51 protein-coding genes and 5 tRNA genes (2 of these 56 cut by a window edge) are annotated in these 57671 nt (G+C 71.2%); 35 read left to right on the plus strand and 21 right to left on the minus strand.

What is annotated here, in order from left to right:
• Positions 1-266, plus strand: the 3' end of a protein-coding gene (locus tag ACWF79_RS15905; RefSeq protein WP_453728756.1) for a TetR/AcrR family transcriptional regulator. 277 nt of this gene lie to the left of the window's left edge; the window shows 266 of its 543 coding nt (coding positions 278-543); the start codon falls outside the window, past its left edge; it ends in the stop codon at positions 264-266.
• 13 nt (positions 267-279) lie between these two features.
• Here the strand turns inward: ACWF79_RS15905 and ACWF79_RS15910 are convergent, their stop codons facing one another.
• Positions 280-984 carry a hypothetical protein gene (locus tag ACWF79_RS15910; RefSeq protein ID WP_453728700.1) on the minus strand — a complete coding sequence of 235 codons (705 nt, stop codon included), beginning with the start codon at positions 982-984 and terminating at the stop codon, positions 280-282.
• A gap of 487 nt (positions 985-1471) precedes the next feature.
• Here ACWF79_RS15910 and cimA point away from each other — a divergent pair, with 487 nt between their 5' ends.
• The gene (gene cimA / locus ACWF79_RS15915; protein ID WP_453728701.1) at positions 1472-3088 is read left to right on the plus strand and encodes a citramalate synthase; all 1617 of its coding nucleotides are present in this window, start codon (positions 1472-1474) and stop codon (positions 3086-3088) included.
• Between the two features lie 71 nt (positions 3089-3159).
• Positions 3160-4503, plus strand: coding sequence for a hypothetical protein (locus ACWF79_RS15920; RefSeq protein ID WP_453728702.1), 1344 nt, complete (start codon positions 3160-3162; stop codon positions 4501-4503).
• Between the two features lie 32 nt (positions 4504-4535).
• Here the strand turns inward: ACWF79_RS15920 and dnaN are convergent, their stop codons facing one another.
• Positions 4536-5675: a DNA polymerase III subunit beta gene (gene dnaN, locus ACWF79_RS15925; protein ID WP_453728703.1), complete on the minus strand. Its 1140-nt coding sequence runs from the start codon at positions 5673-5675 to the stop codon at positions 4536-4538.
• A 145-nt stretch (positions 5676-5820) separates the two neighbouring features.
• A complete protein-coding gene (locus tag ACWF79_RS15930; RefSeq protein ID WP_453728704.1) occupies positions 5821-6438 on the minus strand; it encodes a YceI family protein in 618 nt (205 codons plus the stop codon).
• Positions 6439-6697: 259 nt separating this feature from the next.
• On the opposite strand from ACWF79_RS15930, the gene ACWF79_RS15935 reads away from it, so the two are divergent.
• The 5 genes from ACWF79_RS15935 (at position 6698) to ACWF79_RS15955 (ending at position 15553) form a co-directional block, all read left to right on the plus strand.
• Positions 6698-7207, plus strand: coding sequence for a hypothetical protein (locus ACWF79_RS15935; protein ID WP_453728705.1), 510 nt, complete (start codon positions 6698-6700; stop codon positions 7205-7207).
• 129 nt (positions 7208-7336) lie between these two features.
• Positions 7337-11170 (plus strand): endo-alpha-N-acetylgalactosaminidase family protein, encoded by a 3834-nt coding sequence (locus tag ACWF79_RS15940; protein ID WP_453728706.1) that lies wholly within the window; start codon positions 7337-7339, stop codon positions 11168-11170.
• Positions 11171-11273: 103 nt separating this feature from the next.
• A complete protein-coding gene (locus tag ACWF79_RS15945; RefSeq protein WP_453728707.1) occupies positions 11274-13604 on the plus strand; it encodes a polysaccharide lyase 8 family protein in 2331 nt (776 codons plus the stop codon).
• 143 nt (positions 13605-13747) lie between these two features.
• Positions 13748-15331: an acyl-CoA carboxylase subunit beta gene (locus tag ACWF79_RS15950; RefSeq protein WP_453728708.1), complete on the plus strand. Its 1584-nt coding sequence runs from the start codon at positions 13748-13750 to the stop codon at positions 15329-15331.
• Between the two features lie 15 nt (positions 15332-15346).
• A complete protein-coding gene (locus ACWF79_RS15955) occupies positions 15347-15553 on the plus strand; it encodes an acyl-CoA carboxylase subunit epsilon (RefSeq protein ID WP_453728709.1) in 207 nt (68 codons plus the stop codon).
• 172 nt (positions 15554-15725) lie between these two features.
• Here the strand turns inward: ACWF79_RS15955 and ACWF79_RS15960 are convergent, their stop codons facing one another.
• The 8 genes from ACWF79_RS15960 to ACWF79_RS15995 all read right to left on the minus strand — a co-directional run bounded on the left by ACWF79_RS15960 (position 15726) and on the right by ACWF79_RS15995 (position 26150).
• Entirely contained in the window at positions 15726-16304 is a 579-nt protein-coding gene (locus ACWF79_RS15960; protein ID WP_453618603.1) for a GTP-binding protein, read from the minus strand.
• Positions 16285-16842, minus strand: a complete 558-nt coding sequence (locus ACWF79_RS15965; protein WP_453728710.1) for a DUF742 domain-containing protein — start codon at positions 16840-16842, stop codon at positions 16285-16287. The genes ACWF79_RS15960 and ACWF79_RS15965 overlap by 20 nt, the downstream gene beginning before the upstream one ends.
• A gap of 93 nt (positions 16843-16935) precedes the next feature.
• The gene (locus tag ACWF79_RS15970; RefSeq protein WP_005311461.1) at positions 16936-17349 is read right to left on the minus strand and encodes a roadblock/LC7 domain-containing protein; all 414 of its coding nucleotides are present in this window, start codon (positions 17347-17349) and stop codon (positions 16936-16938) included.
• 7 nt (positions 17350-17356) lie between these two features.
• Positions 17357-20614 (minus strand): nitrate- and nitrite sensing domain-containing protein, encoded by a 3258-nt coding sequence (locus ACWF79_RS15975; protein ID WP_453728711.1) that lies wholly within the window; start codon positions 20612-20614, stop codon positions 17357-17359.
• Between the two features lie 339 nt (positions 20615-20953).
• Positions 20954-21535, minus strand: a complete 582-nt coding sequence (locus tag ACWF79_RS15980; RefSeq protein ID WP_453728712.1) for a GTP-binding protein — start codon at positions 21533-21535, stop codon at positions 20954-20956.
• Positions 21516-21923, minus strand: a complete 408-nt coding sequence (locus ACWF79_RS15985; protein WP_147979834.1) for a DUF742 domain-containing protein — start codon at positions 21921-21923, stop codon at positions 21516-21518. The genes ACWF79_RS15980 and ACWF79_RS15985 overlap by 20 nt, the downstream gene beginning before the upstream one ends.
• A gap of 141 nt (positions 21924-22064) precedes the next feature.
• A complete protein-coding gene (locus ACWF79_RS15990) occupies positions 22065-22478 on the minus strand; it encodes a roadblock/LC7 domain-containing protein (RefSeq protein WP_030325548.1) in 414 nt (137 codons plus the stop codon).
• A gap of 9 nt (positions 22479-22487) precedes the next feature.
• Positions 22488-26150 (minus strand): sensor histidine kinase, encoded by a 3663-nt coding sequence (locus ACWF79_RS15995; RefSeq protein WP_453728713.1) that lies wholly within the window; start codon positions 26148-26150, stop codon positions 22488-22490.
• Between the two features lie 540 nt (positions 26151-26690).
• Between ACWF79_RS15995 and ACWF79_RS16000 the strand changes: the two genes are divergently transcribed.
• The 9 genes from ACWF79_RS16000 to ACWF79_RS16040 all read left to right on the plus strand — a co-directional run bounded on the left by ACWF79_RS16000 (position 26691) and on the right by ACWF79_RS16040 (position 30785).
• On the plus strand, positions 26691-26879 hold the full coding sequence (locus ACWF79_RS16000) for a hypothetical protein (protein WP_453728714.1): 189 nt from the start codon (positions 26691-26693) through the stop codon (positions 26877-26879).
• Between the two features lie 79 nt (positions 26880-26958).
• Positions 26959-27744 carry a fumarylacetoacetate hydrolase family protein gene (locus tag ACWF79_RS16005; protein ID WP_453728715.1) on the plus strand — a complete coding sequence of 262 codons (786 nt, stop codon included), beginning with the start codon at positions 26959-26961 and terminating at the stop codon, positions 27742-27744.
• The gene (gene gltX / locus ACWF79_RS16010; RefSeq protein ID WP_453728716.1) at positions 27737-29209 is read left to right on the plus strand and encodes a glutamate--tRNA ligase; all 1473 of its coding nucleotides are present in this window, start codon (positions 27737-27739) and stop codon (positions 29207-29209) included. The genes ACWF79_RS16005 and gltX overlap by 8 nt, the downstream gene beginning before the upstream one ends.
• Before the next feature lie 234 nt (positions 29210-29443).
• Positions 29444-30166, plus strand: a complete 723-nt coding sequence (locus ACWF79_RS16015) for an HAD family hydrolase (RefSeq protein ID WP_453728717.1) — start codon at positions 29444-29446, stop codon at positions 30164-30166.
• A 92-nt stretch (positions 30167-30258) separates the two neighbouring features.
• A tRNA-Gln gene (locus ACWF79_RS16020) sits at positions 30259-30330 on the plus strand.
• A gap of 43 nt (positions 30331-30373) precedes the next feature.
• Positions 30374-30446: transfer RNA gene (locus tag ACWF79_RS16025), tRNA-Glu, on the plus strand.
• An 84-nt stretch (positions 30447-30530) separates the two neighbouring features.
• A tRNA-Glu gene (locus ACWF79_RS16030) sits at positions 30531-30603 on the plus strand.
• A gap of 16 nt (positions 30604-30619) precedes the next feature.
• Positions 30620-30691: transfer RNA gene (locus tag ACWF79_RS16035), tRNA-Gln, on the plus strand.
• Between the two features lie 21 nt (positions 30692-30712).
• Positions 30713-30785 (plus strand) — tRNA-Glu (locus tag ACWF79_RS16040).
• Between the two features lie 130 nt (positions 30786-30915).
• Here the strand turns inward: ACWF79_RS16040 and ndgR are convergent.
• Positions 30916-31632, minus strand: coding sequence for an IclR family transcriptional regulator NdgR (ndgR, locus tag ACWF79_RS16045; protein ID WP_005311436.1), 717 nt, complete (start codon positions 31630-31632; stop codon positions 30916-30918).
• A 140-nt stretch (positions 31633-31772) separates the two neighbouring features.
• Between ndgR and leuC the strand changes: the two genes are divergently transcribed.
• The 4 genes from leuC (at position 31773) to ACWF79_RS16065 (ending at position 34941) form a co-directional block, all read left to right on the plus strand.
• Complete coding sequence (gene leuC, locus ACWF79_RS16050; RefSeq protein WP_453728718.1) at positions 31773-33197, plus strand: 3-isopropylmalate dehydratase large subunit; 1425 nt, start codon at positions 31773-31775, stop codon at positions 33195-33197.
• A 6-nt stretch (positions 33198-33203) separates the two neighbouring features.
• Positions 33204-33797 carry a 3-isopropylmalate dehydratase small subunit gene (gene leuD, locus ACWF79_RS16055; protein WP_453728719.1) on the plus strand — a complete coding sequence of 198 codons (594 nt, stop codon included), beginning with the start codon at positions 33204-33206 and terminating at the stop codon, positions 33795-33797.
• 104 nt (positions 33798-33901) lie between these two features.
• Complete coding sequence (locus ACWF79_RS16060; RefSeq protein WP_031013922.1) at positions 33902-34129, plus strand: SCO5555 family protein; 228 nt, start codon at positions 33902-33904, stop codon at positions 34127-34129.
• A 143-nt stretch (positions 34130-34272) separates the two neighbouring features.
• Positions 34273-34941 carry an HU family DNA-binding protein gene (locus ACWF79_RS16065; RefSeq protein ID WP_453728720.1) on the plus strand — a complete coding sequence of 223 codons (669 nt, stop codon included), beginning with the start codon at positions 34273-34275 and terminating at the stop codon, positions 34939-34941.
• A 120-nt stretch (positions 34942-35061) separates the two neighbouring features.
• Here the strand turns inward: ACWF79_RS16065 and ACWF79_RS16070 are convergent, their stop codons facing one another.
• Together ACWF79_RS16070 and cofC are read right to left on the minus strand one after the other, a co-directional pair.
• Positions 35062-35271: a hypothetical protein gene (locus tag ACWF79_RS16070; protein WP_315895639.1), complete on the minus strand. Its 210-nt coding sequence runs from the start codon at positions 35269-35271 to the stop codon at positions 35062-35064.
• A 10-nt stretch (positions 35272-35281) separates the two neighbouring features.
• On the minus strand, positions 35282-35944 hold the full coding sequence (gene cofC, locus ACWF79_RS16075) for a 2-phospho-L-lactate guanylyltransferase (protein ID WP_453728721.1): 663 nt from the start codon (positions 35942-35944) through the stop codon (positions 35282-35284).
• 162 nt (positions 35945-36106) lie between these two features.
• Between cofC and ACWF79_RS16080 the strand changes: the two genes are divergently transcribed.
• From ACWF79_RS16080 to ACWF79_RS16090, 3 genes are all read left to right on the plus strand, one after another.
• On the plus strand, positions 36107-36859 hold the full coding sequence (locus ACWF79_RS16080) for a lysophospholipid acyltransferase family protein (protein WP_453728722.1): 753 nt from the start codon (positions 36107-36109) through the stop codon (positions 36857-36859).
• Complete coding sequence (locus ACWF79_RS16085; protein ID WP_453728723.1) at positions 36856-37857, plus strand: NAD(P)H-dependent glycerol-3-phosphate dehydrogenase; 1002 nt, start codon at positions 36856-36858, stop codon at positions 37855-37857. Before ACWF79_RS16080 ends, ACWF79_RS16085 begins: the two co-directional genes overlap by 4 nt.
• Positions 37858-37958: 101 nt before the next feature.
• Complete coding sequence (locus ACWF79_RS16090; protein WP_453728724.1) at positions 37959-39098, plus strand: D-alanine--D-alanine ligase family protein; 1140 nt, start codon at positions 37959-37961, stop codon at positions 39096-39098.
• A gap of 32 nt (positions 39099-39130) precedes the next feature.
• Here the strand turns inward: ACWF79_RS16090 and ACWF79_RS16095 are convergent, their stop codons facing one another.
• Positions 39131-39628, minus strand: a complete 498-nt coding sequence (locus ACWF79_RS16095; protein WP_453728725.1) for a DUF3515 domain-containing protein — start codon at positions 39626-39628, stop codon at positions 39131-39133.
• 20 nt (positions 39629-39648) lie between these two features.
• Positions 39649-39882 carry an Lrp/AsnC family transcriptional regulator gene (locus tag ACWF79_RS16100; RefSeq protein WP_028802415.1) on the minus strand — a complete coding sequence of 78 codons (234 nt, stop codon included), beginning with the start codon at positions 39880-39882 and terminating at the stop codon, positions 39649-39651.
• Between the two features lie 185 nt (positions 39883-40067).
• Between ACWF79_RS16100 and ACWF79_RS16105 the strand changes: the two genes are divergently transcribed.
• On the plus strand, positions 40068-41030 hold the full coding sequence (locus tag ACWF79_RS16105) for a thiamine-phosphate kinase (RefSeq protein WP_137993136.1): 963 nt from the start codon (positions 40068-40070) through the stop codon (positions 41028-41030).
• Positions 41027-41824, plus strand: coding sequence for a bifunctional hydroxymethylpyrimidine kinase/phosphomethylpyrimidine kinase (gene thiD, locus ACWF79_RS16110; protein WP_453728726.1), 798 nt, complete (start codon positions 41027-41029; stop codon positions 41822-41824). The genes ACWF79_RS16105 and thiD overlap by 4 nt, the downstream gene beginning before the upstream one ends.
• A gap of 162 nt (positions 41825-41986) precedes the next feature.
• Here thiD and rpmB read toward each other — a convergent pair whose 3' ends face one another.
• Entirely contained in the window at positions 41987-42172 is a 186-nt protein-coding gene (rpmB, locus tag ACWF79_RS16115) for a 50S ribosomal protein L28 (protein WP_003957616.1), read from the minus strand.
• Between the two features lie 239 nt (positions 42173-42411).
• Here rpmB and ACWF79_RS16120 point away from each other — a divergent pair, with 239 nt between their 5' ends.
• The gene (locus tag ACWF79_RS16120) at positions 42412-43992 is read left to right on the plus strand and encodes a DAK2 domain-containing protein (protein WP_453728727.1); all 1581 of its coding nucleotides are present in this window, start codon (positions 42412-42414) and stop codon (positions 43990-43992) included.
• A gap of 237 nt (positions 43993-44229) precedes the next feature.
• On the opposite strand, the gene ACWF79_RS16125 is transcribed toward ACWF79_RS16120, so the two are convergent.
• Both ACWF79_RS16125 and ACWF79_RS16130 read right to left on the minus strand, forming a co-directional pair.
• Positions 44230-47052, minus strand: a complete 2823-nt coding sequence (locus ACWF79_RS16125; RefSeq protein ID WP_453728728.1) for a tetratricopeptide repeat protein — start codon at positions 47050-47052, stop codon at positions 44230-44232.
• On the minus strand, positions 47049-48860 hold the full coding sequence (locus tag ACWF79_RS16130; protein ID WP_453728729.1) for an HSP90 family protein: 1812 nt from the start codon (positions 48858-48860) through the stop codon (positions 47049-47051). The genes ACWF79_RS16125 and ACWF79_RS16130 overlap by 4 nt, the downstream gene beginning before the upstream one ends.
• 165 nt (positions 48861-49025) lie before the next feature.
• Here ACWF79_RS16130 and recG point away from each other — a divergent pair, with 165 nt between their 5' ends.
• The 8 genes from recG to mutM all read left to right on the plus strand — a co-directional run bounded on the left by recG (position 49026) and on the right by mutM (position 56538).
• Positions 49026-51245: an ATP-dependent DNA helicase RecG gene (recG, locus tag ACWF79_RS16135; RefSeq protein ID WP_453728730.1), complete on the plus strand. Its 2220-nt coding sequence runs from the start codon at positions 49026-49028 to the stop codon at positions 51243-51245.
• 22 nt (positions 51246-51267) lie between these two features.
• Entirely contained in the window at positions 51268-51903 is a 636-nt protein-coding gene (rsmD, locus tag ACWF79_RS16140; protein WP_453728757.1) for a 16S rRNA (guanine(966)-N(2))-methyltransferase RsmD, read from the plus strand.
• Positions 51904-51929: 26 nt separating this feature from the next.
• A complete protein-coding gene (gene coaD / locus ACWF79_RS16145) occupies positions 51930-52421 on the plus strand; it encodes a pantetheine-phosphate adenylyltransferase (protein WP_453728758.1) in 492 nt (163 codons plus the stop codon).
• Between the two features lie 110 nt (positions 52422-52531).
• Positions 52532-53563 (plus strand): ATP synthase F0 subunit B, encoded by a 1032-nt coding sequence (locus ACWF79_RS16150; protein ID WP_453728731.1) that lies wholly within the window; start codon positions 52532-52534, stop codon positions 53561-53563.
• Between the two features lie 181 nt (positions 53564-53744).
• Positions 53745-54350, plus strand: coding sequence for a YceD family protein (locus ACWF79_RS16155; protein WP_453728732.1), 606 nt, complete (start codon positions 53745-53747; stop codon positions 54348-54350).
• 2 nt (positions 54351-54352) lie between these two features.
• Entirely contained in the window at positions 54353-54526 is a 174-nt protein-coding gene (gene rpmF / locus ACWF79_RS16160) for a 50S ribosomal protein L32 (RefSeq protein WP_030496967.1), read from the plus strand.
• A gap of 19 nt (positions 54527-54545) precedes the next feature.
• A complete protein-coding gene (gene rnc / locus ACWF79_RS16165; RefSeq protein ID WP_453728733.1) occupies positions 54546-55382 on the plus strand; it encodes a ribonuclease III in 837 nt (278 codons plus the stop codon).
• Between the two features lie 295 nt (positions 55383-55677).
• Entirely contained in the window at positions 55678-56538 is an 861-nt protein-coding gene (gene mutM / locus ACWF79_RS16170) for a bifunctional DNA-formamidopyrimidine glycosylase/DNA-(apurinic or apyrimidinic site) lyase (RefSeq protein WP_453728734.1), read from the plus strand.
• A 63-nt stretch (positions 56539-56601) separates the two neighbouring features.
• On the opposite strand, the gene ACWF79_RS16175 is transcribed toward mutM, so the two are convergent.
• Both ACWF79_RS16175 and ACWF79_RS16180 read right to left on the minus strand, forming a co-directional pair.
• Entirely contained in the window at positions 56602-57000 is a 399-nt protein-coding gene (locus ACWF79_RS16175) for a winged helix-turn-helix transcriptional regulator (RefSeq protein WP_453728735.1), read from the minus strand.
• 70 nt (positions 57001-57070) lie between these two features.
• Positions 57071-57671, minus strand: the 3' portion of a protein-coding gene (locus ACWF79_RS16180) for a CAP domain-containing protein (protein ID WP_453728736.1). 242 nt of this gene lie beyond the right edge of the window; 601 of the gene's 843 nt are visible here — the last part of the coding sequence; the start codon falls outside the window, past its right edge; its stop codon occupies positions 57071-57073.

The following is a 57671-nucleotide window of genomic DNA, read 5'->3' on the forward strand; positions in this document are numbered from 1 at the left end:
ACCGGTCCCAGAACGCCGACGACGACGCGCGCGCCCGGCAGGCCGCGATCGAGGGCGCCTGGCACCGGGACCTGGTCGCGCTGATCGCCGAGGGGGTCTCGCGCGGCGAGTTCCGCCCCGTAGACCCCGACCGGTACGCGACCCGGATGCGCGCCCTGCTCGACGGCTTCAGCGTCCATGTGGCGGTCGGCATCCCGGGTACCAGCCGGGAGCACGTCATCGACCACGTGCGGGAGTTCGTGGCGGACACGTTGCTGCGACCGTGAGGCCGGGCCAGGATCACCGCGAGGCGTTCGCCAGTCGCTGCTGAAGCTTCTGGAGGGCGCTCGTGGCGCGCTCGGCCAGCTGCGCCTGATCGCCGTCGGCGTCGTCGTACGCGAGGACGGAGAGCGCGGTCGAGCCCGAGCGGCCGGTGTAGAGCACGTACGGGTAGTCCGTCGTCCGCCCTTCCGCGTCGGTGGCCTGCCGGCCGTCCTCGGCGACCACCTTGTCGAGGCCCGTCACCGCAGGCGCCGTGGCCTGCCGGACGCCTGTGTACCGGACCATTCCGCTGACCTGTTCCGGACAGCGACGGGTGCCTGTCTCGACGTCGTTCACGTACGACTGCGCCGTCGCCACGTCGGCGAACACCCGCACCTCGGTGTAGCTGCCCGGAGTGGTGTCCGGAGGCCTGACCCATCGCCTGAGCGCGGCCAAGGTGCCGGCCCGGCCGCTCTGGTCGTGCAGCTCACAGTTGCTCCGCACCTCGAACTCGGGGGCGGGGTCCATCTCGTACGGCGACGAGCGCTGGTATCCGGGCCCCCAGTCGGGGGCGTCCAGGGCCACGGTGGAGGCGAGGGTGCGGGCCCTGGCGCGGGCGGCCTCGTCGTTCACCGACGTCGTGACGGTCGGCGACGGCCCGCCGTCGTCACCCCCGTCGCGCAACATCGCGACCAGGGCCACCGCCAGGCCGAGGGCGACGACCACGCCGGCTCCGGCGGTCACCAGGGTGCGGCGGCGTCGGCCGTCCGGGGGAGGCGGCTCTGGCTGCTCCGCGGGGCCGGAGGAAGGCCCGGGAGGAACAGGGGGGACGCCGCCGCCCCCCGAACCCGGGCCGAGGGGGCCGCGTGGCGGTCCCGCCGGCGGGCCGGAAGGGGGTGAGGTGCTCATACAGGGACGCCTACCACCGGACCCCCGCCCGCATCCTGAGACCGCGATCCCGTCACCCGTACAGATGTGGCAGACTGCCCGCGTGCTCGCTACCACGATGATTATCGGCAGCAGCGCGCCGGTCCGCAGTGGCCACTGAACCGCGACTCCACCCCCGCGGCAGTGGACACCGTGCCTCAGACCCGCGCGCAGACCTCTCGCACCCGCGAGGGGTTTTTTCGTTTTCCGGCCCCACCACCCGCCGGAAACGGACAGCGCGTGAGAATGGGGGCAAGTGGATCCAGACCTTCCGGAGCCACATCCGACAGGAGCCATCAGAGCCATGACCACGGAGACCGACGAGAGCTCGCGCCTCGACGACAGCTTCCATGTCTTCGACACGACGCTGCGCGACGGCGCGCAGCGTGAAGGCATCAACCTCACCGTCGCGGACAAGCTGACCATCGCGCGACACCTCGACGACTTCGGCGTCGGTTTCATCGAGGGCGGCTGGCCCGGCGCCAACCCGCGCGACACCGAGTTCTTCGCCCGCGCGCAGCAGGAGATCACCTTCAAGAACGCGCGGCTCGTCGCGTTCGGCGCGACCCGCAGGGCCGGCGGCAGCGCCGCCGACGACCCGCAGGTCAAGGCGCTCCTCGACTCCGGCGCCCCCGTGATCACGCTGGTCGCCAAGTCGCACGACCGGCACGTCGAGCTCGCCCTGCGCACCACCCTGGACGAGAACCTGGAGATGGTCCGCGACACCGTCGCCCACCTCCGCTCCCAGGGCCGCCGCGTCTTCGTCGACTGCGAGCACTTCTTCGACGGCTACAAGGCCAACCCGCAGTACGCCAAGGACGTCGTCCGCGCCGCCTCCGAGGCCGGCGCCGACGTCGTGATCCTCTGCGACACCAACGGCGGCATGCTCCCCGCCCAGGTCCAGGCCGTCGTCGCCACCGTCCTCGCCGACACCGGCGCCCGGCTCGGCATCCACGCCCAGGACGACACCGGCTGTGCCGTCGCCAACACCCTCGCCGCCGTCGACGCGGGCGCCACGCACGTCCAGTGCACCGCCAACGGCTACGGCGAGCGCGTCGGCAACGCCAACCTCTTCCCGGTGGTCGCCGCCCTGGAGCTCAAGTACGGCAAGAAGGTGCTGCCCGAGGGCGCGCTCCAGGAGATGACCCGGATCTCGCACGCCATCGCCGAGGTCGTCAACCTGACGCCCTCCACCCATCAGCCGTACGTGGGTGTTTCGGCCTTCGCCCACAAGGCCGGGCTGCACGCCTCCGCGATCAAGGTCGACCCGGACCTCTACCAGCACATCGACCCCGAGCTCGTCGGCAACACCATGCGGATGCTGGTCTCCGACATGGCCGGGCGCGCCTCGATCGAGCTGAAGGGCAAGGAGCTCGGCGTCGACCTCGGCGGCGACCGCGCGCTGGTCGCCCGGGTCGTCGACCGGGTCAAGGAGCGCGAGCTCCAGGGCTACACCTACGAGGCCGCCGACGCCTCCTTCGAGCTGCTGCTCCGCGAGGAGGTGGAGGGCCGGGCCCGCCGCTACTTCCGTACGGAGTCCTGGCGGGCGATCGTCGAGGACCGGCCCGACGGCACCCACGCCAACGAGGCCACCGTGAAGCTCTGGGCCAAGGGCGAGCGGATCGTCGCCACCGCCGAGGGCAACGGCCCGGTCAACGCCCTCGACCGGGCGATGCGGGTCGGACTGGAGCGGATCTACCCGCAGCTCGCCAAGTTCGAGCTGGTGGACTACAAGGTCCGCATCCTGGAAGGCCGCCACGGCACGGAGTCCACGACCCGCGTCCTGATCACCACCAGCGACGGCAACGCCGAGTGGTCGACGGTCGGAGTCGGGGAGAACGTGATCGCCGCGTCCTGGCAGGCGCTGGAGGACGCGTTCACGTACGGGCTGCTGCGCGTGGGGATCGACCCCGCCGAATAGCCCTCCTCACGGCGGCACGACCTTGCGTTCTTTATGTCTCGTAACCACCCATTCGGGGTATTTTCGATGGTATGAGGACCAGGCCGTTCCACCTTCTGTCGGCCCTCGCCGGGCTGGCGTTGCTGCTGCTCCTGATCCTGGCTCCCTCCGCGGGGGCCGGGGTCACCGGGATTCCGGACGCCGGCGCGGCCCTGAAGCAGGGGCCGGTGTACGTCGATCCGGGCGCGCGTGACCAGCTCTCGACCGCCGAGGCGGATGCGCTTGCCCAGAAGATCGAGGACGCGGACAAGCCGCTCTTCATCGCTGTGCTGCCCGCGACGAGCGAGTACCCGCCCGAGAACCTGCTGCGCAACCTGCGGACCGAGACCGGGGTGACGGGGCTCTACGCGGTCCGGCTCGGTGACGGCTTCGACGCCGCCGCCGACCGTACGGTGATGTCCGCGGACGCCGTGGACAACCTGGTCACCGCCGTGCGCCAGCCCGGGGTCGACGCGGCCACCGAGCTGAACAACTTCGTCGACCAGGCCCTGCCGACCCTGCGCGGGACCGCACCCGCCTCCTGGGGTTCGGTCGGCACCGACGACGGCGTCCCGGTGGGCGGCCTGATCACGCTCGGCGCGGTCGTCGCCGCCGGTGGCGCGGGGGCGTACGCGATCGTCCGCCGCAACCGGCTCCGCAAGGAGGCCGAGGAGCGCGAGGCGCTCGACAAGCTGCGGGTCGTCGTGGACGAGGACATCACCGCCTTCGGCGAGGAGCTCGAACGCCTCGACTTCCACCCGGCCGAGCCCGGCGCCGACGACGCGATGCGCGGCGACTACGAACGCGCGCTCGACTCCTACGACAAGGCGAAGTCGCTGATGGGCTCGGCCACGCACCCGCACGACGTCCGGGGCGTGACCCAGGCCCTGGAGGACGGCCGCTACTCGCTCGCCGTGCTCGCCGCGCGCCGCGAGTCCCGGCAGCTGCCCGAGCGCCGACCGCCCTGCTTCTTCGATCCGCGCCACGGCCCGTCGACCGACGACCGCACCTGGACCCCGGCCGGCGGCGCCGCCCGCCAGGTCCCGGTGTGCGCCGCCGACGCCGCCCGCCTCGACGACGGGCAGGACCCCCTGACCCGTACGGTCGCGACCGAGGACGGCCGCCGCCCGTACTGGGAGGCGGGACCGGCGTACGGCCCGTGGGCAGGCGGCTACTTCGGCGGCGGCCTGCTCCCCGGCCTCCTCGTCGGCACCATGCTCGGCTCGATGCTCGCCACCCCGGCCTACGCCGGTGAGTACGGCGGCGGGGAGTTCGAGGGCGGCGACTTCTCCGGGGCCGACTTCAGCTCCGGCGACTTCGGTTCGGGCGACTTCGGAGGCGGGGGCGGCGGCTTCGGCGACTTCGGCGGCGGCGGGGACTTCGGCGGCGGGTTCTAGCCGGACGCCCCGCCGCGCACCGCTGCGGAGGGCTACACCAGGGGCTTCACCGACATCAGCAGGTGCTGGTGGACCCCGCCCGCCCGGTCCGTGATCAGCGCGCGCTGCCCCGGCCCGAGCAGATGGAAGCGGACCGATTCGGTGCCGAAGGAGCCGAGCGCGTCCAGCAGATACCCCGGGTTGAACGCGACCGTCATCGCCTCCGCCCCCTCCAGGGCCGCCGGAAGCCGCTGGGAGGCCACGTCGTCCTCGTACCCGGCCTGGAGGTGCACGGCGTCCCCGCCGAAGGCGAGCTGGACCGGGCTGTCGCCCTCGGCGACCACCGCGACCCGCTTGACCGCCTCGACCAGCGGGGCCCGCTCCGTCACGGCGACGGCGTGCTCGCCGAGCGAGAACAGCTTGTCGTGGCGGGGGAGCCGGCCGTCGAGCAGCCGCGTCGTCGTCCGTGTGCCCTCGCTCTCGAAGCCGATCGAGCCGCCGTCCAGGGCGAGGCGGACCGGCCCCGCCGAGGCCAGTGAGCGGGCGATCTCGACCAGCCGCCGGGCGGGCACCACGACGTCCGCCGCGCCGTCCTCACCGCCGTGCCCTCCGTCGTCCCCGGCGGCGGAACCGGCCCCGCTCTCCGGCTTCCACTCCAGCGTCCGGACCGCGTAGCGGTACCGGTCGGTCGCGGCGAGCGTCATCGTCGTGCCGTCCAGGGCGAGCCGTACCCCCGTCAGGACCGGCAGAGAGTCGTCCCGGCCGGCCGCCACCGCCACCTGCCCGACCGCCGCCGCGAACGCCCCCGCGTCCACCACGCCCCGGAAGGCGGGCAGCTCCGGCTGCGCCGGATAGTCGTCCAGCGGCAGCAGCGAGAGGCCGAAGCGGGCGTCCCCGCCCGTCACCGAGAGCCGCGCCCCCTCGATCGCGCACTCCACGGGCCCCTTGGGCAGCACCTTGCAGATGTCGAGCAGCCGCCGCCCGAGGACCAGCGCCCGGCCCTCCCGTACCGTCTCCGTCTCGACCTCGGTGCGGGCCGACGCCTCGTAGTCGAGGCCGGAGACCCGCAGCCGGCCGTCTCTCGCCTCCAGGAGCAGTCCGCCGAGCACGGGCACGGGGGACCGGGCGGGCAGGACGCGGGCGGCCCAGGCCACGGCGTCGGACAACTCGCTGCTGTCGATACGGAATTCCATGCCGCCGACGCTAGCGACCGCCACTGACAACGCCCTGCGTCGTGCACTTCCCGGACACTCCCTTGGGCGGCAACGCCGAGCGCCCGCCCTCCGTCGTCGACGGAGAGGCGGGCGCGCTCGTGTGTACCCCGAGGGGCCAGGTGCCTCAGGCGGCGTTCTTGATCGCGGAGATGTCGAAGGTCAGCTTCACCTTGTCGCTGACCATCACACCGCCGGTCTCCAGCGCCGCGTTCCAGGTCAGGCCCCAGTCGGAGCGGAGGATCTCGGCGGAGCCCTCGAAGCCGACGCGCTCGTTGCCGAACGGGTCCGTGGCCGAGCCGTTGAACTCCAGGTCGATGGAGAGCGGCTTCGTCACGTCCTTGATCGTGAGGTCTCCGGTCACGCGGTACTTGTCGCCGCCCAGCTGCGTCGCCTCCGTCGAGCGGAAGGTCATCAGCGGGAACTGCTCGGCGTCGAAGAAGTCGCCGCTGCGCAGGTGGCCGTCACGGTCGCCGATGCCGGTGTCGATCGAGGCGATCTTGACGTCGATCGAGGCGGAGGAGGCGCCCGGGTCGGAGCCGTCCAGGTTCAGGGTGCCCTCGTGCTCGGCGAAGGTGCCGCGCACGTTGGTGACCATCGCGTGACGGACGGTGAAGCCGATGGCGCTGTGCGCCGGGTCGATCGTGTACTGGCCGGTCAGCGCGGCCAGCTCCGGGTCGACCGGGAGGGTGGCGACGGAGGTGGTGGTGGCGGTGTCGCTGGTCTTGCGGCCGAAGATGCCCATGGCGTGCTCCTTGGAGAGAGGGGGGTCCGAGCGGGTTTTCCAGTTCGTTGAACCTTCAACGAGAACTACCGTAGCCCTATTCCGTTCAACATTCAACATCTTCGCGGGAGTGTTTCCCTCCGGTTCGCCCGGAAGATGCCCAGGCCCTCTGGCGGACGCGCGTAGAACTCGGGCACCATCTCCCTGCCCGACGAGCACGCCCTGCTCCACCTGCACCGCCGTCCCGTCCGTCACGGTCACCAGCAGGAGGCACCCCCGAATGAAGCTCCGCTCCGTCCTCACCGCGCTCGCCCTGGTCCTCGGCGCCCTCTTCGCCCCCGGCGTCGGCGTCCTCACCAGCGCCACCGACGCCCAGGCCGTCACGAAGATCAGCCACGCCACGGCGACCTCGATGTTCCGCTCCTCCGGGATCACCTGGTCCTCGTCCGGAGGCTGCTCCGACCGCAACAACCCGACCTGCACGTCCTTCGAGCAGCTCAACCTCGCCTCGGCGAAGGGCGCCCAGACCCTCAAGAGCGCCAGCGGCTGCGCCCTGAACATCACCGGCGGCACCGAGACCGGCCACGCCGGCGGCACGTACTCCCACTGGAACGGCTACAAGCTCGACTACAGCAAGTACACGTGCGTCGGGAACTACATCAAGAACACCTTCACCTACATCGGCGTGCGCGGTGACGGCGCCCCGCAGTGGAAGTCCGGCTCCGGCAACATCTACGCCGACGAGGGCAACCACTGGGACGTGACCTACTACAACTGCGGCGGCTGCTGACCCGCGTTCCCGCACAAGAAGCCCCCTTCGGTGGTCACTTGGACTAACCGAAGGGGGTTCTTGGACTGGTGGGGCCGCCAGGCCGCGATCTCGTTGACGGTGCCCGCCCGAGGGGCCCAACTAGTCCCCATGCCCCTCCCCAAGTCGCGAAGAATCCGTACGGCCTGCGCGCTCGCCGCCGCATCATCCGCCGTGTTCGCCCTGTCCGGACCTGCCCTCGCGCAGGAGGAGAGCGCGGCGGACGCCACCGCCCTCATCGGCTCCGACCGGCTCTCCGTCGCCGTCGCCGAGGACTTCCCCCGCGTCCTGTCGTACACGGACCGCGCCACCGGCGCCCGCCTCCTCGGCAGTACGGCCCCGGTCACCGAGGTCGTACTGAACGGCACCGCCCACGCCGTCCGTACCGCGGCCGCCCCCGTCCTGACCGCCTCCTCCGCCGCGTACACCCTCGTCTTCCCGGACCTGCCCGGCGTCGAGATCGACGCCCGCCTGAGCGTCGGCGGACGTGCCACCACCTTTCAGGTGACGGCCGTCCGCGACACCGAGGCCTTCCGGGTCGGCACGATCGACATACCCGGCCACGACCTGGTCTCCGTCGGCTCCTCGGACGCCGGCGCGGAGACCGCCTTCACCCGGCTCGACCCCGACTCCACCCGTACCGCCGACGTCTTCGCCGACATCACCGACGCGACCCCGGCGGAGGCCGCCCCCACGGGCGCGAGCTACGCACTGGTCAACACCGGCTCCCTCGCCGCCGCCGTCGAGTCCAACTCCTCCTACGACAAGCCCTCCGGGCAGAGCGCCCGCGACGGCGCCCGCTTCTGGCACCAGGCCCGCAAGAACGGCACCGAGACCCGCGTCGGCGTCTGGTCAGGCCAGTGGACCTACCGGGGCGCAGGCGCCCCCGCCCCCGAGAGCGGCGCGAACCTCCCCTGGGCCAAGGTCGTCGTCACCCCCGACGCCAACGCCGACGGGAGGACGGACTGGCAGGACGGCGCGCTCGCCTTCCCCACCATCGGGATCAAGGCCCCGGGCAGCGACGAGACACCGGACCGCGTGATCGCCCACATCCCCTTCAACTTCGCCTCCCACGCCACCCACCCCTTCCTGCGCACCCTCGACGACGTCAAGCGGATCTCGCTGGCCACCGACGGACTCGGCCAGTTCGCCCTGCTCAAGGGGTACGGCTCCGAGGGCCACGACTCCGCGCACCCCGACTACGGCGGCAACTACAACAAGCGCGCCGGCGGCCTCGCCGACCTCAACACCCTCCTGAAGGAGGGCGAGAAGTGGGGCGCGGACTTCGGCGTCCACGTCAACGCCACCGAGTCGTACCCCGAGGCGAAGAACTTCAGCGAGACCCTCGTCGACAAGTCCAAGCCCGGCTGGAACTGGCTCAACCAGAGCTACTACATCGACCAGCGCCGGGACATCAACAGCGGTGACCTCGCCCGCCGCTTCCAGCAGCTCCGCGACGAGACCCACCCGAACCTGTCGATGCTCTACATCGACGTCTACTACACGCACGGCTGGATCGCCGACAAGACCATGCAGGCCGTGCGGGCGCAGGGCTGGAACGTCGCCACCGAGTGGTCCGAGAAGTTCGAGCGGGCCTCCCTCTGGTCGCACTGGGCCAACGACCTCGACTACGGCGGCGCCACCAACAAGGGCCTCAACTCGCAGATCATCCGATTCATCCGCAACGGCGAGAAGGACATCTGGAACAACCACCCGGTCCTCGGCCAGACCGCCCTGGAGGACTTCGAGGGATGGACCGGCGAGACCGACTGGAACCACTTCTACGCCAACATCTGGCAGAAGAACCTGCCCGCCAAGTACCTCCAGCAGCAGCGGATCACCCGCTGGAACGGCAACGACCTCACCTTCACCGGCGGTGTGCGCGGCACCGTCGAGAACGGCAGGCGCACGTTCTACGAGGGCGGCCGCAAGGTCCTCGACGGCGAGAACTACCTGCTGCCCTGGGACGGCGGGAAGAAGCTGTACCACTACAACAAGGCCGGCGGGAGGACGAGTTGGGCCGTGCCCGGCGGCACCCGCTCGTACAGCGTCTACCAGCTCACCGACAACGGCCGCGTCAAGACCGGGACCGTACGGCCGAGCGGTGGCACCCTCACCCTCGACGCCGTCGCCGGCCGACCCTACGTCCTCCACCCCGACCGCGCCCCCGAGCCCCAGGACCCGCGCTGGGGCCAGGGCACCCCGGTCGACGACCCCGGCTTCAACGACGCGGCGCTCCGGGCCTGGTCGAAGACCGGCGCGGTCGCCCGCGACACCGACGACCAGGGACGCAACAGCGCCGAACTCACCGGCGCGGCCGCCGCGTCCGTACGGCAGGAGATCACCGGCCTCACACCCGGCGAGCGCTACACCGCCTCGGCCCTGATCGAGGTCGAGCCGGGGAAGACCCGCCCGACCACCCTCTCCGTCGGCGGGCGTTCGGTCACCGTGGACCGCTCGGCCGTCCAGGACCGGGTCGCCGCCTCCGACTGGAACGGCACCCGCTTCCAGCGCGCCAAGGTCACCTTCACCGCGCCCGGCAGCGGCTCCACCACCCTCGCGGTGCAGGCGGCGAGCGGCTCCACGGCCTCCGTCCGGATCGACGACGTCCGGATCGTCGCGAACAACCCCTCAACCAAGCCGGGCGCGCTCGCTTACGAGGACTTCGAGGCCGTCGACAAGGGCTGGGGCCCCTTCCTCAAGGGCGACGCGGGCGGCACGACCGACCCGCGCACCCACATCGCCCAGCTCCACGCCCCGTACACCCAGTCCGGCTGGAACGGAAAGCTCGTCGACGACGTCATCGGCGGCGCCGAGTCGCTGAAGTCCCACGACGAGAACAGCGGCCTGGTCTACCGCACCGCGCCCTGGACCGTCCCCATGAAGGACGGGCACACCTACCGGATCGCGTACGACTTCCAGTCCAGCCACGCCGGCGCCTACGAGTGGGTCACCGGCCACGACCGGACGAACGGCACCTCGGTCGAGACCCGCCGGACCCCGATCGGACAGCAGCGGAGCACCGGCCACTTCACCGAGACGGTGACCGCCGGCTGCGGCGACACCTGGACCGGCCTGCGCAAGCGCGCAGACGCCCCCGACGGCGCCGACTTCGTGCTCGACGCCTTCACCGTCACCGACCTCGGCCCCGCCGCCGAGAAGGCCGCCTGCGGCACGCTCGCGCTCACCGCGCCCGGGACCCTGGAGCCGGGCCGTCCGCACCAGGTCACGGCCACCTTCGCCAACGACGAGGCGAGCGCCGTCTCCGACGCCACGGCCGCCCTGCAGCTCCCCGAGGGCTGGAGCGCCGTACCGGCCGCCCCCGTGGCGCTCGGCACGGTCGCGGCCGGCGCCAAGGCGACCGCCACCTGGCAGGTGGCGCCCCCGGTGGACGCCGCCTACCAGCCGTACGCCCTCGGCTCGACGCTCACGTACGCCGTCGCGGGCCAGGCCCGGAAGCTGACCGCCACCACCACGGTCCGCACGCTGCCCCCGCCGCCCACCACCGACAGCTGGGCGAGCGACCTGGACTGGACCTCGGCCACCAACGGCTGGGGGCCGGTCGAGCGGGACGGCTCCAACGGCGAGACGGGCACCGGCGACGGTGGTCCGCTCACGATCGGGGGAGTGACCTACGCCAAGGGCCTGGGCACCCACGCCCCGGCCACGATCCGCTACTACCTGGGCGGGAAGTGCGCCTCCTTCACCGCCGAGGTGGGCGTGGACGACGTCCAGACCAGCCGTGGCACCGTCGGGTTCCGCGTCCTCGCCGACGGTACGCAGAAGGTGGCGTCCCCGGTCCTGAAGGCGACGGACCCGGCCTGGTCGCTCACCGCCGACGTCACCGGGGCCTCCTACGTCGACCTGGTGGTGGTGGACGGCGGCGACGGCAACGGCAATGACCACGCGGACTGGGGGAACGCCCGGTTCCACTGCGGCGGTTGATGACGGAAAGCGCTTGCACCAAGGCGTGCCGTGCTCATTGATTGCGTCGGAAAACCAGTGCTACACCGGGCGGCAATCGCTCTCTGTCGCCCGGGAGGCTCCCATGCCTGAATCCGTCACTCCCGCCTGGTCCCGCCGCACCTTCCTGATCACGGCCACCGCCACCGCAGCTGCCCTCGGACTTCCCCCTCGCGCCCTCGCGGCCGAGGGGGAGTTCGAGACGCTGCGGTTGCGCTGGCTCGACCTCCAGCTCGGCACCGGCTTCGACGCCGGAGCCGAGCCGTACGCCTCCCGCCTCGCCGAGACCGGCGACCTCGCGCGTTCCTTCCGCGCCTCGATGGCCCCGGCCGACACCAGCCTCTGGCCGGGCGTCCCCTTCGACCCGCCGGCCGGCATCACCCAGAGCTACAGCCGCCTGTGGACCATGACCCAGGCCTACTGCCAGCCCGGCACCGGCCTCACCGGCGACGCGACCCTTCTCGCCGACGTCCTGCGCGGCCTCGACCACCTCTCCGCCCGGGTCTACCACCCCGGCACCGTCCGCCACGGCAACTGGTGGGAGTGGCAGATCGGCAGCCCCCGCCTCCTCATGGACATCATCGCCGCGCTCCATCCGCGCCTCGGCCCGGAGCGGATCGCGGCCGCCTGCGCCGCCGTCGACCACTTCGTCCCCGACTCGGCGCTCACGCAGTACACCGGCACCTCCACGGGCGCCAACCGCGTCGACCTCTGCCGCTCCGTCGCCCTGCGCGGCATCCTCGGCGCGAACCCCGCCAAGATCGCTCTCGCCCGCGACGCGCTCTCGCCCGTCTTCCCGTACGTGACCAAGGGCGACGGCCTCTACGCCGACGGCTCCTTCGTCCAGCACACCTGGGTCGCCTACTCGGGCACGTACGGACAGGTCATGCTCGACGGCCTGGGCCGCCTCTTCGCCCTGCTCGCCGGTTCCACCTGGGCCGTCACCGATCCGAACCGCCAGATCGTCCTCGACAGCGTGGCGCACGCCTACGCGCCCCTGATCTACGACGGCCTGATGATGGACAGCGTCAACGGCCGTGCCATCAGCCGGGGTTACCTGAAGAGCGACGAGCGGCGGATCATGCGCTCCGACCACTTCCACGGCCAGGGCGTCATCGCCGCCATCGCCCTCCTCGCGGCCGGTGCGAGCCCCGCGGAGCGCGAGCGGTGGCACGCGCGCGTGAAGGGCTGGATCGAGCGGGACACCGTCTCCCCGATCCTCGCCGCCCGCCAGTTCGGCGTCGCCGACCTCGCGCGGCTGCACGCCGTCGCCGACGGGCCCGTCCCCGCAGCTCCCGAGCCCACCGGGCACCGGCTGTTCGCCGCCATGGACCGGGCCGTCCACCGCCGCCCCGGCTGGGCCGCGAACATCGCCATGGCCTCCGACCGGATCTCGTACTACGAGTGCGGCAACGGCGAGAACCCGCGCGGCTGGCACACCGGCGCCGGCATGCTCTCCTGGTGGACCCCCGGCCAGGGCGGCCAGTTCACCGACTGGTTCTGGCCCACCGTCGACCCCTACCGGCTCCCCGGCACCACCGTCTCCACCAAGCGGCTCGCCGACCGCGCGGGCGGCGAGTGGGGCGCGCCCAAGCCGGCCGTGCGCTGGGTCGGCGGGGCCACCGACGGCGAGTTCGCCGCCGTCGGCCAGCACCTCAAGGGTCTCGGCTCCACCCTGGAGGCCCGCAAGTCCTGGTTCTGCGCCGCCGACACGGTCATCTGCCTCGGCGCCGGGATCACCGCCGCCGACGGCGTCCCGGTCGAGACCGTCGTCGACAACAGGAACCTCGGCGAAGCAGGTACGCACGCTCTCACCGTCCGCGAGCGCTGGGCGCACCTCGAAGGCCACGGCGGCTGGGTCTTCCCGCAGGGCACGGCCGACCTCCGCACCCTGCGCGAGGACCGGACCGGCGCCTGGAGCGACATCAACACCACCAGCTCCACCGAGCGCCGTACCCGCACCTACCAGACCCTCTGGTTCGACCACGGCACCGACCCGGCCGGCGCCACGTACGCCTACCTGCTCATGCCGGGCGCCTCCCCGCGCACCCTGGCCGCCCGGGCCGCCGACCCGTCCTGGTTGCGGATTCTCGACAACGGCGCCGACCGGCAGGCCGTCGCCGTTCCGTCCCTCGGACTTGACGCGGCGAACCTGTGGAAGGCCGGTACGGTGGGACGCCTGACGGTCACCGCTGCCGCGAGCGTGCTCGTCCGCCGCCTCCGCTCGGTCCTCGACCTCAGGGTCGCCGAGCCGCCCCGCACCGGAGCGCCGTTCGAGCTCGTCTGGGACCAGCGCGTGCGCCGGGTGATCGGCCACGATCCGTCGGTGGAGGTGCTCGAAGCGGGCCGCAGACTCCGGCTGCGGATCACGCCCGGTACCGCGGGGGCCACACATCGCTGCCAGGTGGCTATGTAGAGACCCGACAAAAGCAGGGGGCCTCCGGCTGTCGACTCGGTCCGGTGCGGATGCGGTTCTGTCTTACTCCACCAGGATTCGACGCGGGAGACTGTACGGAGTCAACGGCGGGATTTGCTTGGTCGGCTTCGTAGGGTCGGTACATGACCGTTGTGGACCAGATTCCGAGCGAGCCGACCGACGCCCGAGGCCGTGTGGCCGAGCTGCACGCCCTGCGCGAGGAGGCCCGGCGCGGACCGAGTGACCGGGCGACCGAGGCGCAGCATGCCAAGGGCAAGCTGACGGCTCGTGAGCGTATCGAGTTGCTGCTCGACCCTGGTTCCTTCAACGAGGTCGAGCAGCTGCGGCGGCATCGTGCGCAGGGTTTCGGTCTGGAGGCGAAGAAGCCGTACACCGATGGTGTGATCACCGGGTGGGGGACGGTGGAGGGCCGTACGGTCTTCGTCTACGCGCATGACTTCCGGATCTTCGGTGGTGCGCTGGGTGAGGCCCACGCGACGAAGATTCACAAGATCATGGACATGGCGATCTCGGCCGGAGCTCCGCTGGTGTCGTTGAACGACGGTGCGGGTGCCCGGATCCAGGAGGGTGTCTCGGCGCTTGCCGGTTACGGCGGTATCTTCCAGCGCAACACTCGCGCGAGCGGTGTGATCCCGCAGATCAGTGTGATGCTCGGTCCGTGTGCGGGTGGCGCGGCGTACAGTCCGGCGCTGACGGACTTTGTGTTCATGGTCCGTGAGACCTCGCAGATGTTCATCACCGGTCCGGACGTGGTGAAGGCGGTCACGGGCGAGGAGATCACGCAGAACGGGCTCGGTGGTGCTGATGTGCATGCCGAGACGAGTGGTGTGGCGCATTTCGCGTACGACGACGAGGAGACGTGCATCGCGGAGGTGCGCTATCTGCTGTCGATGCTGCCGCAGAACAATCGTGAGAACCCGCCGAAGGTGGCCTCGGAGGATCCGGCGGACCGTCGTTCGGAGGTGCTGCTCGATCTGGTGCCGGCGGACGGGAACCGTCCGTATGACATGCACAAGGTGGTCGAGGAGCTCGTCGACGAGGGCGACTACCTGGAGATCCATGAGCGCTGGGCTCGCAACATCATCTGTGCGCTGGCCCGTCTGGACGGTCAGGTCGTGGGGATTGTGGCGAATCAGCCGCAGTCGCTGGCGGGTGTCCTGGACATCGAGGCGTCGGAGAAGGCCGCACGGTTTGTCCAGATGTGCGATGCTTTCAATATTCCGATCGTCACTCTTCTGGACGTGCCCGGTTTCCTGCCGGGTGTCGACCAGGAGCACGGTGGAATCATCCGGCACGGTGCGAAGCTGCTGTACGCGTACTGCAACGCGACTGTGCCCCGGATCAGTCTGATCCTGCGCAAGGCCTACGGCGGCGCGTACATCGTGATGGATTCGCAGTCCATCGGCGCCGACCTGACGTATGCCTGGCCCACCAACGAGATCGCGGTGATGGGCGCCGAGGGCGCCGCCAACGTGATCTTCCGCAAGCAGATCGCGGAGGCCGAGGACTCCGACGCCATGCGGGCGCGCATGGTCAAGGAGTACAAGGCCGAGCTGATGCACCCGTACTACGCCGCGGAGCGCGGTCTGGTCGACGACGTGATCGACCCCGCCGAGACCCGTGAGGTCCTGATCAGGTCCCTCTCGATGCTCCGTACCAAGCATGCCGACCTGCCGTCCCGCAAGCACGGCAACCCGCCTCAGTAAGAGGAGCCCACCGAAGTGACCACGCCTGCCACAGACAACCTCCTGCGCGTCGAGAAGGGCCACGCCGACCCCGAGGAACTCGCCGCCATCACCGCCGTCCTCCTCGCCCGCGCCGCCTCCCAGCCCGCGGACGGCACGACGGTGTCCGCCCGCTCCACGGCCGGCTGGCGCCGCCTGGAGCGCCAGTCGGGCTTCCGCCCCTCCCACTCCTGGCAGGGCTGACCCCAGCGCCGCAGAAGGCCCCGTCTCCACCCGGAGACGGGGCCTTCGCCGTTGCCACCGCCGGGACGACGTGCCCGCGCCCGCGCGAGGTGCCACCGCCGGGACGCGGACGACGAAGGGCCCGCAGCACCTTCACGGTGCGGCGGGCCCTTTCGTACGACCGTCGCGACGGCTACCGCAGGCGGGCCATCAGCGCGTGCTCCACGAGCGTGATCAGCGCGCTCTTGGCGTCCGCGCGGTGGCGGGCGTCCGTGGTGATGATCGGCGTGTCCGGGCCGATCTGGAGGGCCTCGCGGACCTCCTCCGGGTTGTACGGCTGGTGTCCGTCGAAGCCGTTGAGCGCGATGACGAACGGCAGGCCGCTGTTCTCGAAGTAGTCGACCGCGGGGAAGCAGTCGGCGAGGCGGCGCGTGTCGACCAGCACGACGGCGCCGATGGCACCGCGCACCAGGTCGTCCCACATGAACCAGAAGCGGTCCTGGCCCGGCGTACCGAAGAGGTACAGGATCAGGTCCTGGTCCAGGGTGATACGGCCGAAGTCCATTGCGACAGTCGTCGTCTTGTCGCCGGTGTGCGTGAGGTCGTCGATGCCCGCGGACGCAGACGTCATGACGGCCTCGGTACGCAGCGGGTTGATCTCCGAGACGGCGCCGACGAACGTGGTCTTGCCCACGCCGAAGCCACCCGCCACCACGATCTTCGCGCTGGTGGTTGAACGGGCCGCGCCGCCGCTAGAGCTTGCGAAGTCCACTGAGCACCCTTTCGAGCAGTGTCACGTCTGGCTGACCGCCGGCGGCCTCGTCGCCGCCGGGCTGGTGGATGGCGACAAGTCCGGCCTCGGCCAGGTCGGCGACGAGAATCCGGGCAACGCCGAGGGGGATGGAGAGAAGTGCCGAGATCTCAGCGACCGACTTGATCTCGAAGCACAGCCGGCAGATCCGCTGGTGCTCGGGCAACTGCCCCTGCAGCCGGGCCGGATCGGCCGTCGTACTGACCAGCGCCTCGATGGCGAGCTGGTAACGCGGCCGGGTCCGGCCGCCGGTCATGGCGTACGGGCGCACGAGCGGGTTGTGGTTCCCGCCCTGGCGGCCACCCGCGCCGCCCGGGTTCCGCTGGGCCACGGGCTGCTGCGCACCCATCGACGACTGCTGCGCCTGCGGGTGCTGATAGGGCTGCTGCGTGCCCTGTCTGCTGGGGGCAGAGGGGAAGTTGAACCGGTTTTGCGCGGTCTCTCCCTGCGCGTGCGCGTCAAAACCGTTGTACGGGTGTCCGCCCGGGGGTGTCCCCACGTCTCCTCCTCCGACTGCCTCGCGGTCCATGTCCCTGTGGAGCCGCGCCACCGCACCTTACGGTGCGGTGGCGTGAAACGCACTGTCTGTCTGTTAGTTGAGAAGACTTCCCTGCAGTTCTGCCCGGAGGTCAGGCGTCAGGACGCTGCCGGCACGGTCGACGAGCAGGGCCATCTCGTAGCCCACGAGGCCGATGTCGGCCTCGGGGTGCGCGAGCACGGCCAGCGAGGAGCCGTCCGAGATCGACATGATGAAGAGGAAGCCGCGCTCCATCTCCACCACGGTCTGGTTGACCGCACCGCCCTCGAAGATCCGGGACGCGCCCGCGGTCAGCGAGGTCAGTCCGGAGGCGACGGCCGCCAGCTGGTCGGCGCGGTCCCGGGGGAACCCCTCGGACATCGCCAGCAGGAGTCCGTCGGCGGAGACCACCACCGTGTGGGACACCCCGGGGGTGTTGTCCACGAAGTTGGTGATCAACCAGTTCAGATTCTGCGCCGCCTGGCTCATGCTCACACTAACGCTCCTGGTTGTAGGTACTGCCCGGGCCGAGGCCCGATCCGTTCGTGTCCGTCCCCGCGCTGCGTCCCTGCTGGACACCGCGGCGCAGGTTGCTCAACCTGCCCCGGACGTCCTCAGGGGCGCGGGACACCTGGGGGCCGCCCTGCGGGGTCTGCTCCGCCGTTCCCTCGACCAGATTGGCCTTGGGGACCCGCTTCGGAAGACCGGAGGAGGTGACCCCGCCCGCCTTCGGGTCACGGAGCTTCTCGGCCCGCTGCCAGCGCTCGTCGTTCGTCGAGCGCCATTCGTCGGAACCGTCGGCTTCGTCCTGCTGCACCGGCACGGGCTGCTGGACCGGCTGCTGCCGGCCCGTCTGCCGCGTGGGCTGCGGGCCCTGCGCGGCGGTGCTGCCGCGGCGCGGCAGACCGGCGTCGGTCAGCGCGTGGCCGGCGTCCGGGGTGGGGTTCGAGGTCGAACCCGGACGGTCGAAGCCTACGCGCTCGGGAGCCGGTTCGGGAGCGCTGGGAGCAGATTCCGCTTCCGCCCCGTAACTCTGTTCGTAGCCGCCCTGATAGGCGCTCTGACCCGGCCACTCCGCCTGCTGGCCCTGGGGCTCGTAGGCGTGGTCGTACGACGCCTGCTCGGCGCCCTGGACCGGATATCCGGATTCCGCATAGCCGGTTTCCTGGTACCCCCCGGCGGCCTGGCCGTAGCCGTCGTAGCCCTGCTGGGAGTAGTCGTAACCGTCGTGCTGCTGGGCCTGCTGAGGCTGCCCGCCGAAGTCGCCCGCGTACTCCTGGGCGTACTCCTGCTCCTGCTGCCCGTACTCCTGCCCGCCGTACTCCTGACCCTGCTGGGCGTACTCCTGCTCCTGCGGCGCGAAGCCCTGGTGCGAGGGGTCGACCTCGTCGCGGAACATCGGACGCTCGCCGCCCTGCGCCTGCGACTCCAGGGCCGCCCGGCGCTCCTCGCGCATCAGCGAACGGTTCACCGGGTCGAGCTGGCGGTCGTCCGCGGGCTGCTCGTAGCGGGAGTCGTCGAAGCCGAGCTCCGCCGCGGTGCGCATCTGCGGCTGCGCCGGCTCGAAGGCGTGCTGCTGCTGTTGCGGGATGATCTGCGAGACCGTGAAGTCGTTCTCGGGCAGCTGCTCGCCACCACCACCGTGGGTGATCGCGTCCGGCAGCATGACGAGCGAGGTCGTACCGGCCTGCTCGCCCGAGGGGCGCAGCTGGACGCGGATGCCGTGCCGGTCGGCGAGGCGGCCGACCACGAACAGGCCCATGCGCTGCGAGACGGCGGCGTCCACGGTCGGCGGGTTGGCCAGCTTGTGGTTGATGTCCGCGAAGTCCTCGGCGGTGAGGCCGATGCCCTTGTCGTGGATCTCGACCATCACGCGGCCGTCGGGCAGTCGGGTCGCGGTGACGCGGACCTTGGTCTGCGGGGAGGAGAACGTGGTGGCGTTCTCCAGGAGCTCGGCGAGCAGGTGCACGAGGTCGGTCACGGCCTGGCCGTGGATCTCGGCCTCCGGGACACCGGCCAGCTCGATGCGCTCGTACTGCTCCACCTCGGAGGAGGCGGCGCGCATCACGTCGACGAGCGGCACCGGCTGGTCCCAGCGGCGGCCCGGCTCCTCGCCGGCGAGGACGAGGAGGTTCTCGCCGTTACGGCGCATACGGGTGGCCAGGTGGTCCAGCTTGAAGAGGTTCTCCAGCTGGTCCGGGTCGGCCTCGTTGTTCTCCAGGTCGGTGATGAGGGTCAGCTGGCCCTCGATCAGCGACTGGTTGCGGCGCGAGAGGTTGGTGAAGATCGCGTTGACGTTGCCCCGGAGCATGGCCTGCTCGGCGGCGAGCCGGACGGCCTCGCGGTGGACCTGGTCGAAGGCGCGGGCGACCTCGCCGATCTCGTCCTGGGTGTCGATCGGGATCGGCTGGACGCGGGTGTCCACCCGGCCCGGCTCGGTCCGGGAGAGCTGGTCGACGAGCATCGGCAGGCGCTGCTCGGCGACGGCGAAGGCGGCGGTGCGCAGCTCGCGCATCGAGCGGCTCATCTGGCGGGCCATCATCCCGGCGATGATGAAGGCGGCGAGGAGCGCGATGACGGTGATGCCACCGGTGACGTAGGCGTCGGTCTGGGCGTCCGAGGAGATGTCGGCGGCCTCGGCCACGGCCTTGTCGACGAGCTCCTTCTCGACCTCGGTGTAGCCGTCGAACTTGCCGGTGGCCACGGCCATCCAGGTCTCGGGCGTGATGCCGACCTTCTGGAGGTCCTTGATCGCGTCGGCGTCCTTCGCGGAACCGATCTGCTTGGCCATGCCGGTGAAGACGGAGCCGTCGGCGCCCTTGGGCAGGGTGATGCCGGCCGCCTGCATCCTCTTCTCGCCCTCGGCGGCCTTGGCGGACATGACCTCCTTGAGCCGGTCCACGTCCGCCTGGGTGCCACCGGAGTTGTACTCGCCGAGGGCGATCTGCTCCAGGTAGTTGTACGAGTTCAGCGCCACCGACTGCTGCGCGAAGACCGCGTCCTTCTGGGCGGGACGGACGAGGAGCTGGGTGCCGATCGAGCGCTGGAGCGACGCGGCGCCCTTGGCGAGCTGGATGGCGTAGAGCGTCCGGCCGTAGGCGGTGACGTTGGTGGTGCCCAGACCGAGCTCGTTGGAGAACTCCATCAGGTAGTGCTGGACGGAGGTGTAGCCGAGCTGGGTGTTCACCGGGTCCAGGGCGTTGGTGTACGCGACCGCACGGAGCTTCTTGAGCTCGGGCTCCTCGTCCTGGAACAGCTTCAGGCGGCGCTCCAGGCCCTCGCCCTCGGGCATGTCCTTGACGGCCTCGTCGAACTTGACCTTGGCGGCGTCGGTGGCGGCGTACGCCTTCGTCACCTGGTCGCTCTTGCGGTCCTCGGGCGTCCGGGCCGTCAGCAGGGGTTCGGCGGTCAGGTCACGCTCGTCGAGCAGTGCCTGGCTGTACTCCGAGGCGGCGCGCACGATCAGCGCCGTCTTCTCGGCGTTCTGCGCCTCCTGCCAGGTGTTGATCGCCCCGTTCACCTGGAAGCCGCCCATGACGAGGCCGACCAGCACGGGTATGAGCAGGATCGCGTTCAGCCTGGTCGCCACCCGCCAGTTGCGCGGGGCCAGCTTGCTGGAGCTCCCCTTGCCGCTCGCGGCCGGGGGCGTGGCGGGCACCGCGGCGCTGTCGGCGTAGGACGCCGCCATGCGCGCCGGCGGCGTGAAGTTGCCCCGCGCCTGCTGCTCCGCGGAGCTTTCCTTGCTTCGCCTCACTCGACCAACAACCTCTCGGCGTCGGCACCTACGTTGTGCCGGTGTTTCGTTCAGGGCCGTACTACTCGGGAGTTCATGAATTGCAGCACGTGAAAGGGCTCCCTTCCAAACAGCCCCGAGCTTCCGGTTTCACCCTTCGGACGCCCAGATAAAACGGGCATAAAGAACGAGCCCCGCCAAATGACGGGGCTCATGTGAGCGCAGTGGTACCGATCGGATGCGTCGGGTGTCCGTGGCGCCCCAATTCTCTTTCGAAACGTTATGAACGCGGAGGCGGACCGTGGCAAAGGACACAGACCGCCTCCCGAAGCGTGTACGACAACTTCCGTACACGTTCTCCTACTTGAGTCGTGCCATCAACGCGTGCTCCACGAGCGTGATCAGCGCGCTCTTGGCGTCCGCGCGGTGGCGGGCGTCCGTGGTGATGATCGGGGCGTCCGGACCGATCTGGAGGGCCTCGCGGACCTCCTCCGGGTTGTACGGCTGGTGTCCGTCGAAGCCGTTGAGCGCGATGACGAACGGCAGGCCGCTGTTCTCGAAGTAGTCGACCGCCGGGAAGCAGTCGGCGAGACGGCGCGTGTCGACCAGCACGACGGCGCCGATGGCACCGCGCACCAGGTCGTCCCACATGAACCAGAAGCGGTCCTGGCCCGGCGTACCGAAGAGGTACAGGATCAGGTCCTGGTCCAGGGTGATACGGCCGAAGTCCATCGCCACCGTCGTGGTGGTCTTGCCCCCGGTGTGCGTGAGGTCGTCGATACCGGCCGACGCCGAGGTCATCACGGCCTCGGTACGCAGCGGGTTGATCTCCGAGACGGCGCCGACGAACGTGGTCTTGCCCACGCCGAAGCCACCCGCCACCACGATCTTCGCGCTGGTGGTCGACCGGGTCGCCCCGCCGCTAGAGCTTGCGAAGTCCACTGAGCACCCTTTCGAGCAGTGTCACGTCCGGCGTGCCGCCGGCCTCTCCGTTACCCGGCTGGTGGATCGCCACCATGCCCGCCTCCGCCAGGTCGGCGACGAGGATCCGGGCCACACCGAGCGGCATCGACAGCAGCGCCGACACCTCCGCCACCGACTTGACCTCACGGCACAGGTGGCAGATCCGCTGGTGCTCGGGGAGCAGGGTGGCAAGATGCGCCGGGTCGGCCGTGGTGCTGACCAGGGCCTCTATGGCGAGTTGGTACCTCGGCCGGGTCCGGCCGCCGGTCATGGCGTAGGGCCGGACCAGCGGCTGGTCGCCCTCATGTCCGTACGACTCGTCGAGGGAGGCGCCGTACGGATCGTGAGAGGCGGGGGGCGGGGTCATGAATCCTCCGGGCGTGACGGCACGCGTTCATGCCGTCTGATGGGGCCGGTGGGGGGCCGGGTGGGGCGGCCGGACGGTTTCTGGTGCCCAGGGCGGTACGGAGGGGCGTACCGCCCTGTCGCTTCGTGCAACGGTACGGGTCTAGTGCAGCAGGCTGCCCTGCAGTTCGGCGCGGAGATCCGGGGTGAGGACACTGCCGGCCCGGTCGACCAGCAGCGTCATCTCGTAGCCCACGAGGCCGATGTCGCACTCCGGGTGTGCGAGCACGGCGAGCGAGGAACCGTCGGAGACGGACATCAGGAAGAGGAAGCCGCGCTCCATCTCCACGACCGTCTGGGCGACGGGTCCGCCCTCGAAGATCCGGGACGCTCCCGCGGTCAGCGAGGTCAGTCCGGACGCGACCGCCGCCAGCTGGTCGGCGCGGTCGCGGGGGAATCCTTCCGACATGGCAAGGAGCAGACCGTCGGCGGAGACCACCACCGTGTGGGACACCCCTGGGGTGTTGTCCACGAAGTTGGTGATCAACCAGTTCAGATTCTGCGCCGCCTGGCTCATCGCGCTCAACTAACGCTCCTGCTGGTGGGTCGGGCCGAGGTGGTGGTTACCCGTGGTCGAGTTACCGGCCTGGCGGCCCTGCTGGATGCCGCGGCGCAGATTGGTGAGCCGGCCACGGACGTCATCGGGTGCACGCGAGACCTGAGGGCCGGCCGTGTGGGCCTGCTCCTGCGCGGTCCCGGGTACGAGGTTGGCGCGCGGTACGCGCTTGGGCAGCCCGGAGGTGGTGATCCCACCGGCCGCCGGCTTGCGGACCCGCTCGGCCTGGCGCACCAGCTCGTCGTTGGGCGAGGTCCGCCAGGAGGCGGGCCCGCTCTGCTGCTGACCACCGGTGCCGCCGCCCTGCTGCTGCGGGGCGGAGCGACGCTGGGGAGCGGGCTGCTGAGGCGCGGCCGGAGCCTGCCCCTGCGGAGCCTGCTGGCCCTGGCCGTCCTGGCCCTGGCCGCCCTGGCTCTGATTGAACCAGTTGGTCTCCAGCGTGTCGTACAGCGGGGTACGCGCGTCGGCCGAGCTGCCGGCCGGCGGCAGCGCCTCCGGCTGACGGGGCTGCTGGAGCTGGGGCTGCTGCGGCTGCTGCGGCAGGTTCCCGGCCGGGCGGGGCGCACCGTAGTCGCCGCCGCCGCGCTGGCGCGGAGCCGGAGCGGGGGCCTGCGGGGCCTGCTGCTGGTACCCCTGCGGGGCCTGCTGCTGAGGAGCCTGCTGCGGCTGGCCGAAGTCCGGGCGCGGGAACTGCGCGGTGGATGCCGGGTCCTGCGGACCGGGCGGGTACGCCTGCGGGGCCTGCTGGGGCGCCTGCTGCTGGCGGCCGAACTCCGGACGCGGGAACGGGCTCGGGGAGCCAGGACCCTGAGGCGCCGCCGGACGGGCGAACTGGCCCGTGCTCTCCGGCTCCTCGTGGCCGCGCGGGGCGTCCAGCGGCGACATCTCCTGCTGCGGGCGGCGGACCGGCTGCGCCTGGTCGTTGCCCCAGCTCGTGGACTGCGGACGCTGCTGCTGCGGGTCGCCGCCGGGCAGCTCGGCACGCGGGAAACCGCCCTGCTGCCGTCCCTGGTTCTGACCCTGCTGCTGTCCCTGGCCCTGCTGGCCCTGACCGCCCTGGCCGCTCTGGTTCTTCTGACCGCCCCAGACGTCCGTACGCGACGGGATGGCGCTCTGCGCGCCGCCACCGAAGCCACCGGCGCCGAGGCCCGGCCGCTGCGGGTCCGCGGGGACCTGCGGCATCTGGGCGGTCTGAGCGTTCTGCGGCTGCTGCTGCGGGGCCTGGCCCTGCGCGCGGTCCTGCGGACCGTTCTGGCGCGGCGCGCCGTCCCGGCCGGGCAGCGCCGCACGCGGACCGCTGCCCGCGCCGACCTGACCGCGGGCGGCACCCGCTCCGGCGGCGAGCCGGCCAGCGGCCGCCCCCGTCGGAGCGCCGCCGAGGCCCGGACGGCCAGCGGCACCGGGAGCGCCGGGACCGCCGGTCAGCCGGCCACCGGGAGCGGACGGAGCCTGTCCCATCGCGCCCTGGCCACCGGCACCCGGCTTCGGCGCGGGCTTCTTGCCGCCCTGGGCGACGTCGACCGGGAGCATGACGAGCGCGGTGGTGCCGCCGGAGTCCGACGGGCGGAGCTGGATGCGGATGCCGTGTCGCAGGGACAGGCGGCCGACCACGAACAGACCCATGCGGCGGGAGACGGAGACGTCCACGGTGGGCGGCGAGGCGAGCCGCTCGTTGATCGCGGCGAGGTCCTCGGGGGAGAGGCCGATGCCGGTGTCGTGGATCTCGACGAGCACACGGCCGTCCGGCAGCGCGTGACCGGTGACCCGGACCTTGGTCTGCGGCGAGGAGAACGACGTGGCGTTCTCCAGCAGCTCGGCGAGGAGGTGCACGAGGTCGTTGACCACGCGGCCGGCGACCTCGGTCGCGGGCACGGCGGCCAGTTCGATGCGCTCGTACTGCTCCACCTCGGAGGCGGCGGCGCGGAGCACGTCGACCAGCGGGACCGGCCGGGTCCACCGGCGGCCCGGCTCCTCACCGGCGAGGACGAGGAGGTTCTCGCCGTTCCGGCGCATACGGGTCGCGAGGTGGTCGAGCTTGAAGAGCGAGGAGAGCTGGTCGGGGTCGGCCTCGCGCGACTCCAGTTCGGAGATGAGCGAGAGCTGACGCTGGATGAGGCCCTGGGAGCGGCGCGAGAGGTTGGTGAACATCGCGTTGACGTTGCCCCGCAGGAGGGCCTGCTCGGCGGCGAGGCGGACCGCCTCGCGGTGCACGTCGTCGAAGGCCGCGGCCACCTGGCCGATCTCGTCCCGGGAGTGCACACCGACGGACTCGACGGAGGTGTCGACGTCCTGCGGGTCCGACTCGGACAGCTGCTTGACGAGCTCGGGCAGACGGTCCTGGGCGACCTTGGTGGCGGTGTCCTGGAGCCGGCGCAGCGAGCGGATCATGGACCGGGCCACGACGAAGGCGCCGACGAGGGAGACGCCGAGGACGAGGAGGATCAGCGCACCGTTGATGATCGCCTCGCGCTGCGACTCCGAGCGCAGCTCACGGGCCTTGGTCTCCATCTTGTCGAGGAGGTCGGCCTCGATGACGTTCATGGCCTGGATCTTGGTGCCGTACTCGTCCGTGAAGTTCAGGTGACCGCGCTTGGTGAGGCGGGCGATGCCGGAGTCGTTGGACAGCACGCGGTCCGCGTACTTGTCGGCGGCGTCGATCGACGGGTTGCCGCTCGTCAGCGAGCTGGTCAGCTGGTCGGCGTCGCCGCCGGCGGACTCGTAGATGGTCTGGAACTGCTTGAGTTCGACCTTCTCGCCCTGCTGCGCGGCGTAGCCGTAGAGGCGGTCGCCCGGCTCGAGGTTTCCGGCCCGGTTGTCGCTCGCCGGGAGCGCGGAGGCGATGATCGCCTGCTGGACGGAGGCGTACTCCTTGGCGGACGAGAAGGCGGCGAGCGCCCGGGTCCGCTTGATCATCTCGGGGTTGCTGGTCGCCTGCGCCATGTCCTGGGAGAGGCTGAGCAGCGAGCGGATGAGCCGGCTGTACGCCTCGACCGTCACCGACTTCGCGACGCCCGGCTTGTACGCCTCCTGGCGGATGTTGCCGATCTGGACGACCTGGGAGGCGATCTGGCTGACGTTCTGGCGGATGCTCTGCAGCGCCTCGTCGCCCTCGGTGGCCGGGATCTCCGAGGTGGCGTTCAGGAACGCCTTCTGGGCCCGGTCGGTGTCCTTGCGGGGCTTGGAGACCTGGTAGTCGTTGGACGACTTGCCGTTGGACAGCGGGCCCGCCGAGTGGTCGCGCTCGGCCTGGAGGGCCTTGGCGAGGTCGGTGGCCTCTTCGGTCAGCTTGGTGAGCAGCTGCATGTGGTCGAGCTGCTCCATGTCCTGGAGCGACTCGCTGATGCGGATGCCGCCGAGGCTGGTGGCCGCGACCACGGGGAGGGTCAGCAGGGCGACCAGTCGCGTCGAGATGCGCCAGTTGCGCAGGGCTATTCGCGGCCCGACCTCGTTCTCGGCCCGGGGCTTCTTGACGGCCGGGGCGGTGGACTCGGAGGAGGCGTTCGTGGCGCCGCCCCGGGCGGCACCGTCACCGCCTTCGCCGGCCGGACCCTGACCCGGGTTCTGGGCGCGGTCGGTCCCGGCGCGAGGCTCCTGCTCGGCAGCAGCGCTGTCCCTCTTGAATCGTCCCTGCACTAGCGTCGCAACCTCTGGACCAGGCGTCCTTCCGCGTGAACGGAGTGGACGGTGTCGGCGTCTCGGGACGCGAATGCGCCCCAGTGGTGGTCGTCGATGACCGGCGCAGTTCCCCCTTCCCCGCCGCTCACCCGGCGCTGCGTTGCGCCCCCTGCGCGCCGGCTCCAAACCGCGGCGGTGCGTGGAATTCCAGCACAGTGCCGGATCTCCAACAAGGGCCGCGTGTCGGGGCACGGGTCGCATGACAATTCGTGCACACCATGTCACCCCATGTAGAAGATGATCATGGAGGAATCGGACTTATTAGCTCCAAAGAGTCATGAAGCCCTGGTGTCCCAGTCGAGATGATCAGGAGCGGAATGGCGCATTCAGTGGTGCATTGTCCGTTTCCGTGACCCCGAACCACGGTCCGTAATGCCGGGATTGTCTGCGCCGTGGTGAGCAAACTCACACCCAAATCGATGAGTCCCCCATGCATTCGAAGGGAATGGCACGTTTAGCCTGACGCTTTACAAACCATCCGCTCTGTAAAGGCGCCCGATGAAGACGACGATGCTGCTCCGCTCCACGGCCAACCCCCGCCGCACCACCCTCGCCCACCTCGAGGACGCCGAGCAGCTCGGCCGCGGCGCGCAGCCGGAGCACGCGCTCGCTCTCCCCGAGCAGACGGCCAACCCCCGCCGCACGGTCCTGATGACCGCCCCCGAGGCCGTTCAGCCCGCACAGTAATACGCAGGCCGTCGCCCCTTGCCGCGTTAGCCTGGAGCGTCAGACTCCAGCCAGTACCAAGTGAGGGGCGACAGCACTCGTGCGCATCGCCAGATTCTCCATCGACGGCAATGTCGCCTTCGGCGCCGTCGAGGGCGAAGGAACCGTCGAGTCCGGCGGCCTCGTCCTCGACATCATCAAGGGCATCCCGTACACCGACTTCGAGCTCAGCGGCACCAAGGTCCCGGTGAGCAAGGTACGGCTCCTGCCGCCCGTACTCCCCAACAAGGTCGTGGCCATCGGCCGCAACTACGCGGAGCACGCCGCCGAACTCGGCCATGAGGTCCCGGACGTCCCCGTCGCCTTCTTCAAGCCGACCACGTCCGTGATCGGCCCCGGCGACGCCATCGAGTACCCCTCCTTCTCGAACGAACTGCACCACGAGGCCGAGCTGGCCGTGGTCATCGGCCGTATGTGCCGCGAGGTTCCGCGCGAGCGGGTCAAGGACGTCATCTTCGGCTACACCTGCGCCAACGACGTCACCGCGCGCGACGCGCAGCAGCGCGAGAAGCAGTGGGCCCGGGCCAAGGGCTTCGACACCAGCTGCCCGCTGGGCCCCTGGGTGGAGACGGACCTCGACCCGAGCGACCTCACCATCCAGGCCACGGTCAACGGCGAACAGCGCCAGCTCGGCCGTACGAGCGACATGGTCCGCTCCATCGAGGACCTGGTCGTCCACATCACCGAGGCCATGACGCTGCTCCCGGGCGACGTCATCCTCACCGGCACTCCCGCCGGGGTCGGCCCCCTCAACGTCGGCGACGAGGTCGCCGTCACCATCGAAGGCATCGGCACTCTCACCAACAAGGTGATCAAGCGTGGCTAACGCGATCCGCGTCCGTTTCTGTCCCTCCCCGACCGGCAACCCCCACGTGGGCCTGGTCCGCACCGCCCTGTTCAACTGGGCCTTCGCCCGGCACAACCAGGGCACCATGGTCTTCCGCATCGAGGACACCGACGCCGCGCGCGACTCCGAGGAGTCGTACCAGCAGCTCCTCGACTCGATGCGCTGGCTCGGTCTCGACTGGGACGAGGGCCCGGAGATCGGCGGCCCCCACGAGCCGTACCGCCAGTCGCAGCGGATGGACATCTACAAGGACGTCGCCGAGAAGCTGCTCGCCGGCGGGTACGCGTACCACTGCTTCTGCACCGCCGTGGAGCTGGAGGCCCGCCGTGACGCCGCCCGCCTGGCCGGCAAGCCCTCGGGCTACGACGGCACCTGCCGCAACCTGAGCGCCGAGCGCATCGAGCGCTACCGCGCCGAGGGCCGCGAGTCGATCGTCCGCTTCCGGATGCCCGACGAGCCGATCACCTTCACCGACCTCGTCCGCGGCGAGCTCACCTTCACCCCGGACAACGTCCCGGACTACGGCATCGTGCGCGCCAACGGCGCCCCGCTGTACACCCTGGTCAACCCGGTCGACGACGCCCTGATGGAGATCACCCACGTCCTGCGCGGCGAGGACCTGCTCTCCTCCACCCCGCGCCAGATCGCGCTGTACAAGGCGCTGATCGAGCTGGGCGTCGCCAAGGAGATCCCCGCCTTCGGCCACCTGCCGTACGTGATGGGCGAGGGCAACAAGAAGCTCTCCAAGCGCGACCCGCAGGCCTCCCTCAACCTCTACCGGGAGCGCGGCTTCCTGCGCGAGGGCCTCCTGAACTACCTCTCCCTCCTGGGCTGGTCGTTCTCGGCGGACCAGGACATCTTCACCATCGAGCAGATGGTCGAGAAGTTCGACATCGCCGACGTCAACGCGAACCCGGCGCGCTTCGACCTGAAGAAGGCCGAGTCGATCAACGCCGACCACATCCGCATGCTGGACGTGAAGGCCTTCGCGGAGGCGTGCGAGCCCTGGCTCCAGGCCCCGCACGCCAACTGGGCCCCGGAGGACTTCGACCGCACCGCGTGGGAGGCCATCGCCCCGCACGCCCAGACCCGCGTCACGGTCCTCTCCGACATCACCGCCAACGTGGACTTCCTCTTCCTGCCGGAGCCGGTCTTCGACCAGCCCTCGTGGGACAAGGCCATGAAGGGCGAGCCGGCGGCCCTGCTGACCACCGCCCGCGCCAAGCTGGAGGCGGCCGACTGGAACGACCCCGAGTCGCTCAAGAACGCCGTCCTGGCCGCCGGCGAGGAGCACGGCCTCAAGCTCGGCAAGGCCCAGGCCCCGGTCCGCGTCGCGGTCACCGGCCGCACGGTCGGCCTGCCGCTCTTCGAGTCCCTGGAGATCCTGGGCAAGGAGAAGACCCTGTCCCGCATCGACGCGGCGCTGACGAAGCTGGCGGCGTAGGGACCTGAGGCACGACGAGGGGCGCCGGCCATGTGGCCGGCGCCCCTTCGCGCGTCCTTCGGCGTGGTTCGACGGCGGGGCCACCTGCGACCAGATCCTCCCGATGACGTCCGCAGGCCGGCCCGTGTCGTTCGGCGACTGGATCGGCCGGCACTCGATGGACCTGATCGGCTGGTGACCGAGGGCCGCTGTTCGTGCCTCCCGGTGACGGGCCCGGCGGGTAGATTCGGTCCCATGGCCATCCGCGCGGTCCTCTGGGACGTCGACGACACGATCTTCGACTACGCCCGTGCCGACCTGGCCGGCATGCGTGACCATCTCGCGGCCGAGGGCCTGGCGGACGGGTTCGACTCCGTCGACCAGGCCCTCCGTCGTTGGCAGGAGCTCACCGTCGTCCACTGGCGGCGGTTCGAGGCCGGTGGGGTGGACTTCCAGGAGCAGCGTCGGGAGCGGGTGCGGGACTTTCTCGGGGCGCCGGGGCTGTCCGCCGTCGACGCCGACGCCTGGTTCGGGCGGTACGTCGCGCACTACGAGGCGGCCTGGGAGCTCTTCCCCGACGCCGTGCCGGTGCTCGACCTGCTCGCGGGTGACTACCGTCACGCCGTCCTGTCGAACTCCTCGATCCACAACCAGGACCGCAAGCTGCGCGTGCTCGGGATACGGGACCGCTTCGAGGCCGTCGTCTGCGCGGCGGAGCTCGGGGTGGCCAAGCCCGCGGCCGCGGCCTTCCACGCCGCGTGCGACGCCCTCGGCCTGGTCCCGGGCGAGGTGGTGTACGTCGGAGACCATCCGGACATCGACGCCTCCGGGGCCGACGGCGCGGGCCTCCGGGGCATCTGGCTGGACCGGTCGGGCGCCGGAGGCCGGCCCGAACTGACCCGGATCACCGACCTCCACCAACTGCCCGGCCTGCTGCGGGGGACAACCCGTTTTGGAGCGCCGGACACCTTCAGGTAATGTTCTTCCTGCGCCGAGGGGAGCAAGCCGAAAGGCAAAACCCCCGGAGCACAGCCCGAACAAGATCCCCTTCGCGGGGGGTCGCGTTTTGGTGGCCTATGGTGTAATTGGCAGCACGACTGATTCTGGTTCAGTTAGTCTAGGTTCGAGTCCTGGTAGGCCAGCTCGCAGAGCTCTTCTGCACCGTACGCGGATCTCATCCGCAAAGCCCCCGTTGTGTAGCGGCCTAGCACGCTGCCCTCTCAAGGCAGTAGCGCCGGTTCGAATCCGGTCGGGGGTACAGATCCATCCTGTGGATCACCTGGGTCGCACCCGGTGAACTCGCAGTGACATCATCCGGCTGTCGCCGGATGGGATCGCTAGGGCCCCCGTTGTGTAGCGGCCTAGCACGCCGCCCTCTCAAGGCGGTAGCGCCGGTTCGAATCCGGTCGGGGGTACTGGTCTAAACCACCATGGCCTATGGTGTAATTGGCAACACTACGGTTTCTGGTACCGTCATTCTAGGTTCGAGTCCTGGTAGGCCAGCTCGCAGAGCTCATCTGCAAGGCCCCCGTTGTGTAGCGGCCTAGCACGCCGCCCTCTCAAGGCGGTAGCGCCGGTTCGAATCCGGTCGGGGGTACAAGAACGAAGCCCTTCCCTTCGGGGGAGGGCTTCTTCGTTTTCGGTGATCGTCCGGGCACAACTCCGGCCCACCGCTGCGGCGTTGAAGCGGTGGGCCGGTAGGACGGGCAGGGAGAGGTGAAGCGCGGTCAGCCGTTGCGGCGGAGCGCCTCGGAGAGGCGGGCCGCGGCGTCGATGACCGCCTGGGCGTGCATACGGCCCGGGTGGCGCGTCAGGCGCTCGATCGGCCCCGAGACCGACACGGCGGCCACCACGCGGTTCGAGGGGCCGCGTACGGGCGCGGAGACGGACGCCACGCCCGGCTCGCGCTCGCCGATCGACTGGGCCCAGCCACGGCGCCGTACGCCCGAGAGGGCCGTCGCCGTGAAGCGGGCGCCCTGAAGACCGCGGTGGAGCCGCTCGGGCTCCTCCCAGGCCATCAGGATCTGCGCCGAGGAGCCGGCCTTCATCGTCAGCGTCGAGCCGACCGGGACGGTGTCCCGAAGGCCGGACAGCCGCTCGGCGGCCGCCACGCAGATGCGCATGTCGCCCTGGCGCCGGTAGAGCTGCGCGCTCTCGCCGGTGACGTCGCGCAGATGCGTCAGCACGGGGCCCGCCGTGGCGAGCAGACGGTCCTCACCGGCCGCGGCGGCGAGCTCCGCGAGGCGCGGTCCGAGGATGAACCGGCCCTGCATGTCTCGCGCCACCATCCGGTGGTGTTCCAGTGCCACGGCGAGTCGATGTGCCGTGGGTCGTGCGAGTCCCGTCGCCGCGACCAGACCTGCGAGGGTGGCCGGACCGGACTCCAGGGCGCTCAGGACAAGGGCTGCCTTGTCGAGAACGCCTACGCCGCTAGAGTTGTCCATGCAACGATATTCACGTCTCACTCTGTGAAACGCAAGTTCAATTTTCCTGGGAACTTGTCACTCTGGTGAGGCGGCCGCACAACGGCTTGCGAAACGGGTCTCTAGTTGTGTCGGCGATCACGTCGGCCGGAGGGAAAGCGATGGGTAGGACACTCGCGGAGAAGGTCTGGGACGACCACGTCGTCCGGCGCGCCGAGGGCGAGCCCGACCTCCTCTTCATCGATCTGCACCTGCTGCACGAGGTGACCAGCCCCCAGGCGTTCGACGGCCTGCGCCAGAACGGCCGGCAGGTGCGGCGCCTCGACCTCACCATCGCGACCGAGGACCACAACACCCCGACCCTCGACATCGACAAGCCGATCGCCGACCCGGTCTCCCGTGCGCAGTTGGAGACCCTGCGTAAGAACTGTGCCGAGTTCGGCGTCCGCCTGCACCCGCTGGGCGACGTCGAGCAGGGCGTCGTCCACGTCGTGGGCCCCCAGCTGGGCCTGACCCAGCCCGGCACCACCGTGGTCTGCGGCGACTCCCACACCTCCACGCACGGCGCCTTCGGCGCGCTGGCGTTCGGCATCGGCACCAGCCAGGTCGAGCACGTCCTCGCCACCCAGACGCTCCCGCTGGCCCGCCCCAAGACCATGGCGATCACGGTCGAGGGCGAGCTGCCCGAGGACGTCACCGCCAAGGACCTGATCCTGGCGATCATCGCCAAGATCGGCACCGGCGGCGGCCAGGGCTACATCCTGGAGTACCGCGGCTCCGCCATCGAGAAGCTCTCGATGGAGGCCCGGATGACCATCTGCAACATGTCGATCGAGGCCGGTGCCCGCGCGGGCATGATCGCCCCCGACGAGACCACCTTCGCGTACCTGAAGGGCCGCGACCACGCCCCCGAGGGCGAGGACTGGGACGCCGCCGTCGCGTACTGGAAGACCCTGAAGTCCGACGACGACGCGGTCTTCGACGCCGAGGTCGTCATCGACGCCGCCTCCCTGGCGCCGTTCGTCACCTGGGGCACCAACCCCGGCCAGGGCGCGCCGCTTTCGGCGCACGTCCCCGACCCGGCTTCGTACGAAGACGCTTCGGAGCGCCTCGCCGCCGAAAAGGCCCTGGAGTACATGGGGTTGACCGCCGGGCAGCCGCTGCGCGACATCAAGGTCGACACCGTCTTCGTAGGCTCCTGCACCAACGGCCGCATCGAGGACCTGCGCAACGCCGCCGCCCTGCTGGAGGGCCGCAAGGTCGCCGACGGTGTGCGGATGCTGGTCGTTCCCGGCTCGGTCCGGGTCGCCCTGCAGGCCGTCGAGGAGGGCCTGGACAAGGTCTTCAAGGAGTCCGGCGCCGAATGGCGGCACGCGGGCTGCTCGATGTGCCTGGGCATGAACCCCGACCAACTGGCGCCCGGTGAGCGCTCCGCGTCCACCTCCAACCGCAACTTCGAGGGCCGGCAGGGCAAGGGCGGCCGTACGCACCTGGTCTCGCCCCAGGTCGCCGCCGCCACCGCCGTACTGGGCCATCTGGCCTCCCCGGCCGATCTGTCCGACGTCGCTACGCCCGCGGGGGTCTGAGGAACCATGGAAGCTTTCACCACACACACCGGCCGGGCCGTCCCGCTGCGTCGCAGCAACGTCGACACCGACCAGATCATCCCCGCGCACTGGCTGAAGAAGGTCACCCGCGACGGCTTCGAGGACGGGCTCTTCGAGGCCTGGCGCAAGGACGCCGACTTCGTGCTCAACCGCCCCGAGCGGCAGGGCGCCACGGTCCTGGTCGCCGGTCCCGACTTCGGTACGGGCTCCTCCCGCGAGCACGCCGTCTGGGCGCTCCAGAACTACGGCTTCAAGACCGTCATCTCCTCCCGGTTCGCCGACATCTTCCGTGGTAACTCGCTGAAGAACGGTCTGCTGACCGTCGTCCTCGACCAGAAGGTCGTCGACGCGCTCTGGGAGCTGACCGAGGCCGACCCGACGGCCGAAATCACTGTTGACTTGGAGCGCCGCAAGGTGCTGGCGGCCGGGATCGACGCCGACTTCGAGCTCGACGAGAACGCCCGCTGGCGTCTGCTGAACGGTCTCGACGACATCAGCCTCACCCTTCAGAACGAAGCCGACATCGCCGCCTACGAGGCGTCAAGGCCGGCCTTCAAGCCCCGTACAATTACGGCCTGAGCAGCGCTTTTCCACGACTGCGCCCCCCACCCTCCGGTGGGGGGCGCAGTCGCTTGTTGAGACCCTGTCGGGCGACAACTCGCCCTAGATGGCACAATCGGTGCATGGAACGCGACAGCCAACTCGAGCTCTACGAGGCAGTCGCCGCCCGATTGAAGGAAGCGCACACAAGAGTGCGCGCACTGCAAGTCCCGGAGGGCGTAAGGATGGCGCTGTCCCGGAAGCTGCTGGTCGTCACGGCAGCGGCGAAGCACGATCTCGCGGACGCGGCAACGCGTCTCGACCGGTTGATGAAGGACCTCGACGAGGGCCGATTCCCTGAAGACGACTGACACCAGGAACTCCGCAACGGGACTTCCGCGTTGCGGCACTAGGGTGATTAGCCCGTTTCGTGTTTGATTTGCGGTATATACATGCCTAACGTGCGAAAAAGCTTGAACACTTTCGTTCTGGCAATGTCTCCGAAGGGGAAGACGTGAACAAGGCGCAGCTCGTAGAAGCGATTGCCGACAAGATGGGCGGTCGCCAGCAGGCGGCCGACGCCGTCGACCACGTGCTGGACGCCATCGTGCGTGCCGTGGTCTCCGGAGACCGGGTCTCGGTCACCGGCTTCGGCTCGTTCGAGAAGGTCGACCGTCCCGCCCGGTACGCCCGTAACCCTCAGACGGGTGAGCGCGTGCGGGTCAAGAAGACCTCGGTTCCGCGCTTCCGTGCGGGGCAGGGCTTCAAGGACCTGGTCAGCGGCTCGAAGAAGCTCCCCAGGGGCGGCGAGGTCGCGGTCAAGAAGGCGCCCAAGGGCAGCCTGATGGGCGGCGCCGCGGCGACCGTGAAGAAGGCGGCGGCCAAGAAGGCCACCACCGCCAAGAAGGCGGCCGCGAAGAAGACCACCCCGGCGAAGAAGACCACCACGGCGAAGACCACGGCGGCCAAGAAGACCACCGCCAAGAAGACCACCGCGGCGGCCAAGAAGACCACGGCGGCGGCCAAGAAGGCGACCCCCGCGAAGAAGACCGCCACCGCGGCCGCGAAGAAGACCACCGCCAAGAAGACCGCGCCGGCGAAGAAGGCCACGGCGAAGAAGGCACCCGCCAAGAAGACGACGGCGCGCAAGACCACCGCCAAGAAGACCGCCGCGAAGAAGTAGGAGTAAGCGGCACAAGGGTCGAGGGCCACTCACACGCCGGGCCGGGCTCCCCTCGGGGAGCCCGGCCCGCGGCGCGTCCGCGCCCTGTTCGGCCCAATCGGCCCCAACGGATCGGTCGGTTCAGAGGGTCTGCAGCGTCACCAGCGTGATCCGGAGCCCCGCGCCCCCGGTGCCCGGCTCCGTCTCGATCCGCACCCGCTGCCCCGGACGCAGCAGCCGCAGCCCGCCGGCGTCGAAGGCCTCGGCCCCGAACTCCACCGGGGTGCCGTCGTCGAGCAGCACACTGCCGCTGCGGGTCTCGGGGTCGTACGTGTACGCGGTCGCCTGCATGGTCCGCAGCCTATCCGGCCGCGCGATCATCGGCCGCGCCGTCCCAGTGGGCGGCCGTCCGAGGCCCGACCCCGAGGGCCAGCGCCGCCGCCAGATCCTCGCCGGTGTCCACGTCCCGGCGTACGGAATCCACCCCGGCCAGTCGTATTTCCACCGCGCCCGACGACAAATGCCGACAGCGTGAAGCACCACCGAAAGCAGGTGCCAATTCCACCCCCGGCCCCGCCGAGAGGAATGTCGTACCGATTTCGGCGGCGTCCGCGAGAAATGTACGGGGGAATTCCCCGGCGGCTTCCAGTACCCGCGCCAGCTCGTCCGGGCGCAGCGCCGGAAGATCCGCGTTGAGCGCCGCCACGCGCGCGTGCGGCCGGGCGTCCCGTACCGTTCGCGCCCCGTGCGCCAGCGCCGCGTTGAGCCCGGCCGCCGGGGAGTCGGGCACGATCCGCGCGCCCAGCGCCGCGAGCGCCGCCGCCGCTGCTTGATCGTCCGTGACGACCACCACATCCCGCACCCGCCCGCACTCCAGCGCCGCGGCCACCGTGTCCTGCGCGAACGCCAGCGCGAGCCGCGGTCTCAGGAGCGCCCCGGCCGCCGCCGCGAGCCTGCTCTTCGCCCGCGCCAGGGGCTTCAGGGGGACGACCAGGAACCAGCCGTCGTCCGGATCGATGTTCATCGCGGCCCATTGTGACCCGACGGCACGCCCCCGCGTCCGGCGGAGAGAAAGGCCCGCTGCCCGACGGCGCCCCCCGGCCGGGGCGTACCGTGTCCTCGACAGACCAGGAGCACGGGGCGACACTTGACCCCCTGCACGCCAGTCCCAGAGGAAGGTGCACGAGTGTCCCGCCGCAGAATCGGCTTCTGGTACCGCCTGGCGGCGGTCATCGCCAAACCCCCACTGGTGGTTCTGTTCAAGCGGGACTGGCGCGGAGCGGAGCACATTCCGGCTGAGGGCGGATTCATCACCGCCGTCAATCACAACTCGTATCTGGACCCGCTGTCCTACGCGCATTTCCAGTACAACACCGGACGTGTTCCGCGTTTTCTCGCCAAGGCCGGCCTCTTCAAGGGCTCGTTCGTCGGCACCATGCTGCGCGGCACCGGACAGATCCCCGTCTACCGCGAGACGACCAACGCCCTGGACGCCTTCCGCGCCGCCGTCGAGGCCATCGAGCACGGCGAGTGCGTCGCCTTCTACCCCGAGGGCACCCTCACCCGCGACCCCGACATGTGGCCCATGGCCGGCAAGACCGGCGCCGCCCGCGTCGCGCTGCTCACCAAGGTCCCGGTCATCCCGGTGGCCCAGTGGGGCGCCAACCTCGCGATGCCGCCGTACGCCAAGGAGAACAAGCTCAGCCTGTTCCCCCGCAAGACGCTGATCGTGCAGGCCGGTCCGCCCGTCGACCTCTCGCGCTTCTACGACCAGGAGCCCACGCCCGACGTGCTGCGGGAGGCGACCGAGGTCATCATGGCCTCGATCACCGCGCTCCTTGAGGACGTCCGTGGCGAGAAGGCGCCGGCCGAGCCGTACGACCACCGCAAGGCGCGGCTGGAACAGCGGCGCAAGGCCGCGGGGGAGGGCATGAAGTGACCAAGGCAGCCGTATTCGGAACCGGATCCTGGGGCACCGCCTTCGCCATGGTGCTCGCCGACGCGGGCTGCGACGTGACCCTCTGGGGCCGCCGCGCCGAACTCGCCGAGGCCATCAACACCACCCGCACCAACCCCGACTACCTCCCGGGCGTCGAACTCCCCGCCCGCGTGCGGGCCACCACCGACCCCGCCGAGGCCGCCCACGACGCCGACTTCACCGTCCTCGTCGTGCCCTCGCAGACCCTGCGTGCCAACCTCGCCGAGTGGGCTCCCAAGCTGGCCCCCGACACGGTCCTCGTCTCCCTGATGAAGGGCGTCGAACTCGGCACCGCCAAGCGCATGAGTGAGGTCATCACCGAGGTCGCCGACGTGCCCGTGGAGCGCGTCGCCGTCCTCACAGGACCCAACCTGGCCAAGGAGATCGCCGCCCGGCAGCCCGCCGCCGCCGTCGTCGCCTGCGCCGACGAGACCGTGGCCCAGCGGCTCCAGGCCGCCTGCATGACCCCGTACTTCCGTCCGTACACCAACACCGACGTCGTCGGCTGCGAACTCGGCGGCGCGGTCAAGAACGTCATCGGGCTCGCCGTCGGCATCGCCGACGGCATGGGGCTCGGCGACAACTCCAAGGCCACCCTCATCACCCGAGGCCTCGCCGAGACCACCCGCCTCGGCCTCGTCATGGGCGCCGACCCGCTCACCTTCTCCGGCCTCGCCGGCCTCGGCGACCTCGTCGCCACCTGCTCCTCGCCGCTCTCCCGGAACCACACCTTCGGCACCAACCTGGGCCGCGGGATGACCCTGGAGGAGACCATCGCGGCGACCAAGCAGACCGCCGAGGGCGTCAAGTCCTGCGAGTCCGTGCTCGATCTGGCCCGCCGCCACGGTGTCGACATGCCGATCACCGAGACCGTCGTCTCGATCGTCCACGAGGGCAAGCCGCCGATCGTCGCCCTCAAGGAACTGATGTCGCGCAGCGCCAAGCCCGAGCGCCGCTGACGGACGCCGCCGGGCCCGCCGCCGTCGCGTACTACGCCGGACGCGCGCGGCGGGCCGGGGCTCTTAAGCGGATCGAACACGCAAGGTACGCTCAACGCGTTATGAGCGAGAACACCCAGAGCCCCCGCAAGCCGCGCGTGGCCGTCGTCTTCGGCGGACGCAGCTCCGAGCACGCCATCTCCGTCGTCACGGCCGGTGCCGTCCTCAGCGCCATCGACCGGACCAAGTACGACGTGCTGCCCATCGGCATCACGACGGACGGCCGCTGGGCGCTGACCGCCGACGCCCCGGAGCGGATGGCGATCACCGAGCGCTCCCTGCCGAACGTCGCGGACCTCACCGAGTCCGAGCAGGGCGGCGTCGTCCTCTCCGTCGACCCGGCCAACCGCGAGGTCGTGTACACCGAGCCCGGCTCCGTGCCCAAGGCCCTCGGCGAGGTCGACGTCGTCTTCCCCATGCTGCACGGCCCGTACGGCGAGGACGGCACCCTCCAGGGCCTCCTGGAGCTCTCCGGCGTCCCCTACGTCGGCGCGGGCGTCCTCGCCTCCGCCGTCGGCCAGGACAAGGAGTACATGAAGCGGGTGTTCACCTCCTTCGGGCTGCCCGTCGGCCCGTACGAGGTCATCCGGCCGCGCGAGTGGGAGCAGAACCCGGCGGCCGCCCGCAAGAAGATCGTGGAGTTCGCCGCCGACCACGGCTGGCCGCTCTTCGTGAAGCCGGCCCGCGGCGGCTCGTCCATGGGCATCACCAAGGTCGACGACCTCTCCGGGCTTGACGAGGCCATCGAGGAGGCCCGGCGCCACGACCCCAAGATCCTCGTCGAGTCGCTGCTGCGCGGCCGTGAGATCGAGTGCGGCGTCCTGGAGTTCGAGGACGGCCCGCGCGCCAGCGTGCCGGCCGAGATCCCGCCCGTCACCGACCACGACTTCTACGACTTCGAGGCCAAGTACATCGACTCGGCCTCCGGGATCGTCCCCGCGCCGATCGGTGACGAGGCCACCGCCGAGGTCCAGCGTCTCGCGGTCGCCGCGTACGAGGCCGTCTCCTGCGAGGGGCTGGTCCGTGCCGACTTCTTCCTCACCGAGGACGGCGACTTCGTGATCAACGAGATCAACACCATGCCGGGCTTCACCCCGATCTCCATGTACCCGCGCATGTGGCAGGAGAGCGGCGTCAGCTACCCCGAGCTGGTCGACCGGCTGATCCAGGCCGCGCTGACCCGCTCCACGGGCCTGCGCTAGGGGGCGAGCCGGGGCTCCCAGGAGGCGACTCCTTACGAGCACTCCGGCTCGAGCGCGCACGGAACGGCCTTCTGCACGGGGGCGGCGAGATCCACGAGCGGACCGGCGTCATGGACGTACTGCTCGGCCAGGCTCACCTCGACGTACGTCTCGCGGTACACCGAGGTGAACCGGGGTCCGTCGCCCTCCGGCTGCTCCAGCATCCAGCGCACGCCGGCCACCACGAGGCCCTGGGACTGCGGATCGCTCATCTTTTCGGGCCGGGTGACTCCGCAGCGCAGTACGATCGCCCCGTCCCCCCACCCGGCGGTCAGGTCGGAATCCGGCTCCGGATCGTTCCGCTCCTGCCCCGCCACGGTGTCGGGAAGCTCCTTCGCCAGAGCCTGGCAGAGGGCCGCTTCCCCCACCGGCGGGCTGGGAACCGGGACCGAGGCCTTGGCGTCCGTGGAGGAACAGCCCGCGGCGGTCAGCATCACCAGGACGGATGCGACGGTGGCGGGCAGGCCGAAGGGCCGGTGGGAAGACTTCACCGGCCAAGGGTAGACGGGGGCTACAGATGCACGACCGGGCAGGTGAGGGTCCGCGTGATGCCGTCCACTTGCTGGACCTTGGCGACCACCATGCGGCCCAGTTCGTCGACCGTGTCGGCCTGGGCGCGGACGATGACGTCGTAGGGGCCCGTCACGTCTTCCGCCTGGATCACTCCCGGGATCTTGGAGATGGTCTCGGCGACGGTCGACGCCTTGCCCACCTCGGTCTGGATGAGGATGTACGCCTGTACCACGGAACCTCCAGGGCGGCCACGAGGATCTTGTGGGAGAAAGGGACGCCACGGTACCGCGTCGCCGCGGGCCGCGGGGAGACCTGCGCGCCCCGAGGCGCCCACAGTGTGGCGTACGCAAGACAACAGTTGACGGACATTCGACGGTCCAATCGACGTTACCGCACGACAACACGAGGTGAGACGCGGTGAAGGGCACAGTAGGAGAGCTGGGGGAATTCGGGCTCATCAGGGAGCTCACCTCCCGGCTCACCTCCACCCCGGCGGTACGGATCGGACCCGGCGACGACGCCGCGGTCGTCTCCGCGCCCGACCGGCGCGTGGTGGCCAGTACGGACATCCTCCTCGAAGGGCGTCACTTCCGCCGCGACTGGTCGACGGCGTACGACGTCGGTCGCAAGGCCGCCGCGCAGAACCTGGCCGACATCGCCGCGATGGGCGCCGTCCCCACCGCGCTCCTCCTCGGCCTGGTCGTCCCCGCCGAACTCCCGGTCACCTGGCCGACCGAGCTCATGGACGGCCTGCGGGACGAGTGCCAGGTCGCGGGCGCGGCCGTCGTCGGCGGCGACGTCGTGCGCGGCGACACCATCACCGTCGCCATCACCGCCCTCGGCGACCTGCGCAACCACGACCCGGTCACCAGGGGCGGCGCCCAGCCCGGCGACGTCGTCGCGTACACCGGCTGGCTCGGCTGGTCCGCCGCCGGTTACGCCGTACTGTCCCGCGGCTTCCGTTCGCCGCGCGCCTTCGTCGAGGCGCACCGCCGGCCCGAGCCTCCGTACCACGCGGGCCCGGCGGCAGCGGGGCTCGGCGCCACCGCCATGTGCGACGTCAGCGACGGACTCATCGCCGACCTCGGGCACATCGCGGAGGCCAGCAAGGTCCGGATCGACCTGCGCTCGGGGCTCATCGACATCCCGACCCAGATGAACGACATCGGCCAGGCGGTCGGCGTGGACCCGCTGCAGTGGGTGCTCACCGGCGGCGAGGACCACGCCATCGTCGCCACCTTCCCGCCGGACGTGAAGCTCCCGGCCCGCTGGAAGGTCATCGGCGAGGTCCTCAACCCCTCCGCGCTGCCGCAGGTGACCGTGGACGGGGCGCCCTGGCACACCAAGGGCGGCTGGGACCACTTCGGAGGCCACGAGTGAACCGCCCGCCCCTGCCCCTCGTCCTGACCGTCGCCGGATCCGACTCCGGCGGCGGCGCGGGCATCCAGGCCGACCTGAAGACGATGCTCGCGCTCGGCGTCCACGGCATGAGCGTGATCACCGCCGTCACCGCGCAGAACTCGCTGGGCGTACGCGGCGCCTGGGAGCTGCCGGAGGAGGCGGTACGGGCCCAGTACCGCGCCGTCGTCGACGACATCGGCGTCCAGGCCGTGAAGACCGGCATGCTCTCCTCCGCCGCGCTCGTGGAGACGGTCGCCGAACTTCTCGCGGGCACGGACGCGCCCGTGGTCGTGGACCCGGTCGGCGTCTCCAAGCACGGCGACCCGCTGCTCGCGGCCTCGGCCCTCGACTCCGTACGGACGAAGCTGCTGCCGGTCGCCACGGTGGCCACGCCCAACCTGGACGAGGTGGCGCAGCTCACGGGCGTACGGGTCGCCTCGGAGGCGGATCTGCGGGAGGCGGCGGCGGCGATCCTGTCGTACGGGCCGCGCTGGGCGCTGATCAAGGGCGGGCATCTGGAAGGCGAAGCCGTCGATCTGCTCACCGACGGCACCGAGGAGGTGTGGCTGCGCGCCCCGCGCTTCGACAACCGCCACACGCACGGCACGGGCTGCACGCTCGCCTCGGCGGTGGCCTCGGGCCTCGCGAAGGGGCTGGCCGTGCCGGAGGCGGTGCGGGAGGCGAAGGAGTACGTGACGGGGGCGATCGCGGCCGGCTTCGCGCTCGGCGCGGGGATCGGCCCGGTCGACCACGGCTGGCGCCTGCGCGGCTAGGCCCTGGGCGGCCAGACCTGCGGGGCTAGGTCCCGGACGGCCAGGTCCGGGGCGGCTTTTGCCTCCGGGGATCGCTTCCGGGCATGGCGAAGGGCCGGTTCACCGAGGTGAACCGGCCCTTCAAGGCAACCGCAGGGGCTGCGCTACGACGAAACGTCGGCGTTAGCGCGAGACCTTGCCGGCCTTGATGCACGAGGTGCAGACGTTGAGCCGCTTCGGCGTCCGACCGACCACGGCACGCACACGCTGGATGTTCGGGTTCCAGCGACGAGACGTACGGCGGTGCGAGTGCGAAATGTTGTTGCCGAAGCCCGGCCCCTTGCCGCAGACGTCGCAGTTGGCAGCCACGGGTCACTCCAAAGACTTCAGATTTACAGTGAAATCCGGCGCACCGGAATCAGAGTTCTGAAGTGGCTTGCCGGAGGAATGGCCCGACTCTCGCCGGGCAACCGAAGCAGCATACAACGGCTGCTCCCGTAGAACGAAACTACCACGGTCACCGCCGCCCCCGCCCCGGCCCCAGGTCACGAGCGGGTCTACCCTGCGGTGAGCTCACCCCAGACGCCGTCCGGCAGGAGGACCACCCGTTGCCCCAAGCCCCGCAGACCCTCGACGCCGCAGCGGTCCGGTCCTGGTGCGTACGGGCGCTGGAGGCGCTCGGCCGGGAGCGGGAGGAGATCGACGCGATCAACGTCTATCCGATCGCCGACGGGGACACCGGCACCAACCTGTATCTGACGGTCGAGTCCGCCGCCCAGGCGGTCGAGGCGGTCTTCGCGGCGGACGACCCCGACGCGGCGGACGCCGTACGGGCCATGGCCCACGGCGCCCTGATCGGGGCCCGGGGCAACTCCGGGACGATCCTCTCGCAGCTGCTGCGAGGCATGGCCTCCGTGCTCGCGGACGGGCGTGACGGGGATCACCTGGCCCGCGCGCTCGCCGCGGCGGCCCGCGCGGCCCGGGAGGCGGTGGCGCACCCGGTCGAGGGCACGATCCTGACCGTCGCGAGCGCGGCGGCCGGCGCCTGCGAGGGCGGCGGGAGCCTGGTGACGGTGGCCAGAGGGGCCTACGAGGGGGCCAGGACGGCCTTGGAGGCCACCCCGGCCCAACTGGCCGTACTTGAGCGCGCCGGGGTCGTGGACGCGGGTGGACGGGGCCTGGTGGCCGTCCTGGGCGCGTTGGTGGAGGTCCTGTCGGGCGAGGCGCAGGTGCGGCCGCCCGCCGCGTCCGTGCCCCTGCGCTCGGTCGAGGACTGCGCCCCCGAGGACGGGCCGGCCTTCGAGGTGATCTACCTCCTGGAGGCGGAGGACGCCGCCGTGGAGCGGCTGCGCGCCCGGCTGGACGCGCTCGGCGACTCCCTGGTCGTCGTCGGCGGCGACGGGCTGTGGAACGTCCACGTCCACGTCGACGACGCGGGCGCGGCGGTCGAGGCGGGCGTGGAGGCGGGGCGCCCGCACCGGATCCGCATCACGCACTTCGCGGGCGTCCCGGAGGTACGGGAGCGGCTGCAGCGGGCCGTCGTGGCGGTCGTACCGGGGGAGGGGCTCGCGGGCCTCTGCACGGAGGCGGGCGCGACGACCGTGCTGGCCAGGCCGGGGGAGCCGCCGGCCAGCGGGGAGCTCGTCGACGCGATCCGGCGGGCCCACGCGCGCGAGGTCGTGCTGTTGCCCAACGACACCGACCTGCGGCACACGGCGGGCGCGGCGGCCGAGCAGGCCCGCGCGGAGGGCATCCGGGTCGCCCTGATCCCGACCCGGGCGGCGGTCCAGGGCATCGCGGCCCTCGCGGTCCACGAGGCGGACCGGCGCTTCGACGAGGACGTGGTGGCCATGACGGCGGCGGCGGGGGCGACCCGGTACGCCGAACTGGCCGTCGCCGAACGCCAGTCCTTCACGTCGGCCGGCGTCTGCCAGGCCGGTGACGTCCTCGGCCTGATCGAGGGCGACGTCGCGGTCATCGGCCAGGACCTGACGACGACGGCCCGCACGGTCCTGGACCGGATGCTGTCGGCGGGCGGCGAGCTGGTGACCCTGATCGTCTCGGACGAGACCCCAGCGCCGCTGGCCGCCGCCCTGGAACGGCACGTCCGCGAGACGTACCTGGCGGTCGACACCGCGACGTACAACGCGGGCGCAGGCGCACCGCCGCTGCTGATCGGCGTGGAGTAACCCCACGCCCGAAGCCCGGCCACGTGCCCGTCCGGGCGGGGCACCGCTGGGGGGAACTCGCCCGCGCACTGGGCCGCCGGTCACGAACCGACGCGCTCCGGAACGGCCTCCGCCTCCGCCGGCGCGCCGCCGCTGCTGATCGGCGTGGAGTAAACCCCACGCCCGAAGCCCGGCCCGAGACCTGCCCCTCCGGGCGGGGCACCGCCGGGGGAACTCGCCCGCGCCTCGGCCCGCCCGTCACGAACCGACGCGCTCCAGAACGGCCTCCGCCTCCGCTCGCCGTTCCGCCGCCTCCCCCTCCGAGGACGAGCCGTACTCCGCGAGCACCCCGCGCGCCAGCGCGCCTGCCGCCGTTCCATCCTCCAGGCGGACGTGGAGCCACGCCGCGAGCAGCTCCGCCGCGGTCCGCCGGTCGCGGAACTCCGGGCCGGCCGAGTCGAAGTCGGCCGCCGCGCGCGCGGCGTACGACAACGCGCCCTCCAGGTCGTCGGAGTCCGCGAGCAGCTCGGCCGCCTGCGCGAACGTGTCGCCCCGCGCCACCACGTCGTCCCCGCACGCCTCCGCCGCCGCGTCCATGAGCTCCCGCCCGCCCCCGTCCGCGCCGGAGATCCAGGCCCGCACCCGCAGGGTCCTGACGTACGCGGCCATGTCGCCCAGCTCGCGCCAGAGCTCGCCCGCCCGCTCGTACGCCGCCGCGGCCTGAGGCCGCAGCTCCGCCTGGAGCAGCGCCTGTCCCGCGAGGTTCGCGAGCATCGCGTGGTCCCGCTGCTCCGGCCACTCCTTCGCCAGCTCCGCCGCCCGCAGCCACCGCTCCGCCGCCGAGCGGGGCTCGTTCAGCGCCACCAGGCACTCGCCGAGCCACCACAGCGTCTGGACGACCATCCCGTCGCCGTGCTCCTCCACGGACAGGTCCGGCAGCACGGACTCCAGAATCGCCGCCGCCTCCTCGATCCGGGACTCCCGCAGCAGCCAACCGCCCAGTTGGTGCCGGGCGTACGCGCCGCTGCCCCGGCTCTCGCCGGCCTCGTCGGCCCAGTGCGCCGCTTCGAGCGCGTGCGCCGCCGCCTCGCCGAAACGGCCCACCGCGCCGAGGACTTCGGCGAGCTGGAGCCGGAGCCGGGCCTGCCCGGAGGGCCCGGCGTGCTCGGCCCCGTGGTCCAGGGCCGCGCGGGCCGCGCCCTCGGCGGTGTCCAGGTCGCCGATGTGCAGGGCGGCCCGCGAGAGCCGGGCCTCGGCCTCGGCGGCGTACCAGGGCAACCCGGCCCCGTGCCACAGCTCGGCGGCGTACGCGTACTGCCGTACGGCCTCCTCGGCGTCCCCCGCGTGCGCCGCCAGATCCCCGCGTACGGCCTCCGCCTCGGCGACCCGGTCCGCGATCAGCGGATCGTCACCGTACGGCGCGGCGAACGCGAACAGGGCGTCGAGAGCCGCCACGAGCGCCTCGGGCTCCGCGCCCTCCTCCTCGTGCAGCCGCAGCAGCGCCATCCGTACACGGCCCAGCAGCGCGCCGGCCGTCTGCCGGGGGGTCGCCGCGCCCTCGGCGTGGAGGGCGAGGAGACCGCTGATCGCCTCCTCGACGGCCTCCGTCGCCTCCGCCACGCGCCCGTCGAGAGCCATCGCGTACGCGGCCCGCGCGCGGGCGGCCCGCGCCTCGCCCGGGTCGCCCGCCGCCTCGTAGCCCTCCGCCGCGCGCAGGAACAGCCGGACCGACTCCGCCGGGCCCTCGTCCATCGACATGGCCCGGTGGTCGTCCAGTTCGGCCCGGCCGAGCGCGTCCAGTTCCAGGGTCCCTGCCGCCACCGCCGACGCGACCGCCTGCCACGCCTCGCGCGCGGCCGGGTTCCGCCCCGCCGAGAGGCGTCGCGCCTTGGCCGGCAGGTCGCGCGGTTCCACCGCGGGCTCCGGCGCACGCACCGGTACGGGCACGGGAGCCGCCACGGGTCCCGCCGCCCGTACCCCCAGCGGCAGCCGGTCGAGGAGCGGCGCCGCGTCCATCCGGGCCCGCGCCCGCTCGCTCACCCGCCCCGTGCCGTTGCGCTCGTCGAAGCGCCGCGCGATCGCCAGCGCCTCCACGCGCGCGTGGGCGCCCAGTTCGGCGGCCGTCCACGGCGCGCCCGTCGTCCTCGCGGGACCGGGGACCGACTGCCCGCCGAGGCCCAGCGCCACCAGCCGGTCCATGAGCAGCGCCGTCACGGACAGGAAGTCCAGCAGGCTGTCCGGGGCGCCGCTGTCGGTGAGGTACGCCGGCCGCTCCGCCAGGATCTCCAGGCCCCGCGCCTCGTTCCCGGTCAGCGCGCAGAACTCGATGTGGTCCGCCACCGCGCCGCGCATGCTCTCCATCGGCCGCACCAGGCGGTAGCCCCGCAGATGGTTCACCCGCGCCTCGTCGGCCCGGCCGAGCCGCACCAGCGGCAGCAGCGATGAGGCGAGGACCGCGTGCGGTTCGTGCGCGCAGGTGTGCTCGCCGGACAGCACCGGCTCCCAGGTCCGCAGCGCCTGCTCGTCGTCGCCGAGCTCCGCCGACCACCCGCCCTGCCCGTGCAGCTCGCACGCGTGGCAGTCGGCCATCCGGTCCCGGTCGGCCGCCAGCCACGCCGCGTACGCCCGCTCCGCCCGCGCCAGGTCGCCGATGTGCCGCGCCACCCGGAACTCGCTCTGGCGCACGGCCCGTTCGGAGTGGCCCGCGAGCCGGTAGCGGTGCTCCATCTCGCCGAGCCACTTCTCGATCGACGCCAGCGGGATGTGCGGCTGGTCGAGCATGCCGCTGGAGACCCACTTGAAGACCCAGTGCAGGGTGTGCGTCTCGTACGCGTCGAAGTCGCCCGGGTTGTCGTCCCACATCCGCAGCAGCCGCGAGAAGGGCACGAACATCTTCGCCTTCTCGGAGCTGTAGTTGTACGCCTGGAGCTGGTGTCCGAGCGCCTCGATGACGGCCAGCGGCTCGCCGAGCTGCTCGGCCTCCAGCAGCAGCCGCTCGGCGCAGGCGTTGCGTGCCGGCCCCTCCGGCTGCCGCGCGTTCTCCCGCAGGGCCTCGCGCAGGGCCTCGAAGGTCAGGGTCATGCCTCGTTCTCCCCGTGGTGCGTGGCCCAGGCGAGCAGCCCCGCGAAGGCCCGGTTGAGCAGCGCCGAGTCGGCCGGCCGCAGCGGCCGCTGCGCCATCAGCAGCGCCTGCCCGTACAGCGCCTCGACGGCCGTCCCCGCCAGTTCCTGGTCGTCGAGCGAACCGATCCGGCGGATCACCGGATTCAGGTGGTTGAGGACCAGCCGGGCCCTCGGCGCGCTGCCGCGCAACGAGCCGAGGATCCCGGCCCACAGGTCGTCCGCCTGCCCCTCGGCCTCCGCCCGGGCCTGTTCGTGACGGGCCGCCCGGTCGTCCAGGTGCAGCGCGGGCACGGTCAGCGGATGGAAGGAGCGCAGCGACACGTCGCACCCCAGAGGGTCCAGAGTCGCGCGCGCCACCGACAGGAAGGCCGAGAGGGCCAGCTCCTGCGCCGGGTCGACGGAGTCGAGATGGGCCGTGACGGTGTCGGCGTCCAGCTCGGTGACGGCCGTGCCCGGACGGGCCGCGGGGAGGCGTTCGACCAGCTCGGTGTCGTACGTGTAGCCGCCGTTGACCACACCGATGCCCTGCGCGGTCGCGATCGCGGCGACCTGCCGGTACTCCTCGACGGTACGGGTGTAGTGCACGACCGGGTGACGGCGGGCGAACTCCTCCAGCGAGAGCCTGCCGTCCGTCGTCTCGAACGGCAGCCACGGCAGCATCGTCCGCAGCATCTCGCCGTCGTGCCGGGCCAGCGACTTCACCCCGAGGTGGTGGACGGCCAGGAACTCCTCCAGACGTTCAGGGTCGCCCGCGGCCAGCCCGCCGAGCCAGTCCCGTACGGCCGCGCCCAGCGCGTCCCGTACGCCCGCCAGCGTCTCGTCCTCGTACAGCGCCTCGCGCGAGGCCGTCGGCCGCAGGCAGTCCGTGTCGAGGACACAGCGCACGAAGAACGCCCAGTCGGGCAGCAGCCCGTCCGCCCGCTCCGTGAGCAGCATGCCCTTCAGGTGCACCCGGTGCCCGGCGCGCTGGGCCGGGCTGACGGCGGAGGGCAGCACGTACGCCACGCCCCGGATCCCGGCCAGCGGCAGGTCCAGGTCGATCGAGTCGAGCGGGGTGAAACCGAAGGTCTCCTGGCAGTGACCGGCCAGCGCGACCCGCCGGGCGGACGGGCTCGGATAGGCCCGGTCCCACGGCGCCGGAAGGTCGGTGACCGGCTGGTCCCCGACCCGTACTTCGTACGGGAGGAGGGAGCCGTACGCGCGGGCCAGCCCGAGGACCCGCTCCTCGGCCAGCCACTCCCCGGAGCCGGGGCGCGCGGTGAGGTGGACGGTGGTGCCCGGCTCCGGACGCGCGCTGTCCGGGAGCGTACGGACGGTGTACGAACCGTCGTCGCGTGCGGTCCACTCGACCGGCGGTTCGGCGGGCGTCCGGGCGCTGCGGCTGACCACCCGGATCTCGGCGGCGACGACGAAGCAGGCGAGCAGGCCGATGCCGAACTGGCCGAGGAACTCGGCCCGCGCGCTCGCGATCCCGGCGGCGTCGGCCCGCTTCGAACTGCGGCCGATCGTGGCCAGCAGACTGTGCACGTCCCGTTCGGTCAGACCGATGCCGGTGTCCTCGACGCGCAGGACGGCGCCGTCCGCGTACAACTGGACGCGCGCGGGGGCGTCCGGCTGCTCGGCACGGCGCGCGGTGATCGCGTCCACGCCGTTCTGCAGCAGTTCGCGCAGATAGACCCGCGGGCTCGAATAGAGGTGGTGGGAGAGGAGATCCACGAGTCCGCGCAGATCGACCTGGAAGGTGTGCGGTGTCTGATCAGCAGTCATCGTCGCTGCGCCGGTGGGGGGACGAGCGACGGCGCGGGTCGGGCGATCCCGGCGGGCGGTGATCGCGGAGCGGGGAGGGTGCCGCGTCATCCTAGGGGCCACGGCGCCGACGTGAACAGGAGTTTTCCACAGCCTGCGAGACGGGTGTCAGTGCGGTGGTGTGCAATGGAACGCGTGCCAGTGCTCGACGAACCCCTCAAGAACCTCCTCGGCGCCGCCACCGCGAAGGTGATGGCCGAGCACCTCGACCTGCGGACGGTCGGGGACCTCCTCCACCACTATCCCCGGCGGTACGCCGAGCGCGGCGAGCTCACCGCCCTCGCCGACCTGCCGCTGGACGAGCACGTCACGGTGGTCGCGCAGGTGGCCGACGCCCGCGTGCTGACGTTCAACAAGGGCGGCCGGGGCAAGGGCCAGCGCCTGGAGGTCACGATCACCGACGGCAGCGGCCGGATGCAGCTCGTCTTCTTCGGCCGGGCCGTCCACTTCCACCAGAAGGAGCTGCTGCCGGGCCGGCGCGGGATGTTCGCCGGCAAGGTCGGGGTCTTCAACCGCAAGCTCCAGCTCACCCACCCCGAGTACAAACTCCTGGACGCCGAGAGCAGCGACGAGACGGTCAAGGCGTTCGCGAACGAACTGCTGCCGATCTACCCCGCCTGCAAGCAGCTGGAGTCCTGGACCATCGAGCAGTCCGTCTCCATCGCCCTGGACTCCCTGGAGGCCACCGGCTGGGCCGGGCTCGCCGACCCGCTGCCGCCCGCCCTGCGCGAGGGCCGCGGCCTCGCCGAGCTGCCCGAGGCCCTCCAGAAGGTCCACCGGCCCCGTACGAAGGCCGACATCGAGGACGCCCGGCAGCGGCTCAAGTGGGACGAGGCCTTCGTCCTCCAGGTCGCCCTCGCCCGCCGCCGGTACGCGGACACCCAACTGCCCGCCGTGCCCCGTACCGCCACCCCCGGCGGACTCCTCGACACCTTCGACGCCACACTCCCCTTCACCCTCACCGACGGCCAGAAGAAGGTCTCCAAGGAGATCTTCGACGACCTCGCCACCGACCACCCCATGCACCGCCTCCTCCAGGGCGAGGTCGGTTCCGGCAAGACGATGGTGGCCCTGCGGGCCATGCTCGCCGTCGTCGACGCCGGGGGACAGGCCGCGATGCTCGCCCCGACGGAGGTCCTCGCCCAGCAGCACCACCGGTCGATCACCGAGATGATGGGCGAGCTCGCCATGGGAGGGATGCTCGGCGGCGCCGAGCACGCCACCAAGGTCGTGCTGCTCACCGGCTCCATGGGCACGGCGGGACGGCGGCAGGCCCTGCTCGACCTGGTCACGGGCGAGGCCGGGATCGTCATCGGCACACACGCGCTGATCGAGGACAAGGTGCAGTTCCACGACCTCGGCCTGGTCGTGGTCGACGAGCAGCACCGCTTCGGCGTGGAGCAGCGCGACGCCCTCAGGGGCAAGGGCAAGCAGCCGCCGCACCTGCTCGTCATGACCGCCACGCCGATTCCACGCACGGTCGCCATGACCGTCTTCGGCGACCTGGAGACCTCCGTCCTGGACCAGTTGCCGGCCGGACGCTCCCCGATCGCCAGCCATGTCGTCCCCGCCGCCGACAAACCGCACTTCCTCACGCGCGCGTGGGAGCGCGTGCGCGAGGAGGTGGAGAACGGCCACCAGGCGTACGTCGTCTGCCCCCGCATCGGCGACGACGAGGACGAGAAGAAGAAGCAGAAGCAGAAGGCATCCCCCGAGGACGAGGCCGAGAAGCGGCCGCCGCTCGCCGTCCTGGAGGTCGCCGAGAAGCTCCGCGCCGGCCCGCTCGCCGGCCTCCGCGTCGAGGTCCTGCACGGCCGGATGCACCCGGACGACAAGGACGACGTCATGCGCCGCTTCGCCGCAGGCGAGGTCGACGTCCTCGTGGCCACCACCGTCATCGAGGTCGGCGTGAACGTTCCCAACGCCACGGCCATGGTGATCATGGACGCCGACCGCTTCGGCGTCTCCCAGCTCCACCAGCTCCGCGGCCGCGTCGGCCGAGGCTCCGCCCCCGGCCTCTGCCTCCTCGTCACCGAGATGCCCGAGGCCAGTCCCGCCCGCCAGCGCCTCGGCGCCGTCGCCTCCACCCTCGACGGCTTCGAGCTCTCCCGGATCGACCTGGAGCAGCGCCGCGAGGGCGACGTCCTCGGCCAGGCCCAGTCCGGCGTCCGCTCCTCGCTGCGGATGCTCACCGTCATCGACGACGAGGAGGTCATCGCCGCCGCCCGCGAGGAGGCCACCGCCGTCGTCCTGGCCGACCCCGACCTCACCGACCACCCCGAGCTGCGCACCGCGCTCGACGCCCTCCTGGACAAGGAGCGGGAGGAGTTCCTGGAGAAGGGGTGACGTCACACAGCGCTCACCGGCCATATCGTGGAGGCACAGACCCGAGCACCGAAGCAACGAACAAGGACCTCCCATGACCCGCGTGATCGCCGGTACCGCCGGCGGACGCCGACTGGCCGTGCCGCCCGGCAACGGCACCCGCCCGACCTCCGACCGGGCGCGCGAGGGCCTCTTCTCCACCTGGGAGGCGCTCCTCGGCACGCTCCACAGGACCCGCGTCGCCGACCTGTACGCGGGCTCGGGCGCCGTCGGCCTGGAGGCCCTCTCCCGGGGCGCCTCCCACGCCCTTCTGGTCGAGGCCGATCCGCGCGCGGCGAAGACGGTACGGGAGAACATCCGCGCCCTCGCCCTGCCCGGCGCCGAACTGCGCACCGGCAAGGCCGAACAGATCGTCACGGGCCCGCCCCCGGCGGAGCCGTACGACCTCCTCTTCCTCGATCCCCCGTACGCCGTCTCCGACGACGATCTTCGGGAGATCCTGCTCACACTCCGCTCCGGGGGCTGGATCGCGGAGGACGCCGTCGTCACCGTGGAACGCAGCACCCGAGGCGGGGAATTCGGCTGGCCGGCCGGTTTCGAGCCATTGCGGTCCCGTCGCTACGGCGAGGGAACGTTTTGGTACGGTCGCGCCGCCTCTACGTGCGAAGACGCACGATGACCGGACCGGAGAGCGAGGGACCCAAGTTGCGCCGCGCCGTCTGTCCGGGGTCATTCGACCCCATCACCAACGGACATCTCGACATCATCGCCCGCGCCTCCAAGCTGTACGACGTCGTACACGTCGCGGTGATGATCAACCAGTCCAAGCAGGGCCTGTTCACCGTCGACGAGCGGATCGAGCTGATCCGCGAGGTCACCGCCGACTTCGGCAACGTCGAGGTCGAGTCCTTCCACGGCCTCCTGGTCGACTTCTGCAAGCAGCGCGACATCCCCGCGATCGTCAAGGGCCTGCGCGCGGTCAGCGACTTCGACTACGAGCTGCAGATGGCGCAGATGAACAACGGGCTCTCGGGCGTCGAGACCCTGTTCGTCCCCACCAACCCCACCTACAGCTTCCTGTCGTCCTCCCTGGTCAAGGAGGTCGCCGCGTGGGGCGGCGACGTCTCCCACCTGGTCCCGCCGGCCGTCCTCGGCCGGCTCACCGAGCGCCTCGCCGAGCGGCGCTCCCAGCAGTGACCCCGAGCGACCGTCCCTGACGGTCCGTCACCAGGTGTCCGGCGGGGGACGACTGCCCTTACAGTCGTCCCGTCCGTCTCCATCCAGCTGTAGAGAGTGGCGAGCACCCGGTGGACGTGCAGAAGAAGCTCGACGAGATCGTTTCCACGATCACAAACGCCCGCTCCATGCCCATGTCGGCGTCCTGCGTGGTCAACCGCGCCGAGCTGCTCGCCATGCTCGAAGAGGTGCGGGAGGCCCTGCCGGGCTCCCTGGCCCAGGCCCAGGAGCTCCTCGGCGGCCGGGAGCAGATGGTGGAGCACGCCCGCCAGGAGGCCGAGCGGATCATCTCGGCCGCCCATGCCGAGCGCGGCTCGCTGATCTCGGACACCCAGGTCGCCCGCCAGTCCCAGGACGAGGCGGACCGGATCCTCTCCGAGGCCCGCCGGGAGGCCGAGGAGATCCGCGCCGAGGCCGACGACTACGTCGACTCCAAGCTCGCCAACTTCGAGGTCGTCCTCAACAAGACCATCGGCTCCGTCGACCGCGGCCGCGAGAAGCTGCTCGGCCGCGGCCCGGGCCTGGACGAGCAGGGCTACGCCGACGAGGACGCCCCCGAGCACAGCACGGACCCGCAGACGCTGATCCACCGGGCCGACGAGTACGTCGACGCCAAGCTCGGCGCCTTCGAGGCCGTCCTCTCCAAGACCCTGGAGGCCGTCGGCCGGGGCCGGCAGAAGCTGCACGGACGCATCGCCACGGACGACCTCGGCGCGCACATGGCCGCCCAGGACGCGGCGGGCGGCTCCATCCACACCAGCGACGCGGACTACCTCGCAGGACTCGCGGAGCTGGCCGACCCCGAGCCGGTCCGGCAGCCCGTCCACCAGCAGGTCCCGCAGATCCCGGCGCAGCAGCCGGACCCGTACGGCTACCAGCAGCCGCAGCCCCAGGACCCGTACGCGTACCAGCAGCAGCCGGACCCGTACGGTTACCAGCAGCAGTACAGCTACGACCAGCAGCAGTACGGCTACGACCAGCAGCCGCAGCACCAGCCGCAGGCCGCCGCGCTCGACGAGACCAGTTTCTTCGACACGAGCATGATCGACCTGGAGCAGCTGCGGCAGTACGAGCAGGGCCACGGCCAGGGCCAGATTCACTGAGCGAGCGGGCCCGGGGGCCGATTGGGCCCTGAGCGAAGCGTCCAGTATCCTGGCTCTTCGGTCGCGCGTATGCCCGCGATCCCTGCTGCCCGCTTCGTCTCTCGATTCGAACACGGCAGCCCCCCACGAACCGAAAGCAGGAAGAGCCCTGAGCACGCGCCTTGACCACCGCAACCCCCTCGTGTTCGACACGCACGAGCTGGGGCGGCGTCCTGGTGCCCTTCAGCGGATCTCCCGCTCGGTCGAGGCCCCCACGAACCTCGGTGTCGAAGGGGTCATCGGTGTGCCGGAAGGCGCGCCCGTGGAGATCGATCTCCGTCTTGAGTCGGTCATGGAAGGGGTGCTTGTCACAGGCACCGCCCGTGCATCGGCCGAGGGGGAGTGCGTAAGGTGTCTGGAGCCCGTCGAGCTTGATCTCGACGTGGACTTCCAGGAGATGTTCTCGTACCCCGACTCCGACGACCGGGGCCGCTCCAAGGCGGCCGCGGACGACGAAGCCGAGGACGACGAGGACATGATCCCCCTCGAGGACGGCATGTTCGACCTCGAACCCCTGCTGCGTGATGCGGTGGTGCTCGCACTGCCGATGCAGCCGGTGTGCCGGGAGGACTGCGCGGGTCTGTGTTCCCAATGCGGAACCAACCTGAACGAGAACCCGGACCACCACCATGATGCCGTCGACATGCGTTGGGCGGCACTGCAAGGACTCGCCGGTTCGCTGGGAACCGATGAGAAGGACAACATGAGCGGCGCCGAAGCTGGCGTCGACGAGAAGCAGGAGAAGTAGCCGTGGCTGTTCCGAAGCGGAAGATGTCGCGCAGCAACACGCGCCACCGCCGGTCGCAGTGGAAGGCTGCGGTCCCCACCCTGGTTTCGTGTGAGCGTTGCCAGGAGCCGAAGCAGCAGCACATCGCGTGCCCGAGCTGCGGCACCTACAACAAGCGCCAGGTCCTCTCGGTCTGAGTGGCTGGTGAGAGGCGCGATGTCTGAGTCCATCAAGACGGACAATGCCTCGTCCCACACGCTTCTGGAAGGGCGGCTCGGGTATCAGCTCGAGTCCGCCCTTCTGGTGCGTGCGCTGACGCACCGCTCGTACGCGTACGAGAACGGCGGTCTGCCCACCAACGAGCGTCTGGAGTTCCTCGGGGACTCCGTGCTCGGCCTGGTGGTCACGGACACGCTGTACCGCACCCACCCCGACCTGCCCGAAGGCCAGCTGGCCAAGCTGCGGGCCGCGGTGGTCAACTCGCGTGCGCTGGCGGAGGTCGGTCGCGGCCTCGAACTCGGCTCCTTCATCCGGCTCGGCCGGGGCGAAGAGGGCACGGGTGGCCGGGACAAGGCTTCCATTCTCGCCGACACCCTTGAAGCGGTGATCGGCGCGGTCTACCTCGACCAGGGCCTCGACGCGGCCTCGGAGCTGGTCCACCGGCTCTTCGACCCGCTGATCGAGAAGTCCTCGAACCTCGGTGCGGGCCTGGACTGGAAGACCAGTCTCCAGGAGCTCACCGCGGCCGAGGGTCTGGGCGTTCCGGAGTACCTCGTCACGGAGACGGGCCCGGACCACGAGAAGACCTTCACTGCTGCCGCCCGCGTCGGTGGTGTCTCGTACGGCACCGGCACCGGCCGCAGCAAGAAGGAAGCGGAACAGCAGGCGGCGGAGTCCGCATGGCGCGCGATTCGCGCGGCGGCGGACGAGCGTGCGGCGGCGGCGAAGGCCGAGGCCGAGGCCGGCGACGCCGGTGACGCCGTTCCGGCCGCGGCCGGCGAGCAGCCGGAGACCGGCGGGGCGCCGACGCCCGCCGACGAGCCTTCCGCCTGACCCTTCGTCTTCCGACGCCCCGGTCCGGGATCCCTGAGGGGTCCCGGACCGGGGCGTTTTCGGGCGTCGGTGCCGGGACATCGCGGGCTGGTCGGGCCGGGCGTCGCGGCTGCCCGGTACCAGGACATCCTGGCTTGGTCAGGCCGGGCGTTTCGGGTGTCCGGTGGCCGGGGCGTCGCAGGTGTCCGGGCCGGGCCTTTCGGGTGTGCGCCCGGGGTCTCGGCCGGGGGCCGTTCGGGGTGGGCCCGGCGGTAGGCTTCGGGCATCGTTCCCGTACGCCTTCCGGAGGAGTCCCGTGCCCGAGTTGCCCGAGGTCGAGGTCGTACGGCGCGGTCTTGAACGCTGGGTCGACGGGCGGACCGTGGGCGACGTCGAGGTCCGCCACCCGAGGGCCGTCCGCAGGCACCTGGCCGGCGGCGCGGACTTCGCCGCCCGTCTCAAGGGCCACCGCTTCGGGACCGCCCGCCGCCGCGGCAAGTACCTCTGGATTCCGCTGGCGGACGCCGACCTGTCCGTCCTCGGTCACCTCGGGATGAGCGGCCAGCTGCTCGTGCAGCCCGAGAGCGCCCCGGACGAGAAGCACCTGCGCGTCCGCGTCCGCTTCCAGGACGGGCTCGGCACCGAGCTGCGCTTCGTCGACCAGCGCACCTTCGGCGGCCTCTCGCTCCACGACAACACGCCGGACGGCCTCCCCGACGTCATCGCGCACATCGCCCGCGACCCGCTGGACCCGGAATTCGACGACCTCGTCTTCCAGGCCGCCCTGCGCCTGCGCCGTACGACGATCAAGCGGGCGCTGCTCGACCAGACGCTCATCAGCGGAGTCGGCAACATCTACGCGGACGAGGCGCTCTGGCGCGCCAGGCTGCACTACGACCGCCCGACCGCCGGGCTCACCCGCCCTCGCTCGGCCGAGCTGCTCCAGCACATCCGGGACGTCATGAACGAGGCCCTCGCCGCGGGCGGGACCAGCTTCGACAGCCTGTACGTGAACGTGAACGGCGAGTCGGGCTACTTCGACCGCTCGCTGGACGCCTACGGGCGCGAGGACGAGCCGTGCCGCCGCTGCGGGACCTTGATGCGACGGCGGCCCTGGATGAACCGGTCGAGCTACTTCTGCCCGCGCTGCCAGCGCCCGCCCCGCGCTACGGCCTGACCACCTCGCGGGCCGTCGTCACCGGCCCGGCCGTCTTCGGGTCGGCCGCCTTCGGGTCCGTCGTCACCGGCCCGTCGTCACCGGCGTTCTCGTCTCCCGCGCCGCGTCGTACCGTTCGCGCGCCGACAGGACCTCCGGCATCCGGCCCTCGACCAGCTCGATCAGTCCGACCAGGCGCTCGGCGACGTCGCGGCCCAGCGGCGTGAGGGTGTAGTCCACCCGGGGCGGGTTCGTCGGCTGTGCCTCGCGGTGCACCAGCCCGTCGCGTTCCAGGGCATGGAGGGTCTGCGACAGCATCTTCTCGCTCACCCCGTCGACCCGGCGCCGCAGCTCGTTGAAGCGGAACGAGCCCTCGTGGAGCGCGCAGAGGGTGAGACCGCCCCACCGTCCGGTCACATGCTCCAGCGTGACCCGTGACTGACAGGCCCGGGCGAAGACGTCGAAGGCGAGGTCGTCACTCATGTCTTCACGGTACTCCGGCACCGTACTGCCGCACAGCGCTCACCAGAAGTTAGTGTCCGCCTGAAGGGGCTCAGAAGCCGAAGTCCTGCGTCCACCACGGGCCGCCGTCGGCGAAGTGCACGCCGACACCGAGCGCCGTGTAGTCGCAGTTGAGGATGTTCGCGCGGTGACCGTCGCTGTTCATCCAGGACTCCATCACGGCCGCCGCGTCCGCCTGGCCACGGGCGATGTTCTCGCCGCCCATGCCGGTGACGCCCGCCTGGCGGGCCCGCTCCCACGGGGTGTCGCCGTCCGGGTCCGTGTGGTCGAAGAAGCCCCGCTCGGCCATGTCCTGGCTGAACGCGCCCGCGAGCTGCGCGAGGGCCGCGTCCGAGCGGACCGCGCTGCAGCCCACCTTCGCCCGCTCCTCGTTGACGAGCCGGACGACCTCCGCCTCGGCGGCCGAGGCGCGGCTCACGGTCGGAGTGGCGGGCGCCGTGGGCGCCTGGGTGCGGGGGACGGGCTTGGTGGTCGTCGGGGCCGGCTTCGGCTTCGCCGTCTGCGACGGCTGGGCCGGCTTCTTGGGCGTCGCCGAGGCGCTCGACTTCGAGGGCTTCGGCTTGGCCGTCTTCGACGGGGTCGCGGAGGGGGACGGCTTGACGGTGGCGGCGGGCTTCTTGGACGCGGAGGCA

It is taken from the genome of Streptomyces sp. NPDC054975, from assembly GCF_053609105.1.

Coding starts and splice junctions, on each gene's coding strand:
- rnc (WP_453728733.1), top strand. CDS start 54,546: ATGTCTGAGTCCATCAAGACGGACAATGCCTCGTCCCACACGCTTCTG.
- ACWF79_RS16090 (WP_453728724.1), top strand. CDS start 37,959: ATGAGCGAGAACACCCAGAGCCCCCGCAAGCCGCGCGTGGCCGTCGTC.
- ACWF79_RS15935 (WP_453728705.1), top strand. CDS start 6,698: ATGAAGCTCCGCTCCGTCCTCACCGCGCTCGCCCTGGTCCTCGGCGCC.
- dnaN (WP_453728703.1), bottom strand. CDS start 5,675: ATGGAATTCCGTATCGACAGCAGCGAGTTGTCCGACGCCGTGGCCTGG.
- ACWF79_RS16175 (WP_453728735.1), bottom strand. CDS start 57,000: ATGAGTGACGACCTCGCCTTCGACGTCTTCGCCCGGGCCTGTCAGTCA.
- ACWF79_RS15950 (WP_453728708.1), top strand. CDS start 13,748: ATGACCGTTGTGGACCAGATTCCGAGCGAGCCGACCGACGCCCGAGGC.
- recG (WP_453728730.1), top strand. CDS start 49,026: ATGGAACGCGTGCCAGTGCTCGACGAACCCCTCAAGAACCTCCTCGGC.
- ACWF79_RS15920 (WP_453728702.1), top strand. CDS start 3,160: ATGAGGACCAGGCCGTTCCACCTTCTGTCGGCCCTCGCCGGGCTGGCG.
- ACWF79_RS15945 (WP_453728707.1), top strand. CDS start 11,274: ATGCCTGAATCCGTCACTCCCGCCTGGTCCCGCCGCACCTTCCTGATC.
- ndgR (WP_005311436.1), bottom strand. CDS start 31,632: ATGGACAACTCTAGCGGCGTAGGCGTTCTCGACAAGGCAGCCCTTGTC.
- ACWF79_RS16015 (WP_453728717.1), top strand. CDS start 29,444: ATGGCCATCCGCGCGGTCCTCTGGGACGTCGACGACACGATCTTCGAC.
- cofC (WP_453728721.1), bottom strand. CDS start 35,944: ATGAACATCGATCCGGACGACGGCTGGTTCCTGGTCGTCCCCCTGAAG.
- ACWF79_RS16125 (WP_453728728.1), bottom strand. CDS start 47,052: ATGACCCTGACCTTCGAGGCCCTGCGCGAGGCCCTGCGGGAGAACGCG.
- ACWF79_RS15940 (WP_453728706.1), top strand. CDS start 7,337: ATGCCCCTCCCCAAGTCGCGAAGAATCCGTACGGCCTGCGCGCTCGCC.
- ACWF79_RS16060 (WP_031013922.1), top strand. CDS start 33,902: ATGGAACGCGACAGCCAACTCGAGCTCTACGAGGCAGTCGCCGCCCGA.
- leuC (WP_453728718.1), top strand. CDS start 31,773: ATGGGTAGGACACTCGCGGAGAAGGTCTGGGACGACCACGTCGTCCGG.
- ACWF79_RS16000 (WP_453728714.1), top strand. CDS start 26,691: ATGAAGACGACGATGCTGCTCCGCTCCACGGCCAACCCCCGCCGCACC.
- ACWF79_RS16070 (WP_315895639.1), bottom strand. CDS start 35,271: ATGCAGGCGACCGCGTACACGTACGACCCCGAGACCCGCAGCGGCAGT.
- ACWF79_RS15985 (WP_147979834.1), bottom strand. CDS start 21,923: ATGACCCCGCCCCCCGCCTCTCACGATCCGTACGGCGCCTCCCTCGAC.
- ACWF79_RS15930 (WP_453728704.1), bottom strand. CDS start 6,438: ATGGGCATCTTCGGCCGCAAGACCAGCGACACCGCCACCACCACCTCC.
- ACWF79_RS15990 (WP_030325548.1), bottom strand. CDS start 22,478: ATGAGCCAGGCGGCGCAGAATCTGAACTGGTTGATCACCAACTTCGTG.
- leuD (WP_453728719.1), top strand. CDS start 33,204: ATGGAAGCTTTCACCACACACACCGGCCGGGCCGTCCCGCTGCGTCGC.
- ACWF79_RS15970 (WP_005311461.1), bottom strand. CDS start 17,349: ATGAGCCAGGCGGCGCAGAATCTGAACTGGTTGATCACCAACTTCGTG.
- ACWF79_RS16130 (WP_453728729.1), bottom strand. CDS start 48,860: ATGACTGCTGATCAGACACCGCACACCTTCCAGGTCGATCTGCGCGGA.
- cimA (WP_453728701.1), top strand. CDS start 1,472: ATGACCACGGAGACCGACGAGAGCTCGCGCCTCGACGACAGCTTCCAT.